This is a genomic window from Pseudoalteromonas rubra, from assembly GCF_000967655.1.
In the GTDB taxonomy this organism is placed as follows: Bacteria; Pseudomonadota; Gammaproteobacteria; order Enterobacterales; family Alteromonadaceae; genus Pseudoalteromonas; species Pseudoalteromonas rubra_A.
The window spans coordinates 1-57,671 of the sequence record NZ_JXYA01000057.1 but is presented as its reverse complement, the minus strand read 5'-3'; the positions used below and the strand labels follow the sequence as shown (position 1 = coordinate 57,671).

Sequence of the window (57,671 nt, the reverse complement as noted above, 5' to 3'; positions counted from 1 at the left end):
GGCAAAGTGTAATCATCGTATCTTTGCGTATAGAGCAGTAAAATCTGCGACTGACGGGTAATAATGGCTCGTGTTGCCGGCCGGGTAAAACAAGTGCCCGGCAAAGGCAAAGCCGGGGCTGGATTAAGAACGCGCATGACAGGGTCCCGAAAAAGTGCCGAGTCTAGCACATTTCGGGTCAGGCGACAGCGCCCGGGTACAGCCTGTCGGGCGCGCTGTGTTTAATAAGGCAGTGGGTAGGCCTTGAGCACAGTGTCAATTTCAGCCAACGCTTCCGGTGGCAGTGTCAGATCAAACGCTTTAATGTTCTCTTTCAACTGACTCATGGTGGTAGCGCCTATGATGGTCGAGGTAACGCCATCGACCTGGTCGCACCAGGCCAGTGCCAGCTGCGCAGCCGTGAGGTGATGCTCTTTGGCAATCTCCAGATACGCCGCGGTGGCTTCCTGTGCAAGCTGGGTATCCCGGAACAAGCCATTGCGTTGGATCAGGGTCCAGCGCGACCCTTGCGGTCGGGCACCTCCCAGATATTTGCCCGACAACGCGCCTCCGGCAAGGGGTGACCAGGGCAGATAGGCAATGTCTTCATGGACGCAGTTTTCGATGATGTAGGGCCAGTCCTTCGCATGTAATAAGTTGAATTCATTTTGAATTGAAACCGGCCTGGGCAATTGGTGCTGGTGTGCCAGTTGTAGGTATGTATTGATCCCCCAGGGGGTGTCGTTAGACAGCCCCCAGTGGCGAATTTTTCCGGCATCGATACACTGCTGGAGTGCGCCGAGGATCTCGTGCATCTCATTTCTGTGTTGCTCTGTGGATACATCACTGAAAGTGATCATACCGGGCCAGTGTTTAGAAAAGTGTGGAGAGGTGCGATTTGGCCAGTGCAGCTGATAGACATCGATGTAGTCGGTTTGCAGCCGTTTCAGCGAGGCGTCGACCGCTGTCACAATGGCCTCTGCGGTTATAGGCGCGCCGCCACGGATCCAGGCCAGTCCTGAGCCGGCGATTTTAGTGGCAATAATGATGTCCTGGCGCTTTTCCGGATGACGACGTAGCCAGTCTCCGATGATTTCCTCGGTCTTACCATAGGTTTCAGGAGACGGCGGGACGGCATACATCTCGGCGGTATCGATAAAATTAATACCCTGTGCGAGTGCGTAATTGATCTGTTCATCGGCATCGTGCTGATTATTCTGCACACCCCATGTCATGCTGCCCAGACAGACACGTGACACCTCCAAATTAGAATGACCCAGGCGGCTATACTTCATAGTTGCTCCTTGTGTTAAATAGGTCTGGCGTATCGGCTCAAAATACATAGTGATACGCAGGCATTGTCTGACCAGTTTAGAGTATTTCCCAGTAAAATACAGATCAGATGCGATGACAAATAATGAACAATCATATTGCCATTATGCGATTCTTTGCACATAATAACTGTATAAATAACCAGTTAATAAAATCATGCGTAAGTTTATCCATGTTGATATGGACTGCTTTTATGCCGCGGTAGAAATGCGCGATAACCCTGCGCTGGCCAATGTGCCGATTGCGATTGGCGGGAAAAGCCATCGCGGCGTACTGTCAACGGCCAATTATATCGCGCGTCAATACGGGGTGCGCTCTGCTATGTCTAATTACAAAGCCAAGCAGTTGTGTCCTGAGCTGGTGATTGTGCCGGGGCGGATGGCGGTGTATAAGGCGGTGTCTGCGCAGATCCGCGCGATTTTTGCGCGTTATACAGAACTGATTGAGCCACTTTCCTTAGATGAAGCTTACCTGGATGTGACCGACTGCACTGTGTGTCAGGGCAGTGCGACCTTAATTGCTCAGCAGATCCGCAGCGATATTTACCGTGAAACCGGCCTGACGGCCTCGGCTGGTATTGCGCCCATCAAATTCCTGGCCAAAATTGCCAGTGATGAAAACAAACCCAATGGCCAGTATGTGATCACTCCGGATGATATCGCCGGATTCATTGATACCTTGCCACTGAAAAAAATCCCCGGTGTGGGTAAAGTTACGCATGAAAAGCTCCTTGCAATGGGCTTGCAGTATGGCCGCGACGTCAAGTCTTACAGCAGAGCCCAGATGACGGAGCGCTTTGGTAAATTTGGCGATGTACTGTGGCGGCGTTGTCAGGGCATTGATGAGCGACAAGTAGAAACTGAGCGCATTCGCAAGTCGGTCGGGGTTGAAACCACCTTTGAAAAAGACATCCAAAGCCTGGATGCGCTCAAAGACATACTGCGCCAGCGGCTCCTGCCTGAGTTACAGCGGCGGGCTGAGCCCTATCGCGGGGCGCGGGCCTTCAACAAGCTGGGCGTTAAGGTTAAGTTTTATGACTTTTCGCAAACCACCAAAGAGTGCCAGTATCATGAGATTGATGAAGGCGTGCTGTTTACTTTACTGGAGCAGGCGGTTGAGCGCTTTGGCAGCAAACCGGTCAGGCTCATAGGCATTCAGCTGGGCCTGGGAGAGGCGGCCTCTGCTCAGGCGCAATTGGGCCTGTTTGATGTTCAGACCTTCGACTAAAAGATAACAAGGACAGTACTCCGCGATTATTCACCGGTGTGCTAGGGTATAGTTTATCCGACTACGCAGCAGTACTATTTTGCACGATACCGCCAGTGGCAGCCAGGTTTTATGTGCTTAAATAACACAAGTGCCAGCGCCACGATGGCATCAACTTCGTTCAACAGACTTGTGATTGCCGCAAAGCAAAGCGGGTGGTATCAGGCAATAACGGACTGAGTCAAAGCGGACACCAAGAACAACAACAGGACCACAACAGGGGGAATACAATGCAGTCAATCATGATCGTGCTGTTTGGCATACTGGGTATGCTGTTTGGCTGGTTTGTCTATTCAAAGTTCATCGCCGAAAAAATATTTAAAATGGACGATAAGTTCGTGACACCGGCGCATGAATTAAACGACGGAATAGACTACGTACCGACTAATAAAGTGGTGCTCTGGGGGCACCACTTTACATCTGTGGCGGGGGCTGCGCCAATAGTTGGCCCGGCTATCGCCGTTTACTGGGGCTGGGTGCCGGCCGTTTTATGGGTGGTGTTTGGCACCATCTTTTTTGCCGGGGTCCATGATATGGGCGCGCTGTGGGCCAGTGCCCGGCACAAGGGTAAGTCCATGGGAGCTTTGTCTGAAACGGTTATCGGCAAGCGCACCCGCTCATTGTTTATGATAGTGGTCTTTTTAGTGCTGCTGATGGTAAATGCCGTATTTGGGGTGGTGATAGCCAACTCTTTTGTGGCCAACCCCAGTGCCGTATTCCCTGCCTGGGCAGCCATTTTGGTGGCGCTGGTGATTGGTCAGTTGCTGAAACGTCAGGTGCCGCTGGTGCCCTTGTGTGTTGTTGGCGTGGCGATTCTGTACGCCAGTATTTACGTGGGGTCGGGCATGCCGCTGGCATTGCCCAGTGAATTGTTTGGCCTGGCCGATAAAGCCAATTGGATCATTATCCTGTTTATTTACGCAGCGGTAGCGTCTTTGCTGCCCGTCTGGATGTTATTACAACCACGAGACTTCATTAACGGCATGCAACTGCTGGTTGGCCTGGTATTGCTCTATGGCGCGGTATTTGTGGTTATGCCGGATATTACGGCGCCGGCCTTTAATACCCAAACTGCGGTGGATACGCCGAGTATTATTCCTTTGTTATTTGTGACGATTGCCTGTGGGGCCGTTTCTGGGTTCCACGGCATAGTGTCATCGGGTACCAGCTCCAAACAGCTCGACAAAGAAACGGATGGCCGTTTCGTTGGATATCTGGGCGCTGTGGGCGAGGGCTCTTTGGCATTGATCACCCTGGTGGCCGTGAGTGGCGTAATGCTGGCGGTGTCGCCTGAAGAGTGGCACGAAATATACAGCCACCTCGGCGCGGGCAGCGTGGGTGCGTTTATCCAGGGGGGTGCTAATTTGATCAGCAACGGCTGGGGACTGTCGGTGGAAATTGCGTCGACCTTGCTGGCGGTGATGGTGGTGTTGTTTGCCGGTACCACTATGGACTCTGGTGTGCGTTTGCAGCGTTACATTATTCAGGAATGGGGTGAAATCTATCAGCTCACTGCACTGAAAAACGGAGTGCTGGCAACTTTGGTTGCGGTAGGTTGCTGTTTGTTATTGGCATTTGGTGCCGGCGGTGCGTCGGGCAGCGGCGGCATGATCATCTGGCCTTTGTTTGGCTCGACCAATCAGATTCTGGCGAGCCTGACCTTATTGGTGATCTCTGTGTATCTGATCAAGCTGGGTCGTCCGGCCAAGTTTACACTGATCCCCATGATCTTTGTGATTTTGATGGCCTTTTTCGCTGGCGTGATCAAGCTGGGCGAATACTACGAGCAAGGTAACTGGTTGCTGGTGGCACTCGATATAATAGTGCTGGTTGTCAGCGTTCTGGTGATGCTAGAAGCCTGGTCTGTGGTCAGTAAGCTGAAACTGCAAAAAGACGACAGTGCAACAGCCCAGTCGGATTAATACGCGTTTTGGTTTTTAGCGCTGCGCTAGGCAGCGCTAAAAGCGGATAATGCACCTCTGTGTGCTCCGGCATTTGTCCCTAAGGCCTTGGTTCTTGCCGGCAAATAACCGATAATCAGCCCAGCATTTAATAACCAAGGGCTGATTATATGTCTTTTCCTCTCGCTTTGCCGGTCAGTGACTGGCAAGTTCAGGACGCCGATGCTGTTATCGTCGTCACTTCCGATGTCTCAGATCTTGCCAATGCGGCACTAAACAGTGCGGCAGCCCCTTATCTGGCGGTTGATGCACGATTGCGCACCAAGGCCAGCTTACTGCTGGCAGAAGGTGTGCCGGGCAAGCGCCTGATTGTGTCACCTACAGGCCCGCTTAACCGTGATTATGACGACGTACGACGCTTTTTTGAAGCGGGTAAAGCTGCCGTGCTGGAAGCCAAAGCCGCTGGTGCGGTAAAACCGGTATTGATGGTGGCAGGTGTACCGAGCGATGCACGTTATCAAAATGCCCTGGAAGTGGCTTACCTGGGCGCGTGTCAGGCATTGTGGCAGCCACTAGAGGCCCGTGAATACCGTGGACCGGCAATCGAGCCGATTGAATCTATTGCGCTGCCGGGTGCCAGCGATGAGCAGTGTCGTCAACTGAACGCCATAGCTGCCGGTCAGTACGCAGCCCGGGACCTGTGTGGTACCGAACCTGAGCGTATGGCGCCTCCTAAGTTTGCGGATTACTGCGTTGAGCTATTCAAAGACACCTGTGTCAGTGTTGAAGTGGTAGCGGATCCGGCGACCATTAACAAAGATTACCCTATGCTGGGCACTGTTGCGCGCGCCTCTTACGCGGTGGAGCGCCATCATCCGCGTGTTGTTAAACTGGTCTACACCCCTGAAGGTGACATTGAGCGTACGCTGATGTTTGTGGGTAAAGGCCTGGTGTATGACACCGGTGGTGCGGACCTCAAAGTGGGCGGGTTTATGGCGGGCATGAGCCGCGATAAAGGGGGCGCTGCCTCTGTTGCTGGTTTTATGAAGTCCGTGGCCGATTTTAAGCCAAAAGGGGTTAAAGTGATTGCGTATCTGGCCGTGGTACGTAACTCGATTGGCTCTGATTGTTTTGTGCCAGATGAGATCATCACCACGCGCGAAGGCGTAAAAGTACGCATTGGCAACACCGATGCGGAAGGGCGCCTGGCAATGGGTGACTTGCTCAGCGAGCTCAAAGACATGGCGACTCAGGAAGTTAACCCTGAGCTGTTTACTGTGGCAACACTCACCGGACATGCTGCCCGTGCGGTAGGTCCTTATAGTGCGTATGTGGAAAATGGCCCGGCGCGTGCACGACAAGTGTCTCGTCAGCTGGCTGATATCGGCGACCTGTGGGCCGACTGCGCAGAAGTCTCGCGCAGTCGTCGCGAAGATTATGACTTTGTTCAGCCACGCACTCTGGCGGATGATGTTTTATCGAGCAACAATGCGCCGTCAGCTGTCACTGCCCGTGGCCACCAATTCCCGATGGCTTTTCTGGCCATTGTGGGCGGGCTGGATAAACATGGTAGTGACTCTGAATTGCCGCTGCCTTATGTGCACATGGACATTGCAGGTAGCGGCGTAGAAGGCGGCGACTGGCAGCATGGTAAGCCAACCGCTGCAACCGTCAGCAGCCTGTTTGCCCGTTACTGCCGCTAAACCTTAAAGCGCTCTACAATCTGGGCAAGTTGATGGCTTGCCTGTTTGAGCGATTTACTGGCCTCAGACAAAGTCTGTGTGGTGTCGAGTGAATGATGGGTTGCGTCCGACAGGTCACTGATACGCACATTCACATCGGCCGCCGCACTGCTTTGCTCTTCTGTGGCCCGGGCTATCAAGCCATTCATTTGCAGGATCACCGTGATCAGGCGTTCAATCTCATTCAATGCCTGCTCTGCCTCATGTACCTGATCGACCGTACTGCTCGACAGGCGCTGGCTTTTCTGTACTGCGTCCACTGCAGCCTGAGCACCTTTTTGTAGTTTCTCAATCATTGACTGGATCTCATCGGTACTTTGCCCGGTGCGACTCGCCAGGGTGCGCACTTCATCGGCCACCACCGCAAACCCGCGACCCTGCTCGCCCGCCCGGGCGGCTTCTATGGCCGCATTAAGCGCAAGCAGATTGGTTTGTTCCGATATGCCCCGGATCACGTCCAGCACAGAGCCTATATGCTGGCTTTCTTCTGCCAGTGCCTGAGTGACAACACTGACTTCTTCAATGGTGCCGGAGAGCGTGCCAATGGCACTGATGGTTGTGCTGACCGTTGCTTTGCCCGTTTCACTGGTGCGCATCGCATCACCTGCAGCCTGCTCTGCGGCTTCGGCATGCTGGCTGATCTCCTTGATCTGAGCGCTCATTTGCTCCACGGCCGTTGCCACCTGGCGGCTGCTGTCATTCTGACGCTCGATGTACTCCAGGTTGACTTCGCCGGTGTTATCGACCCTGTCTGCCAGTGCCTCCACCTCTGTAGCATTGCCTGCCACGGCGGCAATCGAATGGCGCATTTTAGAGGTATAAGCATTAAAGAAACGAGACAAACGGGAGATCTCATCGCGGCCATGTTCATCCAGCTGTTGCGTTAAATCGCCTTCTCCCTGGGAAATGTCGCGCATCATATCAGCGGCAGAGCGGATGGGCTGTAAAATGCTGTTGCTGATCACAAAGTTCAGCACTATCAGTACGATCAGCAGCGCGACGATGTTGAATATCATCTGATTGCGCAGCTGGGCAAATTGCACGTCTATACTGTCAAGATACACCCCGGAGCCAACTATCCATTGCCAGGGGGCAAAGCCTTTTACATAGGAAATCTTGTCGACCGCAGCAGACTTGCCGGGTTTGGGCCATTTGTACGGCACAAACCCGTCTCCCTGTGCGTTAACGACGGCGACCATTTCCTGAAACAGTGCAACGCCGTCTGGGTCTTTGCTGTCTCTGACCGATTGTCCGTTGAGCTGAGGTTTAAAGGGGTGCATCACCATACGTGGATAATGGTCATTGACCCAGAAATAATTATTTTCATCGTATCTGAGCGCTTTCAGGGCGCTGAGCGCGGCGCTTTGTGCCTCGGCTTCGCTGAGTGTTCCGCTAAGTTGCGCCTGGTGAAAGTGGGCTATCAGGCTGTGAGCCGTTTCGACCAGGTTTTTGGTTTTTTCGTACTGCTGTTGACTGAGTGCCTGATGTTGTTGCTGCAAGTTCATAACGCCCAGCGCAATCAGGCCAAGCACCACAACCCCCACCAGCATCGCAAGGCGGCCAAAAATGGTGAACTGTCTTAAAAATGCCATAGCTGAGGCTCCTTTTGAAAGCACAAGGTTGTGTGCTGAACAGACTGACATTGCATAGTTTGCAATAAATGTGAGGGTGAAATTTGTTCTAAATCAAGTGAATAATATATTTACAGAGGAAAGGAAAAAGCAATTAGCTATTTGTCGAATAGTGCCGGCAGAGAATTACGCGTATGAGGGACGCGGGCCAAAGCGGGCCCGCGCCTGGGAGTTACTTCACGTCAAAGTGACGATTAAAGAAGTTGGTGATGGTCTGGTGCAGATGGGTTTGCACTTTTTTACCGCGCAGGCTGTGTTTAGAGCCCGGGTAAGTCATCATTTCAAAAGGCTTAGCCTCATCCTGAAGCTGTTTAAACAGCTTAGTGGCATGAGTAAACAACACGTTGTCATCCGCCATGCCATGATAGATCATTAATGGGCCCTTTAAGCCATCTGTGTAGGGGAATACGGCGCTTTGCTCATAGCCCTTAGCATTGGTTTGCGGGTGTCCCAGATATCGCTCGGTGTAGTGTGTATCGTACAGCGCCCAGTCGGTGACCGGTGCGCCCGAGACGCCAGCTGAGAAGTAATCACCTGCCTTGAACATGGTCATCAGGGCCATGTAGCCGCCGTAGCTGTGGCCATAAATGCCAATGCGTGATGGATCAACATAATCCAGCGTGCGTAAAAACTCGACGCCGCGGATCTGATCGGCCACTTCCACTTCCCCTAAGTGTTTATAAATAGGGTCTTCAAAGCGTTTACCCCGGTTATACGAGCCCCGGTTGTCCAGCTGGAAGACAATATAACCTTGTTGCACCATGTACTGGAAATAAAGGTTTTTGCTGCGCCAGCTATTGGTCACGCGCTGGGCATGCGGACCGCCATAGACGTTGACGATCACCGGGTACTTTTTACCTTTTTCCAGCTGCTTAGGCTTAAACAGACGATAGTGCATCAGCTGGCCATCTTGCGCTTTTAGCGTGCCATATTCAGGCGTCGATAAATCGCTTAAGAAAGGCGTTAGCGGGTGTTGCTCGTCCAGTTTATTTTGTTCCAGCCAGGTAATGAATTCGCCATTGGCTTTGCGCAGGGATACGGAAGTCGGCTGATTCACCGCAGACTTGCTGTCAATAAAAGTACGGTTGTCTTCGGCCATGACCACCTTATGATAGGCTCCGGCTTCTGTGATCCGCTTGATATTGCCTTTTTTGAACAAGGGAACGGCATACAGATGGCTTTCAAGCGGCGTGTCTTTACGACCGGAGAAGTAAACCAGGCCTTTTTTCTCATCCACGCCCTGAAGCTTTTCGACAATCCAGTCGCCCTGAGTCAGCTGACGAACCAGCTGGCCGCTGGTGCGATACAAATACAGGTGCTTATAGCCATCGCGCTCCGAGGCCCAGATAAAGTGCTTTTTGTCTTTTAAAAAGTGCAGATCAAAATGCAGGTTGATCCAGGTGTCGCTGGTCTCCGTCAGGGCCACGCGCTGTTGTTTAGTGTCGGCGTTGTAGAATCTCAATTCCAGCTTTTGCTGGGAGCGGTTTTGCCACTGATACGACAAGGTGGTGTCGTCTTCCAGCCAGTTTGCACGGGCAATATAGATGTCTTTGTCTTTACCCAGGTCAATCCAGTCCACTTTTTGATCATTGAGGGTGACAACGCCCAGATCGATCCTGACGTTATCCGTGCCGGTAAACGGGTAACGCTGGTTAAACAGCTTCACTTCGTCGGCATAGATCTCGTTGCGGATGGCTTCCTGTACCGGGCTTTCGTCGATGCGGGTAAAGGCAATTTTGCTTTCATCACCGGCCCACCAGTAGCCGGTCATACGGCTCATTTCTTCCTGCGCCACAAATTCGGCCATGCCGTTTTTAATTACGCCGCCGCCGCCTTTACTCAGACGGATCTCTTTGCCGGTCGCCAGTTCCAGGGCATATAAGTCTTGTTCGCGGATAAAAGAGACATAGTTGCCTTTGGGTGAAAAACGCGCATCGGTTTCAAAGGCTTCGGTGTCGGTGAGCTTACGGCTTTTTCCGGAACTCAGCTCATAATAGTAGAGGTCGCCATTGAGCGGAAAGAGCAGGGCCTTGCCATCTTTCGACCACTTGTATTCGAGGATCCCGCGGCCAAAAATACGTTGCCTTTCACGGCGCGCTTTTTCTTCGTCTGACAGGGTTTCCGGGCCTGAGAACAACGCCTGTGAATCAACCAGCAGGCGATTGGTGTCGGCTTTAATATTGTATTCCCACAGGTCGTAGCGGTTGTAGTCATCGACTTTGCCTTGCAGGTAAGTTACCCGGGACCCGTCGGGTGAGAACTTGAGCTTCACCGGGGCTTTGCCCGCCAAAGAGGGGTCATCGAAGATACGTTCCAGCGTCAGCGGCTGGGCCACGGTCAACTGACTGGTGGCCAGCAAACCGGTGGCAAGCGCGGCGTAAGATAGCAGATTGCGCACAGAGTCACCTTTTAATTATGTTATGTTGGTATGAGTGCCTTGATGGTAAAGACTGTCAACCATGATGGCAATAAAATCAGACGGACGTGTCAGGGGGGAAATCTTGTCTGCATACTGTCGCTTTTACGGCGCAACTTAGTTACAGTGAGGCCACCACCAACGGACTTAAAAAAGAACAATGAGCACATTTCAACTGGCGCCGGAACTGGCGCGTGATTGTATTGAACTGGCCGACTGGCCATTGTGTAAACTGCTGTTATTAAACGACAGTCAGTACCCCTGGTTTATACTGGTACCACGCATAGCCGGGCTGCGTGAGATCATTGATCTCAGTGAACAGCAACAGCAAGTATTTTGGCAGGAGTCCGCAAAGCTGAGCCATTTGATCAAAGCGGTGTTTAATCCGCATAAGTTAAATGTCGCGGCTTTGGGTAATATGGTGCCACAGCTGCACGTTCATCATATTGCCCGTTTTGAGCACGATGCAGCCTGGCCAAAGCCCGTGTGGGGGGCGTTGCCTGCCGTGCCATACAGCAACCAGCAAATTGCCCAAATAAAACAGGCGCTGGAGTGTTAGCGCCTGTTTAGCAGTGTTTGTGTATTGGGCTGTTATAAGCCCAGTACCGCTTTACCTTGTTTAAAGGTAACATCAACCGGAATATTGGCGGCTGCTAGCTTGTCCAGATCGGCCTGGAGTTCTGCTTTAATGTCGCCATGGGTTGCCAGCAACTGATCCACTTTTTGGTAGTCGCCGTCGCCTTGCAGCGTCAGGATCAGGTTAGACAGTTTTTCCATCGCTGCGCCCATTTTGGCCATGTCTACGGCGTAAAGGCCGTCGGCATTCTTTGAAAACGCGCCTTCTTGTTTGAAGAAGTTAAAGCGGATCATATTGGCTTTACCATGAGCACTGGATGCGCCAAAACGTACCGAGCGGAAAATCCCGGCCATAAAGGTTACATAGTAATCTTCCAGTGTGCCTTCGGTGATTTCGCCTTTGTTCAGCAGCTGCTCAACCATGTAAAGGCCCAGGATATCGGCTTTGCCTTCTTCCAGTGCGCTGGCATGTTCCTGCAGCGACTGACGTACAGTGCCTTGACCTGTGATGGTGTTTTTAATCCCCAGACCATGTGCCACTTCATGGAACATAGTGTTGGCAAAGAAAGCGTCAAAGGTAATGTGTTTACGCTGCTCGGGCACAATCAGCTGCTCGGCAATCGGCACCAGGATCTTATCAAATTTGGCCTGCATGGCATTTTTCAGTTGCAAACGACGCGTGCCTTTTTGTAACTGAACGGCTTCATCGTTTGGCAGGTTGATGGCGATGGTCTTGCTGCCCGCGTTAGAGTGACCGGCATAGTAAATCACATCGTAGGCGTTAAGGTCGGCATCGGAGCCTGGGACTTCTTGCTTATATTTGGCATCGACCGGCAGGCCTTGCTGTAGTTCAGGCAGAAAAGCGGCAAACTTAGCCAGGCGCTCGCTCCAGGCCATGTCTTTAACCAGCACATAAGACTCAAACGCTGTACGGTAGCCAAACAATTGATCTTCATAGGTTTCGATAGGGCCGATCACCACATCAATGGGGTTGTTCTTCATGTCCATCCAGGCAAAGTCAGAAGCCTGATAGCTGTTGTTCACCAGCGCATCGGCACGCAGGTTTAAGTATTTAGAAAACTGCTTGTCCACAGCCAGTTTACTGGCATCACGCAGCAATTGCGCAGCGGTGTTCAGCTCTGCCTGATAGGCCTCAGAGTAGGGCACGCTGTACAGCTGGCCCTGTGCGTCGCGTTTGATCAGCGAGTATAAGCCCGCTTTGTCTTTTACATCGGCCTGATTGAGCTCGTCTTTGCTGATGTCGCTTGGGTAGAACTCGGCACCCGGTGTTTTAGCTGCAAAGCCACTCAGGAAGACCTTGTCACCGTTGAGGCGATCCCATGGCCCATAGTTGATGTCAGCAAACTGACGAACTTTGGGGTCCTGAATGTTCGCCAGAAAGGCTGTTTTGTCCATGCCAAAGGCTTGTTTCCAGAACAACTCATCCATGATTTTAGAGGCATCTATCAAAAGGCCGAGCATTTTTTTCTGGTTGTCATTAAGGTGCGACAGATCGCTGTTCAGGGTGACCTGAGTGTAAATATCCAGTCGCTCAGGAGACAGGTCTTGCAGCTGATAGCCTTCGCTTGCCTGGTGTGACTGTGCCTGAGATTCAGCGTTTGTCTGTTGTGGTTCAGAGCAGGCGCTTAGCATAACGCTACAGGCCAGCATCACGGCCGTTGATAAGATTGCGCGTTTCATCATTTTTCCTTCATCCGGAGTGTAAGTCGGACCTATTCTGTGATGCGGTCACTCAGTACTCAGTGACTGCTCAGGGGTCCGTATTATTATTTCGGTGCTATACCTTACATGAAATGACGGCAACTTGCTGCTGTTGCGATATGAAGTCGGAGAATATTTTATTGAGCCGCGACCGATAGGGGGTTTTACCTGCGTCACGAATAATTTTTATACTTTTCTTAACTTACTCTTTAAGTTAGACAATACTAATAACATGAACAGCACCTTGCTCTGAGCGCATGGCCCTTGCTGCACGCCAGAAGTGCGCACAATAGGCCAGTAAATTCGAGGATTGAACCAATATGTCTACTGAAAATGCTTTGTTGACGATTCTGATTGATAAAATTAATAACGATACTCTGGTATTGCCAACCTTGCCCGAAGTGGCCGTGCGGGTGCGCCAGGCGGCAGATGATCCGGAAGTGAATTTATTACACATGGCTGAAGTGATCTCTCACGACCCGGCGCTGGCGGCGCGTATGATTAAAGTGGCCAACAGTGCATTTTTGGGTCGCACGGTGAAGGTCAACACCCTTAACCAGGCAGTGACTCGCATAGGTCTGCGCCAGGTTAAAAATGTCGCCACCGCGATGGCGATGGAGCAACTGTTTGTTTCGCAAAACAAACTGATCAAAACCTATATGGACAAGGCCTGGCAAAAAACCCTCAAGGTTGCCTGCCAGGCGATCACCACCATGGACTTTTACTTGCGGGTGAATAAGCACACCTCGCTTAACAAAGACACCATCACGCTGGCCTCGCTGGTCTTTAACATAGGTGTACTGCCAATCCTCACCGAAGCGGAGCACCACCCGGAAGTGTTTGCTAATCCGAGCTTTTTGGCGCACGCTATCCAGAAACTGGGTGGACGTATTGGTGGCGCCATCATGCGCGAGTGGGGGTTCACAGAGGAATTTGTGGAAGTGGCGGAGAGCTGGGCGAACCCTAATTATAAACCGGCTCATGTTTGTTACGTCGACTTTATTCGTGTTGGCGCTATTGTGGAAGGGATCTTACAGGTATCCGATAAAGCTGCGGCGCTGCATGTGTATGAAGAAAAAGGAGTGCTGGGGTCGGTCGATATGTTCTATGACGATGATTATCAGGACATGCTGAACGACATAAAAGCCGCTTTCTCATAATCCTTATAACAACAAGCCGGCAGAGGGTAAGCACCCGCTGCCGGCTTTCTGACCCAGCTAAGTTACTGGATTAACAGGCCGTGTTACAGGTCGTCCTGATCGCCCAGGCCCTGTGACAACTCTTCGAGCAGCTCTTTGATCTCCTCGGTGACCAGAATAAAGTCTGCGTCCAGTTTGACCGCCATGTCTTCTTTGGGGATATCCGCATTTTGCTCTTTCAGCGTATCGCTGAAGCTCAGGCGCTTAAGTGAGCCATCGTTTTGCAGTGTAAACTGAACGCGCTCACGCCAGTCCATCCCCAGTTTAGTGACTCGCTTGCCGTGTTCCAGGTGCAGCTTGATCTCATCACTTGCCAGGTCGTGTTGTTTTAGTTTCACCTGAGCGCCGTTGTCATCGGCTTCCTGCAGCTCGGCGTCAGAACCAATTGCAAAGCCTTCCGGCACCTCAAACTTGGTCAGCCAGTCGGTCAGAAACAGATCCAGATCATAGTTGGCAAATGCGGGGACAATCGGCAGCGTACCCAAAGATTTACGCAACAGGGCGGTGAGTTCTTCGGCTTTATTGAAGCTGCCGCTATTGACGATAACCCAACCATTTTTCTGGTCGATAAAAGCAAACTGCAGGCTGGACTTTTTGAATGCCTGCGGCAGTAAGGTTGCCGTGATGTTTTCTTTGATTTCGTCTTTTTCTTTTTTCTTGACCGGACGATTCTCTTCCTGTTCGATCGATTCTATTTTTTCCGCAACCATTTCATTGATCACAGAGGCTGGCAGCACTTTTTCTTCTCGTTTCGCACACACCAAAATACAGTGCTGAGAAAAGTGGCTCAGCGTCTGGCCGTGTTTGCCAAGGGCTTTGGTCCAGCCAAAAGTGCTCATATCCTGGCTACCACACGGACGAAATACGTCGTGCTCCAGGGCTGCTTCAAAGTCTTCCTGAGTGTAGGAGACGTCTTGTTTAAATCGATAACAGATAAGATTGCTAAACCACATAGAACAGGTTCCGAAGAGTAAAATCGACCCGCATCATAGCAAACCGATCCCCTCTCGGGCAAAGGCTCTGAGCAGATTATTCGACTAGTCGGTATCGACGTCTATTAACTGAACATCGCCACGTTCTTTTGTAGCTCTTTGGGGAAACGAATGTAGTAGGTCAGCCCTTTTCCTTCTTCCGAATTTACTTCAATATCGCCATTGAGTGTCTGTTTCACCAGGTTGAAGGTGATATGGGTACCCAGGCCACTACCGCCTTGCTCGCGCTTGGTAGTAAAGAAGGGATCAAAGAGTTTTTCAAGCTGCGCCTTGCTTACGCCTTTGCCATTATCCTTGTAAACGATAAAGACGTCGTTGTTTTCTTCTCTGATCTCTATGTCTATGGTGCCCTGGGCTATGCCTTCAAAGCCATGGATCAGGGAGTTCATGATCAGGTTGGTAAAGATCTGGCTGATGGCGCCGGCCGGTAAGTGCAAGGTGAGCTCTTCCGGGCAGTCAACGTTAACAATATGCGCAGTCTTTTTGAGTTTAGGGTGCAAGGAGCGGATCACTTCGCCCAGATACTGCTTAAAGTTAATCGTGCGCACGGCTTCACTGGCCTGGTCAACTGCAATCTGCTTAAAGCTGGCCACCAGCTCAGAGGCCCGATCTAAATTCGTTGTGAGTAAGCTGGTGCTTTGTTTGGCTTCATTAATAAATTCTTCCAGTGCCTTAGGTGACAGGGTTTTATCCCGATAGGCCGTTTCCAGGCGCTGCAGACGTTCTTCCAGGAAGGAGGTCGCTGTAACACCGATACCGACCGGGGTATTAATGTCGTGGGTTATCCCCGCGACCAGACCGCCCAGTGCCGCCATTTTTTCTGAGCCGACCAGACGCTCCTGCGCCATGTTGAGCTCATCAACATACTTTTCCAGCTCTTTTTGTTTGGTTAGCAGCTCTTCTTCGGTCTGGCGTCTGAGATCGATTTCTTCTGTTAAGGTGAGCTTTTGCTTTTCCAGCTCATATTTTTGTTGTTGCAGGTCCATCATGGCCTGCGACAGGTTGGAGGTTTTGCGTGCCACCTCCTGCTCAAGCTGAATATTATGCTGGTCCAGTTTTTCGTTACTTATCAACAGCTCTTTTTGTGCCTGGTCGAGTTTTTTACGGTAATCGGCAATGCGGTCAATGAGCTTGTTGAAGGCCTCTTCCATCACCTTAAGCTCGTTACGCTCTGTGGTATCTATATCTATTTTGTGGCCATCGACATTGTCTATTTCAAAATCATCAATCTGCTCGGTCAGATCGGTTAAAGGCTCGGTGAGTAACTTTCTAAATGCGAGTAAAAACAAAATGATCAGAAACGTGGTTTTGACCATCGCATTACCGATCAGGAAGTAGATGGAGATCATGATGCGACTGAACACCACTTCGCGGCTTGAAAACAAGGTGACATCACCCACTTGGGTGGCACGCCCGGAAAACTCGAAGATAAGCGGAAAGGTATAGCCAAATAACCCGGAAGGCGTGTCTTCTATGAGCGCCTCTTCTTGTACCAGTTGTTGGCTGTAGAGCTCATGGATGTTGAGGGAGCGACCCAGCTGCGAAATGATCTCGCCACTGTCGTCACGCACAATGATCCCTTCAATCATAGGGATCGCCAGCAAACCCTCGGCGGTGGTGACGGTTTGTTTGGTATTGAGCTCCCAGATGGCACGGGTCAGGCTGCGGCTAAAGGTTTTTTGCAGCATGGTTAACTCGTTGCGAATATAGTCCTTGGTATTGACATATTCGGCCACCACTTGTCCGCACGTCACGACAAAGGTGAGCAAAAAGTAAACCGACAAGACGTTTGTGAGCAGCTTCTTTGACAGACTTTTTTGCAGCATGAAGAGTTCTTTGCTCCTAACAACGAGTTTTTGCGTGCTTAATACACTTAAAGTTAGCCAATAAAGTGCTAAAAATAAATATTAATCTCAATCTGATATCACAAGGAATTTGTTCCTGTGGCACTTACTGGACAGAGATTATTGTGTTATAAGTTTAACCACAACAATAACCTTTATCCCAGAACAGAACAATAAAGATTATTTGACAATTCACCTTATGAGTTACTCTGTATTAGTTTGTGACGATTCGGTCGTTGCCCGCAAACAAGTTATCCGTTGCCTCAATGGCATGCTGGATGCGGATATTTGCCAAGCCAGTAATGGACGTGAAGCCCTGGAGGTGCTGGCATCGCGGCAGATAGACTTGGTTTGTCTTGACCTGACCATGCCAGTACTGGATGGAATAGGCGTGCTGGAAGCAATCAAACAGCAGGTGATAGAAACCTACGTTGTGGTGATTTCAGCCGATATTCAGGACGAAATGAAAACGCGGGTTGCTAAGCTCGGGGCGCTGGCGTTTTTGGAAAAGCCGGTCAAGTCAGAGTCCTTGCAGGCGACACTCAGCCGCTTTGGGATCCGTTAACAGCGGTCCGTTTGTAAACGCCAGTCTCTTTTATTAACATCAATTTTGCCGTCCCTCACATCAATTATTTCGTAATTCTGACATAAACTTTGCATTTTGCTGTTCGCAACTTGAGTTTTTTGCATAGTTTTTCGCGCTATTATTTCGGTTTTTGTGCTTGACAGCTTATCCAGTGTTCAGGCAGTCTAAAGTCTATGAAAAAGATTATTAACACCACGACCATTATTACCACCACCATCCTAACTGGATAGTGGCATAGGTCGGTGCGTATTCGAAAAGGCCTGTGCTCACTGCGAGCACAGGCCTTTTTTGTTTTTGGAATGAGGAAAATTGACATGAAAGTATTGAAGTTTGGAGGATCATCGCTGGCCGATTATGGCTGTCTGCAACGGGTTCGGGAACTGATCCTGACTCAGGGGAGTAACGAGGCGCTGGTGGTGTTGTCTGCACCGGGTGGTGTTACAGACAAACTGGTTGAGCTATGCGAGTTGGCGCGTCAGGGACAAGCGTATGAGGCGCAATGGCAAGCACTGACAGAGCGCCTGAATGCGCTAAAATCTCAGGTTGAAGCTGAGTTTGGTGAAGCGGCGCATTGGCCCGATTTAGCCGCGCTGGCAGATAAACTGGCGGGCGTGAAACTGCTCAGGCAATGCCCGGATGCCGTACAGGCGTATGTGATTAGTTTCGGTGAGCGCGTCAGTGTCGCTCTGATGGTGGCCATGCTGGGTAAAGACAAGGCCCATTATCTTGATGCTACCGCGTGTATTGCTACCAATGACGCTTACCTGGATGCGGAGGCTCTGCTGGATGAAAGCCGTGCTCGTTTTAGCGCGCAGCTACAGGCCCACCGCGCACAATTTTACATCATGCCCGGCTTTACCGGCAGCAATTCCGCAGGCGAGCTGACGACACTTGGACGTAACGGCTCGGATTATTCAGCCGCCATTGCCGCAGCCTGTATTCAGGCAGAGGTCTGCCAGATCTGGACAGACGTTGACGGCGTCTACAGTGCCGACCCCAGGCTGATTAAAAAAGCCACCAAAGTGAATCGCTTGTCTTATAAAGAAGCGATGGAACTGTCGTATTTTGGCGCCAAAGTTTTGCATCCTAAAACCATTTTACCTTGTGCCAAAACCGGGGTGCCCTGCGAGATTAAAAATACCCATGCGCCGGAGCTGCCGGGTTCCGTGATTGCGGCTCAGGGTGGTGGTGATGAGCCGGTTAAAGCCTTATCGAGTCTGGATAAGCTGGCAATGTTAACGGTTTCAGGGCCGGGTATGAAAGGCAAAGTGGGTATGGCGGCCAGGGTGTTTTCGGCGCTGGCAAAAGACAATGTGTCTATTGTGTTGATCACCCAATCTTCTTGCGAGTTCAGTATCAGTTTTTGTGTGCACGAACAAGACTTGCCTTTGGCATTGCAGGCACTGCAAAGCGCCTTTGAGCTGGAGATGCAGGCTCAGCTGATTGAACCCATTGAGGTACGCCGCTCACTGGCAATCGTTACCCTGGTGGGCGATAACATGAAATCGCACAAAGGTCTGGCGGCCAAATTCTTTGCCTCGCTGGCGCAGGCGCAGGTGAATATTGTGGCGATTGCCCAGGACTCTACCGAAAGCGCTATTTCTGCCGTGATCCAGGGCGAGCTATGTCAGGACGCGGTGAAGGTGTGCCATGAGAACTTCTTTACCCATGTTCCCTCAATTGATGTGTTTTTACTTGGCTGTGGTCTGGTTGGTACAGAGCTGGTGGCCCAGTTGCAACGTCAGCAAAGCTGGCTGGCAGAGCGCAACATCAAGCTCAACCTCTATGGTGTGGCTAACTCAAAACACTGTTACCTGAATGAACAGGGCGTGCCTTTTGAGCGCTGGCAAGAGGCACTGGCAGATGCGTCCGAGGGCTTTAAACTTACGGATCTGGAAGCTTTTGTGCGTCGTAACCACCTGATCAATCCGGTTATTGTCGATTGCAGCTCGTCTCAGCAACTGGCCGACCAATATCGGGACTTTCTCGCGGCAGGCTTTCACGTTGTGGCAGCCAATAAAAAAGCCAACACCAGCGACTATGACTATTACCAGGCGCTGAAGCAGGTTGCACAGCAAAAGGGCCGACGCTTCTTATACGAAACCAATGTCGGCGCGGGCCTGCCGGTACTCGATAACCTGCAGCTATTGTTCGGTGCGGGCGATGAGCTGTTGTCTTTCAGTGGTATCTTGTCGGGCTCATTGTCGTACATTTTCGGTGAGCTGGAAGATGGCCTGAGCCTGTCAGAGGCCACCGCCAAAGCGAAGCAAAGCGGCTTTACAGAACCGGATCCGCGCGATGACCTCTCCGGCACGGATGTCGCGCGTAAACTGCTGATCATCGCTCGTGAGTCGGGTTTAGCGCTGGAGCTGTCTGACATCGAAGTCGAGCCTGTGGTGCCCGAAGACTTTGCCGCGGGCAGCTCTGTGGATGAGTTTATGGCACGGCTGCATGAACAGGACGGCGCGTTTGCGGATCGCATTCAAAGCGCGGCCAGTGAGGGTAAGGTATTACGTTATGTGGCCAGCATTGCCGATGACCGTTGCCGGGTCGGGATTGAAGCGGTGGAGCGCACTCATGCACTGTCGGATATTCGTGACGGGGAAAATGCCCTTGCCATATTGAGTCAGTATTATCAGCCAAAACCTTTTGTGATCCGGGGGTATGGTGCCGGTGCGGAAGTCACCGCAGCCGGGGTGTTTGCTGATATTCTGAAAACACTGACACGCTAGGAGTGGCTATGAAACGATTTTTTGCACCGGCATCCATTGGTAATTTTTGTGTCGGTTTTGATTCCCTTGGGGCCGCCATAGCCCCTTTAGATGGGACTTTACTGGGCGATGTGGTGAGTGTTGAAGCTGCCGAGCAGGACAGCTTTGCCTGCATCGGCCCTTATGCGGCTAAATTGCCCGCACAGGCTGAGGAAAACCTCGCCTATCAATGTCTGGTTCATTTCAGGGAGCATGTCGCAGCGAACATGCCTGGGGTGAAATTAACCCTGGAAAAACGACTGCCGATCGGCTCTGGGCTGGGTTCCAGTGCCTGCTCCGTGGTCGCGACGTTTGCGGCGCTGAATGCTTTTGCACAGACGCAGCTGTCTCAGACTCAGATGATTGAGCTGATGGCCGACTTCGAAGGAAAGGTCAGTGGTGCACGCCACTATGACAATATTACGCCCTGCTATTTGGGTGGGCTTCAGCTGACAGCCGAATTGGTCCCCGACAGGGCACTGAGCTTGCCTAGCGATGACAACTGGCGACTGGTGGTGGCGTACCCCGGTTTTGCCCTGAATACCGCTGCGGCCAGAGCGGTGTTGCCGCACCAGCTGGCGACACACGATGCGGTAGAGTTTGCCCAGCGATTGAGCACCTTTACTTTATTAATGGCGCAGCAGCAGTTTGATAAGGCCGTGACATTAATGAAGGATGAGATTGCCGAGCCGGCACGAGCACCTTTGATAAAAGGGTTTGCCGAGGCCAGACAAAGCCTGCCTGAATTAGGCGCGCTAAACGTCAGCATTTCGGGAGCCGGGCCAACCTTGTTTGCATTGTGCGCAAGCGAGGAGGATGCGCAGCGTTGCCAGCTGTGGTTACAACAAAATTACCTGAATGAACAAGGCTTCAGCCACATTTGCCGAATAGACCCACAAGGTACAAGAGAAATAAAGGAAGGAGAGTAGAATGAAACTGGTTAACTTAAAAGACGATACTCAGGTGGTATCCTTTATTGACGCCGTTAAAACGGGGTTGGGTCGCAATCAGGGGGTGTTTTTCCCCGAAACGCTTGAGCCTTTGAATGACATTGATGGCCTGCTGGCACAGCCTTTTGCACAGCGCAGCGCGGCTATCCTGAAACACCTGATCGGAGATGAGTTACCTCTGGACTCATTACAGAGCATGTGTGAGCAGGCATTTGATTTTCCTGCGCGCTTAGTTGAAGTTGAAAAAAATAAATATTGCCTTGAGCTATTTCATGGCCCGACGCTGGCCTTTAAAGATTTTGGCGGACGCTTTATGGCGCAATGCATTGGTGCCTTTAGTCAGGGAGAGCGGGTCACCATTCTCACCGCGACCAGCGGCGATACTGGTGCTGCGGTAGCCCATGCCTTTTATCAGATGCCGGGCGTGGATGTGGTGATCCTCTATCCACAGGGGAAAATCTCACTGGCTCAGCAAAAACTCTTTACTACGTTGGGTGAAAACATCCATTGTTATGCGGTAGAAGGCAGCTTCGATGATTGTCAGGCATTGGTAAAGCAAGCCTTCCTGGATGATGAGTTTAAGCAGACTTTAGGTCTGAACTCGGCCAATTCAATCAATATTAGCCGCCTGCTGGCCCAGGTTTGTTACTACTTTGAGGCATTTGCCCAGCTTAACGCGGCTCAGCGCCAGCAGGTTCATGTTTCTGTGCCCAGTGGTAACTTCGGCAATGTGTGTGCTGCCATGATTGCCGCGGCACTGGGATTGCCGGTAAAACGCCTCAGTGCGACCACCAACCAGAATGACACTGTGCCCCGTTATCTGGACTCCGGTCAGTGGCAGCCGAACGCGACTTTAGAGTCAATTTCCAATGCGATGGATGTGAGTAAACCTAATAACTGGCCTCGGGTTGAGTCCATGTTGGAACAAGGGTACTTTCCTAAGTATGAATTTTATTCACGTTCTGTGTCTGAAGAGAGAACGCAGCAAGTGATGCGTACGGTGGCAAAAGCCGGGTACGTGACAGAGCCTCATACTGCAATTGCCTATGAAGGGCTACTGCTGGACGGTCAGCCCGAAGAAACCGGGATTTTTCTGGCAACGGCACACCCCGCCAAATTCAGAGAAACCGTGGAAGCGGTGCTGGAGCAGGCGATAGAGATGCCAGAGGCGCTGGCAACGGCGCTTGAAAAACCCTGCCTGGCTGAGCCTTTGTCTGCCGATTATGCTGCCCTCAAGCAGGCCGTGTTGGCGCGTCTGACACGTTAAACCCTGGTAAGTTGCTTTGCTGGTGACCCGATGAGGCACCAGCAAAGCGCATTCAGTAGATTTCAATTTGAAATGTAATTTCACATTTTAATAAAAAATATAAATGTTTAAATAAGAAAATATCATCCCCCAAACACTGTGAAATAAATTCAATCCTTGATTAAATAGGCTCACGCCGATTTCATAGGCAAATGGCCGCAATTTGCGTACAATCAAGCCTTCAAAAACCAATCTTACGTGTACCTAGGAGACACCATGTTAGAACGTAACATGAATATTGCAGATTTTGACCCTGAACTAGCTCAAGCGATCCAGTCGGAAACAACCCGTCAGGAAGAGCACATCGAGCTTATCGCATCTGAAAACTACTGTAGCCCGCGTGTACTGGAGGCTCAGGGGTCGCAGTTAACTAACAAATATGCTGAAGGTTATCCGGGTAAGCGCTACTACGGTGGCTGTGAGCACGTTGACGTGGTTGAGCAACTGGCGATTGACCGTGCCTGTGAACTGTTTGGTTGTGACTACGCAAACGTTCAGCCACACGCAGGTTCTCAGGCAAATGCCGCGGTTTTCCAGGCACTGCTTCAGCCGCACGACACCGTTCTGGGCATGAGCCTGGCACACGGTGGTCACCTGACACACGGCTCTCACGTGAACTTTTCAGGTAAAACTTACAATGCCATTCAGTACGGTCTGAATGAAGAAACGGGCGAAATTGACTACGCGCAGGTAGAAGCGCTGGCATTAGAGCACAAGCCAAAAATGATCATCGGTGGTTTCTCGGCTTACTCAGGTATTGTTGACTGGGCTAAGTTCCGTGAAATTGCAGACAAAGTAGGTGCTTACCTGTTGGTTGATATGGCACACGTTGCTGGTTTGGTTGCGGCAGGTATCTACCCAAGCCCAATCCCACACGCACACGTTGTGACTACGACTACTCACAAAACCCTGGCGGGTCCTCGTGGTGGTCTGATCCTGTCTGCATGTGGCGACGCCGACATCTATAAAAAGCTTAACAGTGCGGTTTTCCCGGGCGGTCAGGGTGGTCCTCTGTGTCACGTGATTGCAGCCAAAGCCGTTGCTTTTAAAGAAGCGTTACAGGACGACTTCAAAGCTTACCAGACGCAAGTGGTTAAAAACGCCCAAGCTATGGTGGCTGTACTTCAGGAGCGTGGCTACAAAGTGGTTTCTGGTAAGACTGACAACCACCTGTTCCTGCTGGATTTGATCGACAAAGACATCACAGGTAAAGATGCCGACGCAGCGCTTGGCCGTGCCAACATCACGGTTAACAAGAACTCAGTACCTAACGATCCGCGTTCTCCGTTCGTGACTTCAGGTCTGCGCATTGGTTCACCGGCAATTACCCGCCGTGGTTTTAAAGAAGCTGAAGCAAGCGAGCTGGCAGGCTGGATCTGTGATGTACTGGACAACATCGAAGACGAGTCAGTTCAGGCACAAGTGAAAGAAAAAGTAAAAGCAATCTGCGCTAAACTGCCTGTATACGCATAAATCTCAGATACCACAGAGATAGCAAAGAAGGCTGCACTGAGTGCGGCCTTTTTTATGTGCACCCACTGGCACTATCTTGATATACTTCTGGCAATTGGCTCAAAGTGTGCTCTCAATTAAATGAGGCGCTTTGGGTGTTTGTCAGTTTTTCATAGTGAGCGTTTATGCACTGCCCATTTTGTACAGCAAAAGAAACCAAAGTGATTGATTCGCGGTTAGTCGGCTCGGGCCATCAGGTTCGCAGGCGGCGTGAATGTATTTTATGTCATGAGCGTTTCACCACCTTTGAAGGCGCTGAGCTGGTGATGCCCAGGGTCATTAAACAAGATGGCTCACGAGAGCCATTCAATGAAGATAAGTTGCAAAATGGTCTGCATCGCGCACTGGAGAAGCGTCCGGTGAGCACCGAGCAGATTGAAGAAGTGGTCCATCAGATCAAGTCTCAGTTGCGCGCCACCGGCGAGCGCGAAGTGCCCAGTCAGCTGGTGGGTGAGTGCATTATGGAAGCGCTGAAAAAACTCGATAAAGTGGCCTATGTTCGTTTTGCGTCGGTCTATCGCTGTTTTGAAGACGTGAAAGAGTTTGGTGAAGAAATTGCCCGACTGGGGGATGAATGAGTTTTACACAAGCCGATCAGGCTTATATGGCACGCGCCATTGAATTGGCGCAACAGGGCCGCTTTACCACTACCCCAAATCCCAATGTCGGCTGCGTCATCGTCAAAAACGGTGAGATTGTTGGTGAAGGCTTTCATTTGCGCGCCGGCGAGCCTCATGCAGAAGTGCATGCGCTGCGACAAGCTCAAGCGCGTGCCCGTGGTGCAACAGCTTATGTCACCCTGGAGCCCTGTAGTCACTACGGTCGTACACCCCCGTGCGCAAAAGGGCTGATTGAGGCCGGCGTGAGCAAAGTTATTGCCGCTATGGTTGACCCCAATCCGGAAGTGGCCGGGCGAGGGCTTGCGATGCTCAATGAGGCCGGGATAGAAACGGCTTTTGGGTTGCTCGAGCAGCAGGCTCGCGCACTGAATAAGGGCTTTTTGAAACGTATGGAGCAGGGGCGTCCGTATGTGATCTGTAAACTCGCAGCAAGCCTGGATGGTAAAACGGCACTGGGCAATGGCGAAAGTAAATGGATCACCGGGCCCGCAGCACGGCGCGATGTTCAGCTGGGCCGGGCACAAAGTTGTGCGATTTTGACCGGCGCCGATACTGTGCTGGTCGACGATGCGCGCCTCAATGTAAGGGCTGAGGAGTTGACGGATATTGAGCGCCCCGTCGAGCAGTGGCGTCAGCCTGTTCGGGTGATTATCGACTCGCAAAACCGTCTGCATCCCGAGCTGGCGTTATTTAAAATCCCATCTCCCGTCGTTATTTTGCGATCAGACCTTGATAATCAGCACAACTGGCCACATTTCGTAGAGCAAATTAAGGTTAACACCCGGGCAGGTAGAATTGACCTGCAAGCGGCGCTGAATACGCTGGCTGAGCGCAATATTAATCAGATCTGGCTGGAAGCGGGTGCGACGCTGTCGGGGGCCATGCATCAGCAAGGCCTGATTGATGAGTATCTGATTTATCTGGCGCCCAAGATCATTGGTACGGATGGCAGAGACTTATTCAACAGTGCAGCGCTTTCGTCGATGAGCCAGATCACTGAACTACAGTTCACCGAGGTCACCTCGATTGGCACCGATATTCGTATTACGGCACACAAACAACAAGGTAAGTAAGGCATTATGTTTACAGGCATCATTGAAGCAACGGGCACATTGACTGAGTTAACGCTCAAGCAAGGTGATCTCAGCGTGCAAGTTAGCAGCGCAACACTGGATATGGATGATGTGCAACTGGGAGACAGCATTGCGACCAATGGGGTGTGCCTGACCGTTGTTGAAAAGTTTTCCGACGGTTTTCGTGCCGATGTGTCTAATGAAACACTGAAACTGACCCGCTTCGGGGAGTATCGGGTAGGACAAAAAGTCAATCTTGAGAAGGCACTTCAGCCTACGTCACGACTCGGCGGGCACCTGGTCTCGGGTCATGTTGATGGCATTGCTGAAGTGGTTGCGGTGCAGCCCAACGCCCGTGCCACTGAGTACTGGCTTAAAGCGCCTGCGCAACTGATGAAGTACATACCGTATAAAGGATCCGTGGCCATCGATGGGATCAGTCTGACGGTTAATGACCTGGATGGCGATAAATTTAAGTTGACGATTGTGCCGCATACCGCACAGGAAACCACCATTGTCGACTTTAAGGTGGGGACCTTAATCAACCTCGAAGTGGATCAGATATCACGTTATCTGGAAAGGTTGATCCAGGGCGAACCGGCTGCAACGCAGCAATCAACTCTCACAACCAGCTTACTGGCCAAAGCTGGCTTTATTAAATAACTTGCCTATAACGCACTTAAAAACGGGAAGATTATGAGCTTAAACAGCGCACAAGAAATCATCGACGACATCAAAGCCGGTAAAATGGTCATTCTTATGGATGATGAAGACCGGGAAAATGAAGGCGATTTGATCATCGCGGCGGAGCATATCACGCCAGAAGCCATTAACTTTATGGCGACCTACGGCCGTGGCTTGATCTGTCTGACCATGACGCAGGAGCGTTGCCAGCAGCTTGACTTACCGCTGATGGTGAAAAACAACGGCGCCCAGTTTTCAACCAATTTTACTATGTCTATCGAAGCTGCCAAAGGCGTGACGACGGGGATTTCAGCGGCCGACCGTGCCCGCACCGTCCAGGCCGCAGTCGCTAAAGGCGCGGTGCCTGAAGACATAGTGCAGCCTGGCCACATCTTCCCAATTATGGCACAGCCCGGTGGGGTTTTGACCCGTGCAGGTCACACCGAAGCGGGTTGCGACTTGGCGCGCCTGGCAGGCCTTGAGCCCTCTTCTGTGATTGTGGAAATCCTCAATCCGGACGGCACCATGGCAAGACGCCCTGAGTTGGAAGTGTTCGCCAAAGAGCACGACATCAAAATTGGCACCATCGCCGATCTAATCGAATATCGTAACCTCAACGAAACGACCATTGAAAAAGTGGCCCAGTGTAAACTGCCGACTGAATATGGTGAATTCGAGTTGGTTACTTATAAAGACACGATAGACAACCAGTTGCATTATGCATTGCTCAAAGGCGAAGTCAGTGCTGATGAGGCAACCCTGGTCAGAGTACATCTGCAAAGTACGTTCAATGATACTTTGTTGTCAGACCGCAGTGCAGATCGCAGCTGGACCTTACACGGCGCAATGAAGTACATCGCGGATAACGACGGTGTGTTAGTGATCCTTGGTAAACAAGAGAAAACCGAAGATTTGGAACAGCTGGTGAAAGCGTTTGCAGCAGAAGATGCCGGTGAAAAGCCCAATTATCGTAAGTTCCAGGGCACCTCCAGAACCGTGGGGGTGGGCTCTCAAATTCTCGCTGATCTGGGGATCAGTAAAATGCGCCTGATGAGTTTACCGAAAAAATATCACGCACTGTCTGGCTTCCACTTAGAAGTTGTCGATTACGTCGAACCTCAATAATTTACTTAAAATAGCACGCGCGCCTGACAGGGATTTCCCTGTAGGCGTTTCGTCTTTTTCTATGCTATTATGCGCCTCAATTTGGCAATTGCTTATACTAGATTAGGAATCATCTAATGAAAATCATCGAAGGTAATAAATACGCACCGGGCAAGAAATTTGCCATTGTCATCTCTCGTTTTAACGACTTTATTGGCAACAGCCTGCTGGAAGGCGCTGTTGATGAGTTAAAGCGTACAGGTGGCGTAAAGGACGAGGACATCACTGTTGTGTATGTACCGGGTGCAGTAGAATTACCTTTAGCGGCTAAGCGTGTTGCAATGAAAAAAGAACACGATGCCATCATTGCATTAGGTGTCATCATTCGTGGCGGTACACCTCATTTCGACTTGGTTGCAAATGAGTCAAACAAAGGCCTGGCGAGCGTGTCTATGGACTACGATATCCCGGTTGCCTTTGGTGTGTTAACCACAGAGAGTATTGAGCAGGCCATCGAGCGCGCGGGAACCAAAATGGGCAACAAGGGTGGCGAAGCTGCACTTGGTGCACTAGAAATGGTTAACGTGCTAGAGCAAATTTAAGAGGAATCTCAGTGAAACCAGCAGCTAGACGTAAGGCGCGTGTCCTTGCCCTTCAGGCAGTATATTCTTGGCAGCTAAGTGGCAACCCCATTGCTGATATCGAGCAGCAAATGCTGATCGAAAACGACGTTTCAAAGGTTGATGTAGAGTACTTCAAGGATCTGGCACGTGGTGTTGCAGTAAACTGCAAACAGCTAGATGAATTGATGACGCCGCATTTATCTCGTCCATTTGATGACCTGGATATGGTTGAAAAAGCCGTATTGCGCGTCAGCATTTACGAGTTAAAGTTCCGCGAAGACGTCCCTTACAAAGTCGCCATTAACGAAGGGATTGAGCTGGCGAAAATGTTTGGTGCCGAAGACAGTCACAAATTTGTCAACGGCGTACTGGACAAAGCGGTTAAGATAATCCGCAAGTAATCGAGACCGTGAGGAGAGCCGGCATAGGCCGGCTTTTTTAATGTATGAAGGAATTTGAGTTAATCAATCATTACTTCAAGGGGCGTGGCATTGCGCGTCGTGATGTAAAGGTTGGTATTGGTGATGATTGTGCCATAGTGACGGTTCCTGAAAAGCACCAACTTGCCATTACCACAGACACCCTGGTTGCGGGTGTACACTTCTTTGAAGACATTCCACCCAGAGCCCTGGGGCATCGCGCTTTAGCCGTCAATCTGAGTGACCTGGCTGCGATGGGAGCGGAGCCGACCTGGATCTCTATTGGTTTGACCTTACCCGAGGTCGATATGGAGTGGCTGGAAGCGTTTACCGAAGGCATGCATGAAATTGCCGAATACTATAATGTTCAGCTGATTGGCGGAGATACCACGCAGGGGCCGCTGACGATTACCATTTGTGCCAAAGGGATCATTCCCAATGACAAAGCACTGACGCGCTCCGGCGCTAAAGTCGGTGACTGGATCTATGTCACAGGTGAGCTGGGCGATGCTGCACTGGCTATTGAAGCACGTAAGCGCCAGATCCCACTCGGTGACAAGCAACTAAAACGGCTTGAAGAGAAACTGCACTTTCCAACCCCCAGAGTGGCGGCTGGACAGGTTTTACGTGGCATGGCAACAGCCTGTATCGATATCTCAGACGGCTTGTTAGCTGACTTGCAGCACATTCTCAATAAATCTGCGGTCGGGGCCATCGTCAATATTGAAGATGTGCCGGTATCAGCGGTTATGCAGCAACTTCAGCCCGAGGCTTTGCGGCGGGAGCTGAGCCTGGCTTATGGCGACGATTATGAGCTGTTGTTTACCGTCAATGACAGCAACAAAGGCGCCGTCGAAGCCCGTCTGCGTCAGTATGGCGTCGAGCCTGTTTGCATTGGCCAAATCACCGCCTCAGCAGGTAAGCTGGAGTTGCTCAATGAGGGCGAAAAGTGCCCACTGCCGCGCAGCGGCTATCAACATTTTTAACGAGGAGCAGGTTTGAATAAGCCGTTATCATTCAACCTTAAACGCCCACATCACTTTTTTGCTTTGGGGTTTGGTTTAGGACTGGCACCCAAAGCCCCGGGTACCTTCGGTACTTTAGCAGCACTCCCTTTTATTCTGCTGACCATGGGTCAACCTCTGTGGTTGCAAATAAGCCTGGCGATTGTGATCAGCCTGGCTGGCTTTTGGATCTGTGGTAAAACGGCGCGAGACGTCGGTGTGCACGATCATCCCGCGATTGTCTGGGATGAAGTGGCCGGGTTTTACATCACTATGGTAGGGGCGGCCATTAGCTGGCAGTCCTTACTGGTCGGCTTTTTACTGTTTCGCTTCTTCGATATTGCCAAACCGGGTCCTATCAGACTACTGGACAGAAAACTCCATGGTGGTTTAGGGATCATGGCGGATGACTTGCTTGCCGGGATATTTTCATTGATTTGTCTGCAAGCTTTGTTTAAAACAGGGGTCCTGGGCGGCTAATTTTATTACGGGTACTAAGAGGGAGCCTATGCGATTTATACTGCTACTGTTGCTGTGCATATTCACCACAAGTGTGAATGCGGCAATTAATGATTATGTTGTTAAACAGTGGAGTATGCAAAATGGGCTGCCGTCGCAAAGTATAAAAAGTGTGGTTCAGGATCAGCAGGGCTATATCTGGCTGGGCACACAGTTTGGACTGAGTCGTTTTGACGGCTTGCAGTTCAGCAATTATACAACGCAAAACAGTGACTTTTTGGACAGCAATGCGGTAAATAAGCTCTTTGTTGACCGCTTTGGTATGCTGTGGATTGGTACCCGCAGAGGGGTGACCCGGTTAAACCCGCAAACCCTGATGGCAGAGCGCTTTGAAGTCCAGGGCGAAGTCAGAGATATTCTTGAAGACCACAATGGTAATATCTGGGTTGCCGCAAATGGCTTGTATTATGTGTCGGCCAAACGCCTGACCTTAGCTGAAAATAACCTCGACAGTAAAAAACTCTCTCTGACACATATCAGTCAAATTGTTGGCTCAGTGACCAAGATGACGTCCTCTCCTCAGGGGATCTGGTTGGTTAATGAACGTCACTTATTGCGGATCAGTGAATCTCAGTCGATGGGCTCCAATGACATGCGACTGGAACTGTCCAGCAAAATCTCGCTGCCACGACAGCTGGCACAAACCAATATCCATGACCTTGCCTGGATAGATGGCAAGCTTTTCCTCGCGTCGCAGTTAGGGGCTTATTTCCTCGACTTTGATGAAGTATTGAGACGCTACGACGAGATTGGCAATAACGCGACCTATAAATTTCTGAGCGATCAGCAAGGTGGTATGTGGGTCTCTACCTATGGTCGGCTGCTGTACAAAGAAAGCGGCGGGCAGTGGCAATTTGTCGAGCTGGCGCAACTTGATCAGGGGATCTGGTTTACCGATATCTTCATCGACAATGACTCTAACGTATGGATGGCCAGTATAAACGAGGGCCTGTGGCTTGCACACGCGGGCAGGGTGGAGCGTTTTTCCATTGGGTCGCAGCGAGAGCAGGCGATTTCGGCGATCACTCAGGATTTACAGGGCAACGTTTGGGTGGCAACCCGCGAAGGCGTTGGGCGCTTAGACAGCAGTGATAATTTTGAACCTGTGATCAGTGCCGAGCAGCTCAAAGGGGTCGAAATCCATGATATGGAGTTTGTCGGGGAGCGCTTATTTTTAGGTACCGGTCGTGGTGTGGTGATTTATGAAGACGATAAATTACTCGCCATTCCGAATCGAGAATTTCGCCAGACTCAGGTCTTTACTCTGACTCCTTCCAATCAGGGAGGACTGTGGCTGGGCACCGGGCGTGGTTTGTACCGGCTCGATTATAGCGGCCTGACGCCGTTTACCTACAACGCCTTTCTTGGTAGTCAGTTTATAACTTATGTCGTCGACTTTCCGCGCTTTGGCTTTATCGGCACCGACAAAGGGGCTTATAAATACAATGAGCGGGGAATTGAAAAAATTGGTGGGCAAACCTCGCTTGAATCCGCTTACGTGACCAGTATTTTGCACGTAGAAGACAGCGCCACTTTGGTGGGGACTTTCTATGACGGGCTCTATTATCGCAGTCAGGATGGCGACTGGCATCAGCTGGATGCCTCTCATGGCCTGCCTTATGGTCCAATCTTGTCGCTGCACTTTGACAAAACCCAGGAGCTGGTATGGGTTAGCACCATGAAAGGGGTGTACCGGATGCCTGTCGCCCAGTTCAGTGAGGCGGTGGAAAACTTACAGGTTGAGCAGGTGATAAACCCATTTGACCGTCAGCTGGATGGCGTCCCCAGTCAGTGCTGTACTGGTTTAGGGCATGATGCAGTGGTGGAGCAGGACGATTACCTGTTGTATCCCAGTCTGCAAGGTATCGTGCGGATCCCGAAAAAAGTGCAGTTATTCAGTGCCGCCGAGCTGGCCCCTAAATTTGAGAGCATAGTCACAGGGTATCGAAATCTGACACCGGACAGGCTGGAAGGCCCGGTTGAGCTGGACACCAGTGAACGTGACCTGACCATTCGCTATACCGCTATCGACTTTTATGCGCCGCAGAGTATCGAGTTTCGTTATAAACTGGAAGGCCATGATGCGCAGTGGCGTGATGCCCAGTCGCGACGCGAGGCGATTTATACCAACCTGCCACCAGGCGACTTTACCTTCTTGTTGCAGGTAAAACGGCGTGGCCAGGACTGGCAGCAGGCACATAACCTGTCGCTCAACTTGCTGTTACCACAGCGCTTTGATGAGACGGTATTTTTCCGTCTAATTATTACCTGTGGCTTTATGTTTTTGTTCTACCTGGTGTTCTGGGTATTCCGTACTCAGGAAAGGCGCAAACAGGCGGCGCTGGAAGCCCTGGTGGCAGAGCGCACGACGGAGCTGAGAAAAGCCAATGACAAGCTGAATCAGGTCAATACGCAGCTTAAACTGGTCAGTCACTCCGATGAACTGACCGGACTACGCAGTCGACGCTTTTTATTCGATCAATTGCCGAAGGACATTGAGCATTATCAGCGCAACGCCCAGTCGTTGCGTCAGCAAGATAAGAGCCTGGTGTTAATGATCCTCAATATTGATAGTTTTAGTAAAATCAATGATGCCTATGGCCCAATTGGCGGGGACAGTTGTTTGCAGCAACTGGCGACTTTGCTCAACACCCGCACGCAGGGCTCAGATTATGTGGCGCGCTGGAGTGGCGATGAGTTCTTGTTACTGCTGCGCGACTTTAAATGTTCTGAAGTTGAGCGTTATGTCAGTGAATTATGTAAAGCCATCGCGCAGTTTGATTTCAGGCTACCTAACGGTAAATCGCTGAACCTGAGCGTGTCCGTTGGCTGGTCATTCTATCCTCTGCCGCTGCTTGGTGGCCAGGTGATTGGCTGGGAGGCGTCGGTTAATCTTGCCGATATCGCACTACATGAAGTGAAACAACGCGGTGGAGATGGTGCTGCGACCATTACCTTTGATGAGCAGCTCGATGCCTTTGAATTTGAACAGAGCCAGAACGTGGAATCGCAATTACAACTGTTGCAGTCCAATGGGCTGGCTGAAGTAAAAGTATGGATGCGTTAGTCTGTTTTAATTGCGTTGTTTGTCTCTAAATGTGGAAAAAGCGTATAAATGAGGTTGAATATTGAGTAAATATCAACGGAGATTATAAATTTAACGACTTTTAATTTGAAAAGAGATAAATATAATATACTCTCTACATATCGAGCTTAATTAAGTTAGAAAATTCTAATTCAACAATCTATGAGAGTAATCCAATGCGTGAAATAAGATCTTTTATAAAGACTGCGAGCTACAGTGATTTGAATAAAGCGCTGGAGCTTATCCAAGCTGCTATTGATGAGCAGGCAAAACAGGAAGAAGCCAAAAAAGAAGTCTTGGCGCTGATTAAAGAAAAAGGATTGTCTTTAGAAGATTTTGCAGCGGAAAGCGCAACAGATAAGCGCAGCAAAGTGCGTCCAAAATACCGCATTGAAAAAGACGGTGAAGTATTTGAATGGACAGGTCGCGGTAAAACACCAAAAGCATTTGTTGGTGTTGACTTAGAAGATCACAAAATCTAAGTGACCTTGCACAAGCCAGTTATCTTAAAGTGACTGGCTTAACCTATTTAAACGTAACCCGACCGGGTCCCTGTTCTAAATCTTTTCACTTCTCAACGTTATCAAAATCTTTATTCATTAATACTGTCAGGTGTTCCTATTTACACGCTAAGACCCTATCAAGAAGAAGCCGTCGCTAATACCATTGCACATTTTAAAAAGTCAGATGACAGTGCGGTGATTGTACTGCCAACCGGCGCTGGTAAGAGCCTGGTGATTGCTCAGCTGGCCCGGCTGGCAAAACATAAAATTCTTGTGATGACGCATGTCAAAGAGCTGGTTGAGCAAAATGCGCAGAAGTACCAGAGCTATGGTTTAACGGCGAGCATTTACTCAGCCGGGTTAAAACAAAAAGACCTGACCCATCAGGTGACGTTTGCCAGTGTTCAGTCACTGGCTCGCAATATAGATGCGATAGATACCTTTTATTCCTTATTAATTATTGATGAGTGTCACCGGGTCAGCGGTGAAGACGACAGTCAGTATATGGCGGTCATTGCACGCCTGCGGCAGTTTAATCCGGCATTAAAAATACTGGGATTGACAGCAACACCGTATCGACTAGGCAGTGGCTGGGTGTACCACAGCCACTATCATGGTTTTGTGCGTGGCAGTGAAAATAGCCCCTTCCGTCGCTGTATTTATGAATTGCCGCTGCGTTATATGATCAAGCATGGTTATCTGACACCGCCGAATAAAATTGACCCGGCTGTAGAAAATTACGATTTTTCTGCACTCACTAGCAATGCGTTTGGTCGCTACAGCGAGGCGGATATGAACCAGCTGCTACAAAGCAATACCCGGGCAACCAAAAGCATTATTAATCATGTGGTCTCGCTCAGCAAAGACCGCCACGGGGTAATGATTTTTGCGGCAACAGTATTACATGCGAAAGAAATTATCGGTTATTTACCTGCGCAACAGACGGCCCTGGTGATTGGTGATACAGATAACCGGGAGCGCGATAATATTATCGCGGCATTTAAACGTCGAGAAATAAAATATCTGGTAAATGTATCGGTATTAACGACAGGGTTTGATGCGCCTCATGTGGACGTGATTGCTATTTTGCGGCCCACAGAGTCGGTGAGTCTGTACCAGCAAATTGTGGGCCGGGGCCTGCGTCTGAGTGAAGGCAAAAAAGACTGCCTGGTGGTTGATTACGCCGCCAACGAGTTCGATTTGTTTCACCCTGAAGTGGGCAGTAAAAAGCCTGACTCAGACAATGAACCTGTCCAGGTGCTGTGCCCTGGTTGTGGCTTTGGCAATATTTTCTGGGGCAAGTATGATGAGCAGGGGCGTGTGATTGAACATTTCGGCCGACGTTGCCAGGGGTTACTGCAGGATGACGAAGGCAATGAGCAGCAATGCGACTACCGTTTTAAATTCAAAGAATGCGATAACTGTGGCGCAGAAAATGATATCGCAGCACGCCAGTGCCACAGCTGTGGCGTGATGCTGGCAGACCCGGACGACAAGCTGCGTGCGGCGCTCAACCTGAAAAACGCCATGGTGATCCGCTGTAGTGGTCTGAGCGGTGAAGTGATTAAAGCTCAGCTGCTGAAAATCACTTACTTTGATGAAGACGGGGCGAGCGTGAGCGAGGTGTTTGATTTTGCCAAACCGGCTAGCCGACACCATTTTGTTCGTCAGTTTGCCAAGCATTGCCGCAGTGGCGTGAACGTGAAGGCGTGGACTGAGGTCGCGCAAGTGGATGCCACTTTACTGTCGGCGCCTGACTTTGTGATTGCCCGGCAACACAAGAAGTATGGCTGGCAGATAACTGAAAAGCTTTTTGATTATCAGGGCAGTTATCGTACCGCAGACAAAAGCTAATGCAGAGCACTTTGGGCTCTGCATCCTTCAGGCCCGAGTGTTATTCGGCGAGTATTCCCCACCCGTCACCATAGCCTTCGTGGCTGTTGGCGATAGACTCCAGATATTGCTCGGTCTGGCTTAGAAGCTGGTGATCCGGCACCATAGTGACAGAAGTAACGACTTCCCATACACCGGTATCCGGGCAGGTATCCAGTTTGGTTTTGGGTGCCAGCTCATCGGCGGCAATGGCACTCATAAAACGCTCTGCGTCGGCCTTTTGTTCGAACAAAATAAAAAAATCGATGCTGTGCATCTGAGTGAGATCGACACCGGCGGCGGCTATTTCAGACAGAAGCTGGCCGTTGTCATCATCAGGGAATTGCATAATCGTACTCAAGTTAATATAGCTGGGGATATTGTCCGCTATCCAACACAAAATAAAAAGCACTGAGGGCAAAAATTTGCGCCTAAGCGCATAAAAATAACCCACTGCCAAGGTGCTTCTCGCCATGTCAGTGTTATCTTGCTGTGGTATGATAATGCCAATGTGAATTATAGGGTTATTTAGTGCGTTTATCTGCGTTTAGTGCCATCCTTGTTGCGCTGCTTTTTTCATTTCAGTCCTGGGCCAATCCGCCATCTGGTATCACAGAGTTTACCATCCACAGTGCGTCAGACAGCATTGAATTAACGGATGAAGCTCGTGACAATGTGATGCGCTTTTTAGCTTCATATGTAGGCAAGCCATTCACGCCGCGCAGGAAAAAACTCATTGATAAAGACGTGATCAAGGCGTTGCAGGCACTGGGATATTATGACCATACGCTTTCCCTGGCTTTTGACGCTCAGACGCGCCGCGTGACTCTGGAGCTTAACCCGGGTGATGCCTGGCGCTGGGAGCAAGTCGAAATCTCCCTGCAGGGCATTGATGATGCGGCACTGCGTACCCGTTTGCTGAGCGGGGCTATCCAGGTTGGCGAGCAAGTCAGGCATGACCGCTATGAAGCCACCAAAGCGCAGATCGAAAGTTTGTTGCTGGAGCTGGGTTACTTTGATTTTCAGTGGCTAAAAAAACAGCTTAGTGTGGATAAAGCACAGCAACAGGTTTCTGCGACCTTAGTGTTATCGGCGGGCCAGCGTTATCGCTTTGGCGCGTTACGATTATCAACGCAGTCTAAGGCGATTGCCTTTGCACAAGCGCTGAGCCCATTTCAGCCGGGTGAGTTATATGCCGCAGAAAAGTTGTCGCAATATAACCTGACGCTCAATGAAACGCCGTATTTTCAGAGTGTGCGCGTTTATCCGCTACTCAAAGCCAGACAAAACGGCGAGGTACCTATTCGTGTTGAGCTGGTCGACAAGCCGGCCAACAGCTATGAAGTGGGCGGAGGATACAGCACGGATTTAGGGGCAAAGGCGCGCTTTAAATGGAGCAAACCCTGGATCACCCAGGGCGGGCATTCGATGACCTCAGATCTCAATGTGTCGCAGCGTCAGCAGGATATCAGTGCAGCGTATACCATTCCGGTGGACGACCCAAACAGCGATGTATTTCGCATCTTAGGGGGTTATCAGCTACAGGACGACCTCACTGAAGGGGTCGATACTAAGACCTGGAACATTCAGGTTCAGCGTCAATGGCTGACGTCCGGTAACTGGGTTCGTACCGCGTTTTTAAAGCGAGAGCATGAAACCAGTGAGCAGGGAGGTGAGACACTCAAGACCGAAATGCTTATTCCGGGGATCAGCTATGCGAAAAAGCAAAGTCAGGGTGGCATGCTGCCTTACTGGGGCAATGAGCGGTTGATCTCGATTGAGCTGGCCAGCGATTCAGTCATCTCTTCCACGTCTTTACTTAAGGTGCGATGGAAAAATGCCTGGCTGCGTAATCTGCAGCAGCGACACTTCTTTCTGACACGCCTGGAAGCCGGTGCCATTGTCACGGATGATATCTCGGCCGTGCCTTTTAATATGCGCTTTTTCGCCGGTGGCGATCAGAGTGTACGCGGCTTTGCCTATCAGTCTGTGGCACCGCGCGATGAAGAGGGAAACCTGCTTGGAGGTAAATATCTTGCGACCGCCAGCAGCGAGTATAATTATCAGTTCTTACCCAACTGGCGTGTTGCCCTGTTTGTGGATACCGGGACGGCTACGGATGATTTTAAAGACAAGTGGGCCGTGGGGGCGGGGTTTGGATTGCGTTATCTGACGCCGGTCGGGCCTATCCGGCTTGATCACGCCTGGGGGCTGAGTAAAGACAGCAAAAGCACGCGTTTAAGTATTGTAATTGGACCGGAGATGTAATGGGACTGAAAACCTGGCTGCGCCGAATTAGCTATGCCGTTGCAGGCGTGTTTGTAACCGTCTTTTGTCTGTTGTTTACCCTACCCGGTCACCAGCTTATTGTGTGGGTGGCCAATCACAGTGTAGCGGGGTTGCAGGTAAGCTCGCCTCAGGCGCGTCTGTTATCCAATGCCGTGCTGGATATTCGCTATGAGCATGAGCAGCTGAGCTTTGGTGCGCGCCGGATGAGCTTGTCACTGGATTGGTTTAGCTGTGCCACTGTGTGCCTGTCTGGCAGTGCCGACAAAATAACGCTGCATCTGGCAGAGCAGGACAGTGAGTCAGCTGTGCCAGCACAACCAGAGCCTGCCGCGGAGGCAGCCCCTTTGTCAGTGCCTTTCTCTATCGCCATTAAGCAGCTCCGTGTGGGTGGGGCAGACATCAAGGTCGCCGGGCACCAGATCAGCCTGACTAAGCTGGCGCTGGCAGCCAGTGCTAATGAGCAGGGCATTCAGGTTAGCAAGCTTGCGCTGCGCAGCGTGCAGGTCCGACAAACTAAAGCGCCGGCGCCTGCTGAGCCTTTTGCAATGCCGACAGAAATTCCGGCATTGGCGCTGCCCGCCGTACAGCTCCCCATGGCCGTTAAACTTGAACAACTCACTGTGACGGAGCTGGGTTATCATCCCTATGAGGGAGACAGCCAGACATTGACGCAGCTTCAGCTTAGTGCAGATGCCAGACAGTCCAGATTGTCGGTACGTCATTTGTCACTGGCTTATCTTGCCCATCAGCTGGCGCTCACAGCGCAGGCAGACCTTAGCAACTGGGCAGTGTCGGGGGCACTTGATTATCAGCACCCCGATTACCAGAGTAACCTGACGTTCAGCGGCGATCTCAGGCAACTTGAGCTGGCAGCCACGGTTGCCGGTAATGCACAGGGTAAAGTTGCTTTAAGTGTGAGTCCGGCGCAGCCAAACTGGCCATTCTCACTGGATGTGCGCGCTGAACAATCCGAACTTGGCGCACAGCACAGGTTACAACTCCTAACGCTCAGCGCAGCAGGCACGGCAGATGACTATCAGCTTACTGCCAATGCCGACGTGACGCTGAGCGAGCAGCTGGCGCTGGCGGATAATCAGCTCACGGTGCAACTGGCTGCCAGCGGTGGTCTTAGCGCATTGACGCTGCAAAAAGCCGCACTGGGGCTGGGAGAAGCGCATACCCAACTGAGCGCTCAGGTAAGTTGGCAAGATGGGATCCGCAGCCAGCTTCAGGGCAAGCTGCATGCATTGCCCTTAGGTGCCTGGCTGGCGCTCGATGAGACTCAGCTGTCGGGCGCTTATCAACTTGAATTTGAGCAGCATGGTAACCAGTGGCAGGCACAGGTTAACGAGTTGACCCTTAGCGGGCAACTGGCTGCCTTGCCACTGCAGCTGGTCGCTAAGGGAAAAGTGAACAGTAACTTACATGGTGAACTCCAGGCTGCCCGGCTCAGTTATGGGCAGAGCCAGATCACTGTGTCTGGCACCGCTGACCAGCAACTGGACTTACAAGGCGAGTTGCAACTTGCGCATCAGCATAATGCACTGTTGCCGGCGGATATTCAGTTATCCGGGCAGTTCACTGCAAGCGGGCCGGTTGATAACCCAAAACTGACGCTCAACAGCCAGCTTGGCAAACTGGGTTATCAGGATACGTCGATCGATAGCGGCACACTGGCACTGAGTCTGGATATGGCCCGAAACTGGCTGACCGATCTTTCCTTGTCTTTGTCTGCGGTGAGCGTGGGTGAGTTGAGCGCAACGGATCTCAGCGTCACAGCGCAGGGCGATCAAAGCCTGCATCAGCTGAACGTACAGGCCGACAATACTGATGGCAGCGTCGAGCTGACCCTGAGTGGTCAGTATGCTCAGCAAGCCTGGGCAGGTCAGCTGGATGCCGGACGCTTGAGCCTGAAAGGCAGTGAGCTGGCGTTGGTGTCCCCGGCGGCGCTTACCGTCAAAGCCGCTCAGGTGCAAGTGGCTCGCCAGTGCTGGACACTGTCACCCGGGCAGATCTGTTTTGCAGCGCAGCATGGCACTCAGGGCCAGGCCAGCGTTGAGGTGCAAGAATTGGATCTGACGCATTTTAATCCGCTACTTAGCGACCTGGCGAACCTGCAAGGTCGGTTATCGGCCAGTGCCAGCGCAGCCTGGTCGCAGGGCCAGTTACAGGCGCTGGATGGCAAACTGGCGATGTCGGACGCTCAGGTTACCCTCTATGGTGCCGCGGCAGAGCAGCTCAGCGACAACGAAGATAACGTTGCCCCGACGTTACCGCTTGAAATTGAAAACTTTTCACTGGCACTGAATAGTGATGCGCAGCAGGCCAAAGCAGACTGGCAGCTGGCGCTCAGAAAACTAGGGCACTTTAATGGTGAGCTGGCTATGCCACTACAGGCCGAGCCTCAGACTATGCGCGGTTTTGTCAACATAGCCGGCATCGAGCTTGGTAAATTCCGCCCGCTGTTACGGCGCTTATTATGGCCAGATCTGGAGCTGGGTGGCACCATTGCCGGTCAGGTTAACATTGACGGTGCGCTGGCTCAGCCGCAGCTCAGTGGCCAGCTCAGCGCCACAGATATTCAGCTCAAGGCCAGTGAAATACCCGTCGCCATTAGCGACCTGGACCTGGACGTGCAACTGCAAGGCCAGCGGGCTCAGCTAACCGGTCAACTGAGCACCACACCTAGAGGTCAGGTTGCACTCAGTGGTGAGCTTGACTGGCAGTCATCTATGGTTGCGGCGCTCAAACTCAATGGTGAGCGACTGACACTGATGCCACAGCCGGGCATAGAGCTGGACATCTCCCCGGATCTGTCACTGCGTTATAACGGCCAGTATGGCGAAGTCACCGGCGCGGTGACTGTTCCTTACGGGCGGATTGAAATTGCCGAATTACCGCAAGGGGTGGTCGCCGTTAGTGACGATCAGGTGATAGTGGATAGCGCCAGCGTCACTCAGCCAAACCAGATGATGGACTATCGTCTTGACCTGGATGTGCGTTTGCTGGATGACGTCAGGGTCAAGGCGATGGGACTGGATGCTTACCTGACAGGTGAACTGTCTTTGGAAAAGCAGCTTGCTTCGGCCCTGTTGGCCAGTGGCGAGATCAACCTCAGAGAGGGTCAGTATAAAGCCTTTGGCCAGGACCTGAGTATTGAGACGGGTCAGCTGGGCTTTAATGGCCCGCTGGACAAGCCCTATATCAATGTGCGGGCCATCCGTAACCCGGATACCACCGCGGATGGGGTGATTGCGGGTGTCGAAGTGAAAGGCAGTATTCGCAGCCCTGAGCTGGTGATTTATTCGCAGCCTGCGATGGATCAGGCCCAGGCACTGGCTTACCTGCTTAATGGCCAGCCGCTGGGTGAGGGCGAAAGTAACAACAATACCATGCTGGCCCAGTTTCTGTTGTCGCAGAGTATAGACCGCAGTAAGGGTTACTTTGCCAAAGCAGGCGAGACGATAGGGTTCCAGGATGTGAATCTGGCGGCCAAGGGCAGCGGTGATGACACTCAGGTTGAAGTATCAGGTTATCTGACACCCAGTGTTCAGGTCAGTTACCGGGTTGGGGTGTTTGCGTCGCTCAGTGAGGTGGCGGTGCGCTATCGGATTTTTTCAAAGTTTTATATTGAAGCCACCAGCGGTTTGTATAAGAGTATTGACTTGCTTTACAAGTTTGACTGGGACGAATAATGCGCCGCTTTTTGTTGCTACTAATGCTGTGTGCCTCGGGCGCTGTGGCAGCGGCTAAACCTCAGCCGCTGGAGATCCGGGTGACTGCTGGTGCCGATCCCTATGTGACACAGCTGCTTGAGCTGGCGCTGTCTTATCAGTCCCGACCGGTGATATTAAAGCCGGTCGCCGGGATCCCAACGCAAAGTCGGGCCGTGCGATTGCTTGGCAAACCGTCGGGCATTGATGTGTTTTGGTCGGTCACCAGTCGGGCACGTGAGCAGCAGGCGCTGGCCGTGCGTATTCCTCTGGTAAAAGGCCTGCTGGGATATCGGGTGTTGTTTATTGCAGCCAGCCGGGCCGCCGATTTTGTCGATATTAAGCATTGGGGGCAGTTACAGCCTGTGTTGTTTGGGCTGCGCCACGACTGGCCCGACCGAGAGGTCTTTGAACTTAATGGGTTGCAGGTTGTGGCATTTCACGACACCGAAAAAGCGATGAGTATGCTCAGCAGCAAGCGCCTGGATGTGGTGCCACTGGACATACTGGCCGCGGGCGATTTTTCGTCGCGCAGCGATATCATGGTGCAACCCCAGCTGCTGATCCATTACCCGTCTGCCGTCTATCTGTTTGTTGATAAAGCCAATACCCAGCTCCACGCGTTATTGCAAAAAGGCCTTGAGCAGGCAATTGCTGATGGCTGTTTCGAGTGGCTGTTTCGCCGCCACTTTGCAAGGCAGCTTGAACAGCTGGACCTGGCCGGGCGCACACGACTGAACTTACCAAATCCGACTTTGCCTGCCGAGACGCCGTTGTCACGGAGCGAACTGTGGTATCAACCAGGAAAATACAATGACAATAATAACACGCAAACCAACCAGACTGAGCATGGCAGCCATGTTGCTCCTCACCCTCACTGCTTGCCAGTCAAGCCCTGAACAGGCCAGTACTGATAAGGTATCCTCAGCGTTAACTGGCCTTGCTCCCGCTGACATCATTGCACAGGCCAGCGAGACGGAGTGGCGCACTGTCGAGCCGGAGCACATTCTTAAAATCACCTTGCCAGGCGGCCCGGTTTATGTTGAGCTTAATCCTGAGCTTGCACCGGGACACGTGAGCAATATCAAAGCGCTGGCACGGGAAGGCTTTTATCAGGGGTTGTCGATATACCGCTTTGTTGAAGGCTTTGTCGCACAAGGTGGAGACCAAAGTGACGAGAAGCGCCCTGTCAATGGTAAAAAAACCATCCCTGGCGAGTTTTATCTGGAAACGGCCAAGCCTTTGGAGATCACGGGCTTAAATCTGGTCGACGGATATGCACCACGTAGTGGATTTTTACACGGATTTGCTGTGGCGCAGAACGACGAAGGGACACGCACCTGGCAGACTCATTGCCCCGGTGCGTTTGCCATGGCACGGCAGAATGACGCCGACAGCGGCGGGACTGAGTTCTATTTTACGCTCAGCGGACAGCGTTATCTGGATTTAAATACCACGGTTTTTGGCCGGGTGTTAGCGGGGATGGAGCATGTGCAGCGATTGCACCGACAGCCCCAAGTTAACCTGCCTTTTAATCCTATTCTGGCGGTTGAGGTACTGGCGGACATCGAGAAGACGGATAAACAGCGTTTTCGGGTATTTAACACCGAAAGCCGGGCTTTTCGGGCCTTGATTGCGGCGCGTAAAAACCGCCCGGAAGCCTGGTTTTTACACCAGGCCAATCACACCGATGTGTGCGCCATTAACGTGCCGGTACAAGCCTTTACTGGCGATTGATCCGCACGTTGAAGGCGGTCTGATTTTGCTCGCTGGAGCGAAATGGATTGATATCCAGGCCGCCACGGCGGGTATAACGGGCGTATACTTCCAGCTTACTGGGGTTGAGCGCGCGCAGCAGGTCGCAGTAAATGCGCTCAACACACTGCTCGTGAAACTCGTTATGATCGCGAAATGAGATCAGGTAACGCAGTAATGACTCCCGGCAGATTTTCGCGCCCTCATAACGGATCACGATACTGGCCCAGTCTGGCTGTGAGGTGATCAGGCAGTTCGACTTAAGCAAGTGGCTGTGCAGGGTTTCACTGACCGGCTCGTCGCTTTGCAGCGCCAGCAGGCCATCGCGCGGGCTGTAATCATCTACTGTGATATCTAACTCATCGATACAATCGCCCGGCAGCGCTGAAAATGGCAGGCAATCATGGTCGTCGGGGCCATACAGCGTCACTGCCACGTCGCATTGGGCTGCTGCGGATAGGTCTTGTTGCAAGGCATCGCGTACGGCATCAAAGCTGTCAAACTTGCTCTGATTAAAACTATTCAGATAGAGCTTAAAGGACTTGGATTCGATAATGTGGCTGCTCTGACAAGGGAACACAAATCGCGCGATTGCCACCTGAGGTTTGCCTTTTGAATTCAGCCAGGACAACTCATAGCCGTGCCAGATGTCTTCACCAAAAAACGGCAATGCCTGCTCGTCTACGGCTATCTGATCGCGGTTGAGTTTACGGGCGATAGGGTGCAGCAGGCTGGGGTCATACTGACTGGCGTATTCTGTGGTTTTACCCAGCACAGAAGCTTTTAACTCCGGGGCGTTATTGTAGTCTGTCATGTTGATCCATTAGTAGTTACAATGACAGCGATTATAGCGAATAATGAGCGAGAATAGCAGTATGAGCGTGCGCACTTTGATCCTCGAACTTCACGAAAAATTTGCCAACTCGGTGCAGCAATCCCAGGGCCACTGGCCACTGATCCAACATGACGAACAATGGCCCAGCCCCTGTGAGACCGGTGAGCCAAGGGGGGATGGCCTGATAGCCTGGCAGGCAGTACCAAGAACGCCGGGCGGTGACTTGAATGCGCTGGCCAGTGCACTGGACACCCAATTTAGCGCTGAGCTGAATGACTTTTACGGCTCGGCTTATGGCGGCAATATTCTGCTTATGCTGGAGGGAGAAGAAGTTGAGTTGTTGCAGGCCTGGAATGAAGAGGACTTTGAGCGTTTGCAGCAGAATATCACAGGCCATGTACTGATGAAGCGCCGCCTGAAGCAAGCTGATACCGTTTTTATTGGCCTGACTGCACAGGAAGATGTGCTGATCACTGTGCAGCTGAGCAGCGGAGAAGTGTGCCTTGAGCGTGTCGGTAAGGCACCACATTCCGTGCTGGCGCCGAGCCTGAGCGTATTCCTGAGCCAATTAACGACACAGTTTTAAAGACCTGCCGGGTGATGGCCTCATCACCCCTTATTGAAAGTCCCAGGAAATATTAGAGACCAGCTCACAGGTATCACACTTAAAGTCGAAAATCCCAAACCAGGGTTCATCCAATGCCCAGTGCTCACCGCATCCCGGGCACTTACGCGCCTTTTCCTGTGCCAGACTCTCACCACCAACCCGGTACAGGTAGTAATATACGGGTTTTTTGGTGAGATAACGGATCCGTTTACTCAGGTCCAGCCCCCGCCGGGTCAGATCGCTGTCCAGGCTGGTCAACTCGTTCAGGGCGGCAAACTCGCAGCGCGTGGCGCCATTGATCTGGATCTGATCACAGGCCTGCCAGTCTTCCTGCCATTTGATTAATGCCTTGTAGTCCCCGTTGGCGATCGCCGGAATGGTGTATAGCGGAACCGGCTGAAAATCATCACCGCAATAGAGCGGGCTGCAGGTATGCACATAAGTGGTGTAAAGAATAAAGCTGGACGGAGATTGACACTGATCGGCACCATTGGCGTGAATATCCTGACCAATCACTTTTACTTTTGGGGCCAATAATCCTGCCTGTTGCAGTTGCTCAATGGCATGTTTGACAAAAGGGCTGTGATGTAGCGGATGCAAAGAGTCTTCAAGTGGACACATCACCCGGGTGATAAAAAACCCCTCTTTCAGCACGGTGGGAAATTCATCACCGATGATTTGGCCATTAAAACGCAAGGCATTGACCAGCCGGTTAATGGCCTGCTCGGCCAGTTCCAGCGTGGTGTCCTGGTAACAGTCAAAAGTAAGATCAACCACAAACATATCAGCGAGACTCCAGCAGGGCGAGTAGTTTGTCCAGCTTAGCCTCAATGCGGTCCAGCTGAGTTTGGTCCGTTTCCTGGCTTGGCTGCGCGGCCTGCTCAGTTTGTTGTTCAAGTGTTGATAACAGATCCGGATTGTTTTTGTACGCCGTCAGTCCCGCAATGATCAGGGGCATGGCGACAGGCTCTGCCAGTTTGGCTTTGGTGGTGGCAACGGTGGGGGTTTTGCCTTGCGCAACGAGTGCGGCAATTGCGTTCAAAACAGCGGGATGCATATAGCGGCCTCTGGAAAATAAAACTCACTGCATTGTAACACCTTAGCCGCAGGAACATCACCAGTAAAACCTGGCCCCGCTGTGCAAATGGCGGCGTGAACGCAGGCACTACGCACGACTAGCAGGTAAGGAGCAGACGTAACGGGCATTTTACCGCATACGCTCGCGCACTACCTTCTCGTTGCGGGTCCCTTAACGCAATCGCGCATCAAGCTCGTCGATGACTTCACTCCAGTCAGCATCCTCTCTAAGTGATTCTTCAATAAAGTGTTTTTGCCCTTCATTCCAAAATGGCGCTTCTGCTAGCAGCATATCACTGGGCAGGCTGTGCTGAGCGAAAAAAGCTTCCATACTGGCCTCACTGTTGTCTAACCCGAGCTGAGCGAATAAGTTTTTCAAATTATGTGCGCTGGTATCCATATGCCCCTCTTATTGTTTAAATAGTGCGCTATAACTATAGTAGATTTAGCACACCGACCAAGCAAATTTCGTCGGATAATCACAACAACAAGACAAGGAATCGCCATGACTAACCCGGCATCCAGCGCACAACTAACCGTTAAACACTTACTCCCCGAAGACAGTACCGTAGCTGCCAGTCTGTTATACAGGGCCTACCATGATGATAAGTTATTTAAAGATGTGCTGGGAGGCTCGGATGCGCAGACTTATGAATCACGTCTGCGTGCATTGATCCGTGAGGAGCTGTCGTGCTTTGGTCAGTCAGCTCAGCCCTTGATTGGACTGTATCAGGCGCAGTCTCTGCTCGCGATTGCGTGTGTGTTTGAAGCGCAAACTGAGTTACAGGCCTCGCGACGCTGGGACTGGCGTTTACGATTAATGATGAGCGCCGGATACCTGCAAACACAGCAGTTAATAGACAAAGAAAAAACCATTCGTGAAGCCCTGGCGGATCAGGGGCATTATTATTTTTTGTCTTTTATCGCCGTTGAGCCGCATTACCAGGGCCAGGGGCTGGGGCACCATTTATTGGATGCGCTGGATGAGCTGGTAAAAGAAAACCCCATCGCCAGTGGCCTTGGCGTGTTTGTTTCAGAGGCGGATCAGAACGCCTTTTTTCGCCAGCATGGCTATGAAAAATTTCAGGTTTTAACCTTCAAGTCAGTTCAGGGCGAACTGCTGTTTAAAACTCGAGCAGCCATTATGGAAAAAAGCCTGTGAGACTTTTCTCACAAGGTTGTAGGTGAAGGCGTTTTAGACCTGCTGTTTTAACCCCTAAAAACAATTAACACTATGAATGGTAATGAGTTTTTTATTGTTTCATGTAAATGACGAAAAAAACATGCGAAAAAGCGCCTTTTTCATTGTCCAGGATTGCGTAAACTTAATCATGTTCAAGGACGGAAGGACACCAGCGCCAGGAAGAGGTGAAGCGGACAGAGTCAGGATGGCTCGGATAACATCAGGATGATGTTACCCAAAGGACGGTCAGGAGCGCTTAGGAAAAGTGAAGTGGATAGAGTCAGGATGGCTCAGACAACATCAGGACGATGTTAAACAAAGGAAGGTCAGGAGCGCTTAGGAAAAGCGAAGTGGACAGAGTCAGGATGGCTCAGACAACATCAGGACGATGTGAACCAAAGGAAAGTCAGGAGCGCTTGGGATAAGCGAAGTGGACAGAGTCAGGATGGCTCAGACAACATCAGGACGATGTTAAGCAAAGGAAGGTCGGGAGCGCTTAGGAAAAGCGAAGTGGATAGAGTCAGGATGGCTCAGGCAGCATCAGGACGATGTTAACCAAAGGAAGGTCAGGAGCGCTTAGGAAAAGCGAAGTGGATAGAGTCAGGATGGCTCAGGCAGCATCAGGACGATGTTAACCAAAGGAAGGTCAGGAGCGCTTGGGATAAGCGAAGGGGATAGAGTCAGGATGGCTCAGACAACATCTGGACGATGTGAACCAAAGGAAGGTCAGGAGCGCTTAGGATAAGCGAAGTGGATAGAGTCAGGATGGCTCAGGCAACATCAGGACGATGTTAAACAAGGAAATGTCGGGAGCGCTTAGGAAAAGCGAAGAGGATAGAGTCAGGATGGCTCAAATAACATCAGGACGATGTGAACCAAAGGAAGGTCAGGAGCGCTTAGGATAAGCGAAGTGGATAGAGTCAGGATGGCTCAGGACACAAAAGGGCGTTGTTTATAAAAGGAATAGGGAAGACACGTCGACAGGTGCGAAACAGTTCACATCGGCCGACAAAGGATGTGCTTGGATGCGGTAAGGATATCTACAGGATGTAACCTATCGGATGAAGTCAGGGAAGAAGATCGGGTGTGTCAGGATGTATACCCGTTCAGGGGATGATGAAGCTTGGCGGCTTGCTAGTTTGTTGTAGGCAGAGGTATCGGATACCTCCCAGGAAATTCGTCAGATTGGGGCGTAGCGCAAGGGTTACGCCTTGGTTTTTTTGTTTAAGTCACCACACAGTACTCTTTACTATCACACCTTAAGTTCACCTAACACATCAACTCAAATGGTCAATTACTGTTGCATGAGCAGCGCTGTAACATCAGCCCATTCGGTGCGGCGGAATATCCATCTTTTTAAGGCGCAGGTTTTCAAGGTGCATAGTGCCGGTATAGGCACTTTGCTGATCTGAGCTGAACTCAAAGGCAAATTGACTTTTTATTCCCAGCCTGCCATTACTCAGCACTGCGAGCCTGCGTTTAACACAGGCGACACTGAGTAGCTGGACATTGAGCTTTTCAGCTTGTCCAACCGCATGCTGTTGTGCCGCTTCTGCTATCTGGCGGCCAAACCAAAAGAACGCAATGACTGCGCCGATAAGAATAAAAAGCCAAAGAGTGATCATCGTTTAAATAGCCTGCCTATTGCTCTGGACAGTGTTTCACTGCGATTTTCTGTTCTAAGTAGAGCTAATACATGTGGGCGCAGTGTTGGAATTGCAACCAGATCGGCGAAAATGCTTTCAAATAAGCCGTCCACTTCCGTGTTGTGAGCGGCACAATCCATCAGTTTGATAAGCCTTGATGAGTCGGTCAGTGTCTCCCAGCAACGTCCTGTAATGGTCAGTTGCAGATCAGCCTGCGTAGCGAGTGGAGAATCCAGAATGGTGTCTACGGCCTCAGCAATCAGCCCCAGACTATGGCTGCCAGATAAGGCTCTGAGGTGATTTATGCTGGCTGTCAGATCTTCGCTTTCTACTGCTGTTTTCAGGCCGCTAAGCAAGTGCTCGGTCAGCTCAACGCCAATGGCCACGTGCTCCAGCATGGCAGCCAAAGGAGATTGCACTTGTGCGGGAAGGTGTGACCAGCAGGCTTTCAAATTATCACGATTGCTGCCGTGCTCCAGACGCATGGCAAAGTCGGCCAGGCCCTGTACCGCCAGGTTTTGCCACTGATCCAGCCCCAGCTTTTGTGCAAAATACAGTTCGGCATATTCGTAATATTGTGACGCCGGACGTTTGAGTTCAGTTTTCAGTAAAGCATTAAACGCGGCCAGTTTATTGGCGTTAGGCGCATAGACATAGGGGTTGTTATCCAGTTTGCCTTGCGCCGCTTCGCCGGTGAGCTGCGTACCTAACGCGTCAATCACCATAGAGGCAAAGTGGTCACGGCTGGCTGCAACCAGCTTGCTCTGTTCATCCAGCGGTAGCTTCAGAAACCATACATATGGGTCCTGGGTCGCCTGGTTATCCCAGAACTGGATAGCCAATAGGGCATGACCGGCGAGCGGATAAGGGTAGGGCACCTGAGTGGTTTCGATTTGCGCAAACTGCTTTTTATCGATTTTGGTTATGCGACGGCCAATATCATAGGCGCGCCATTGCGTGCCGGCTGAAGTCAGTAGTTCACCTAAAGTCGTAATTTGCGCTGTCATTTTCATCTCACTTTATTGCGTTGAGGCGCGATTATAACGTTATTTATGGTCACTGGTAAGGGTGACCATAAAGATACAAACGCCCGGGTTTGATGGGGTATAATGGGGTTTTGTATTTGTGTGAGGAAGCACTATGGATCACCCTGTATGGCAATTGCTCGACGAGCTGGAGCACACGCTGCGCGAGGCAGAGCTTTGGCAGGCAAAGCCAGTCCCGGCACAGGCGTTATTGTCTGTGCAGCCATTTTGTTGCGATACGTTACGTTTTGAGCAGTGGTTGCAGTTTGTTTTTATCGTTAAGATGCGTGCACTCATACAAAGCGGCGCAGCCTTACCGGCTAATATGGCCATCGCCCCAATGGCAGAAGTCAGCTTCGCACAACACCCTGACTATCAAGCATTGCACAGTGTGTTACAGCGCTTAGACTCAGTTGTATCGGAGTCGGCCCCATGTTAGAAATCGTTTATCAGGATGAGCACTATGTGGCGGTCAATAAGCCATCGGGTTTGCTGGTTCATCGCTCGTTTTTAGACAAGCATGAAACGCAGTTTGCGATGCAGATGCTCAGAGATCAGCTGGGGCAGCATGTCTTCCCTGTCCACCGACTTGACCGGCCCACTTCGGGTGTTCTGTTGTTTGCGCTGAGCTCAGAGGCGGCGCGCGATATGAATCAGGTATTTATCGACGGGACCGTACAAAAGCGTTATCTGGCCTTGGTTCGTGGCTTCGCACCCGCAGACGTCTATGTTGATAAACCATTGAAAGAACAGCTGGATAAAATTGCCGACAAATTCGCGGATCAGGATAAAGCCCCCCAGGAAGCACAGACTCAGTTCAATTGTTTGCACCAGGCAACGCTGAATATCCCGCTCGGTAAATACCCCAGCATTCGTTACTCTTTGGTGGAGTGTTTTCCTAAAACAGGTCGTAAACACCAGATCCGGCGCCATCTTAACCACCTTAACCACCCCATCATTGGTGATGTAAACCACGGGGATAACAAGCAGAACCATTTTTTTCAGGATCATTTTGGCATTCGCCGCCTGATGTTGTTTGCAACTGAGCTGAAGTTTTTGCATCCTTATAGTCAACAACCGATCACCATTCGCGCCAGTCTGGGAGAAGGTATGTTGAACCTGTGCAAACAGCTGGGCTGGCCAGACACCGAAAAGGACTACCAATAATGGCATCAATTACACTGTTTGTCGGCTCCGTATTTGGCAATGCAGAGAACCTGGCAGAAGAAGTTAAACAAGATATTGAGCAGCAAGGGCACAGTGCAATCATTGCCGAGCTACCGACGCTGGAGCAGGTGCAAGGGGCAGAAAACCTGTTGTTTATATCTTCGACCACCGGACAAGGCGATATTCCAGATAATCTGCTACCTTTAATATTGCAAATGCAAAGTCAGTTTCCCATGCTGACGGGGAAAACCGTAGGAGTTGTTGCCCTGGGCGACAGTAGTTACGGTGACACCTTTTGTGGTGCCGGGCGTCAGATAGATACTTTAATTCAGGAGCTCAACGCCACAGTGACGGAGCCTCGGCTGGATGTAGACGCGTGCGAACACTTTGAGCCCTACGAAGCGGTTGCCCCCTGGCTGAAAAAGTGGCTGCAACATTTTTGATGAGCTTACGACTAATCATGTATAAAAGCCGCTGATGTCAGCGGCTTTTCTATATCTAAATAGGCTATGAGCTTTTCACATCAACAGTCAGTTTTAACTTCTGACCTGGCTGAAGATACTTCTGACCAGCAAGTTTATTCCACTTAACAATTTCACTGACGGTCAGGTTAAACTTGGCCGCGATCCGTGCCAGAGAATCCCCTTTACGTACCTTATAGGTAATGGTGCGTTCTGTGGTATTCGCAACCGGTTGAGTCGTGGTTTGGCTTTGGTAGATAGTGAGCTTCTGGCCAAGCTTGAGTACCGAATTGGCCTTGAGTTTATTCCATTTGGCCAGTTGCGCGACAGTGACATCATACTCACGGCTGATATCCCACAGGGTATCACCGCTGGTGACTGTGTGGGTTTTCTTGTTGCGCGTTGCCTTGTTCGCTGCGCTGCGCACCGCATCCGGTAAATGCTCACTTTGCAGTTCGCCGTCACTGAGTGGAACCAGTAGCTTCTGACCCACCCGGATAATGTGCGAATCCAGTTTGTTGAGCGAGCGAATGGCACTGGTGCTGGTGGAAAACTTTTTGGCGATCACTGACAGGCTATCGCCACGGGCGACGGTGTAGTATTGCCAGCGCAGACGATCTTTTATTGGCGTACTGGCAAGGCGTGATTTAAATGCGTCTATCTTATCTGCCGGCAGCAACAGGGTATGTGGTCCGTTCGGATCGGTGGCCCAGCGGTTAAAGCCCGGGTTCAGGCGATAAAGCTCAGTAAGGGATATGTCGGCCATTTCAGCCGCCAGCGCCAAGTCGATCTGCGACCCCACTTCCACGCTATCAACCACCTGGGCATTGATGATCTTGTTCCACTTAACGTTAAACTCATCCTGACGCTTTAACAAGTCAGACAATGCCAGCAGCTTAGGCACGTAGGCAGTGGTTTCGCGTGGCAGGTCCAAAGACCAGAAATCGGTCGGTAAGTGCTTCTTACGATTCTTACGAATGGCCTTTAGCAGTCGGCCTTCTCCAGAGTTGTAGGCTGCAATGGCATTGAGCCAGTCGCCTTCCAGAGTTTTATGCAGGTAAGTGAGGTAATCCAGTGCGGCACGGGTTGACTGAACGATATCGCGACGACCGTCGTACCACCAGTTTTGTTTGAGATCGAAGCGCTCGCCAGTTTGCGGCATAAATTGCCAAATTCCAGATGCGCTGCGGTGAGAATACCCGAACGGATCGAAGGCGCTTTCTACGATTGGCAGCAGGGCAATTTCAATCGGCATCTCGCGTTTTTCAACTTCTTCAACAATATAGTAAAGATAAGGTTCGGCGCGTTTTGAAATACGATCCAGATAAGCCTGGTGGCGCTGATAGTAGTTACGCTCTGCGACCACAGGACGGTTTTGCGGCACATCAATAGACAGCTGATAGCGGATCCGCTCCCAGACGTCGTCAAACACCGGTGGTGGCTCATCGGCTTCCACGGGTTCCTGAATGGCACTCATCAGAGTGTCGCTGATCTCGGCCGGACTGGCATGATCCAGTTGTTCGGCTTGTTCAATTGTCGGGCTGTCGAACGTAGTTTGACAACCGCTCAGCAGTGCTGATACTAGCAGCAGCAAGAGAGGCTTTTTCATAAAACTCGGTCATTGATCCATGGTCAGGGTACGGCGCCGCAGAAAAATCCACAGCTAAAACCCGTCAATGTTAACTGTTTAGTTGTAAAAATTAAAGCAGTGCCTAAAAATTATCCTTCCATTGTCTGAGCGCGGCAAACCTTTGCCAGTTTTCACTTCCCTCGGTTTGCATATCAACCGGTAAAGTATTTAGCATATGTGGCAGGTTCGCCCGCATAAAAGGGTTGATGCTTAACTCGCGTGCGATTGTAGTGGGCAATGTCGGCTGCGCCTGAGCGCGTTGCTGCTCTCCCCATTGTTGCCACTGAGTTATGTCTTTATTCTCTGGTTCGACTGCAGCGGCAAACGCCAGATTGGCCTGGGTATACTCATGTGTGCAGTAAATTTGGCATTGCGCAGGTAACTGGGATAGCCGTTGTAATGACCGCCACATTTGCTGCGGGCTGCCCTCAAATAAACGACCACAGCCTGCGCTGAACAGAGTGTCACCGGTAAATGCCAGCTTAGGGGTCAGGTAGCAGATATGATCCAGTGTGTGTCCGGGGGTGTGAATGATAGCAAAGTCCAGCCCGGCAATGGTCACCCTATCACCGTCATGCAAAGGGTGTGTAATGCCATTAAAGGGCGTATTGTGCGGACCATATACCGCCAGTTCACCATAATGCGCGCGCAAAGGGGCAATGCCATCGGTGTGATCCCAGTGATAGTGTGTAACTAAAACGCCTGCCAACTGTTTTTCCGCTGCCGTGGCAAACTCAATGACGGGCTCGCTTTGTCCCGGGTCAACGACCCACATCAGATTGCTATCTGACGGACATATTGCCCAGATATAATTGTCACTGAAGGCCTTGATGGGGTGGATCTGCACTGCGACTTGCGCCATAACTCATTGCTCTATAAAGTGAAGGTGTAACTAGTATAGCGAGTGCGTATCATGAAACCAGCTCTAAGTTTTCAGCAGGGGCCCAAGCCCTATCAGTGGCAGGATTTTCCACATGGTGATTATGTGCGCGCGGGCATTGAAAGGCGAATGGCCAACTGGTTACCTCGCATGTTTGGTTACCATATGCTCAAGCTGGGTTGTTTGAGCGGCCAGCTCGACACATCCTTAAGCCCCATCAGCCACCAGATCTGCGTCGCACCGGAGGGAGAGCATGTTGGAGTGCTGGCTGAGATTGACGAATTACCTTTTTATGAACACAGTGTAGATGCCTGCATACTCAGCCAGTGTCTGGAGTATCATTCTGATCCCCACCATATTTTACGGGAGGCGCACCGCACCTTGATCCCAGGTGGGTATATTGTGATCAGCGGGTTTAACCCCTTTAGCTTGTGTGGCCTGGCGCATTTGTTGCCCTTTAGCAAAGAAAAGCTGCCCTGGTCCGGGCGCTTTTTTACGCCGTCGCGGGTTAAAGACTGGCTGGATCTGCTGGGGTTTGAAATTCTAGCTGATGAGCGTTTTGTCCATGCCTCACTGGCCAGGGGCTCTCGTTTATCGCGTTTTGCGCCCTGGCGCCGCTTTTGCCGACATTATATGAAGCCGATGGGCAGTGTCTATTTGCTGGTGGCCCGCAAACGGGTTGCCCCTTTAACGCCGATTAAACCTAAATGGCATGCCCGGCCCAAATGGACGCCAGCAGTAAAAGGGGCGCGACTGAAACACAGCCGCAATCAGGAACAAGGCTAGGCGGCTACTCGCTCTGGTAGCCGGTATCTTCTAACAGGTCGCTGCCACCGGCGGCGTCGCGGGCCAGATCGTCAACCAGTTCGTTGTACTTATTACCAGCATGTCCCTTTACCCAGCGCCATTCAACGGTATGACGCTGCACGGCGGTATCCAGGCGCTGCCATAAGTCGACATTTTTAACCGGCTTTTTGGCGGCAGTTTTCCAGTTACGCTTTTTCCAGTTTGCCAGCCAGGATTCAATGCCCTGTTTCACATACTGACTGTCGGTATACAAAATGACCTGGCAGGGGCGCTTGAGGGTTTCGAGTGCAACAATGGCTGCCAGCATCTCCATGCGGTTATTAGTGGTGAGCCGATATCCGGCGCTGAGGGTTTTTTCATGACCCTGATAACTGAGGTACACACCATAGCCGCCGGGTCCCGGATTGCCTAAGCAGGAACCGTCGGTATAGATCTCTACGGATTTTTGCACGAATTCGCCTGTTTTTATGTAAAATACTCCAATAGACGCTAACCATAGCAAAGTTAGGCAAACGACGATATGCATAAAAGACAAATAGTACTGGATACAGAAACCACGGGCATCGACCCCAAAGAAGGTCACAGGATCATTGAGATCGGTTGTGTGGAGTTAGTGAATCGTCGTCTGACCGGCAATAATTTTCACGTATATATCAATCCACAACGTGGCATTGAAGAAGAAGCCATAGACGTGCACGGTATTACCAACGAGTTTTTGCGAGATAAACCGTTTTTCCATCAGATTGCCCAGGAGTTCTACGACTATATTCAGGGCGCTGAGCTGGTGATCCACAATGCCCCGTTCGACGTCGGCTTTATGGACCACGAGTTTGCTATGCTCAACCAGGGGTTTGCAAAAACCCATGATGTATGTGAAGTCTTAGATACGCTGGTTATGGCGCGCGACTTGCATCCGGGTCAGAAGAACAGCCTTGATGCCTTGTGTCGCCGTTATGATATAGATAACTCTAAGCGTACGCTGCACGGCGCATTGCTGGATTCCGAGATCCTGTCGGATGTTTATCTGGCCATGACGGGCGGCCAGAAGAAGCTCAATCTGGCGCAACATAATGAGCAGGCTCAGCAGGGCAGTGGCGGTGGAATTCGCCGGTTAAGTGCTGAGCGAGCGCCGCTAAAGGTGGTGATGGCGACTGCCGATGAGCTGGACGCCCATGAAGCGCGTATGGAGCTGGTCAACAAGGCCAGTGGCCAAAGTTTGTGGCAGCAATAAAGGCTGCCAGGGGCAAGGTCAGTGTCTAAAGAGAACGATTAATTTATATGGGGTAAACGAGCATGCGGATCGGCTTAGCAGGATTGATGTTACTATATAGCGCGTTGTTCAGCGCGATGACGATGGCCGACACACCGCAAATTACGCTGCTTGAGCGTGACGGTAAAATCAATGAAATTCCGCTGCTGGATAATCGCTTTCGCATTGATCACAATGTGAAGAAAATCACGCTCCTCTTCTTTCGTGCTCCCGGTACGCCGGCCGTGGTGCTGGTGAAACCCGATGGCAGTAAGTATTACGCAACACACGCCATCGCGGAAGAAAAACTCGAATGGTATGACGAAATAAGTTATGACCTGGTGATAGTGACGGATCCTATGCCTGGTCCCTGGCAGGTGTTGGGGCAGATCCGCCAGGACAGCCGCGTGATGGTATTAGGCGACATTGAATTACAAGTCGACCCCTTACCGCCTTTGATATTCCGTGGTGAAATGCTGAAAATTCAGGGGCAAGTGACCAATGATGGCCAGCCTGTCGATATCGGTTATTTCCGCGATGTGGTCACCCTCTATGTGGAATTTGTCAGTACCAACAATGATCAGTACGCCAACTTTGGCGCAGGCACCCAAAGTGTGGCCGAGTTTAAAGACGATGGCCGTGAGTTTGATGAGCGCCCGCTTGATGGCATCTTCACTGGCGAATTCCGGCTCAACTTCCCTGCCGGCGAGTGGCAACCTGAGTTCTTTATAGAAACTCCCATTCTTAAGCGTCGGGTTGTGAAAGATCCCATTATTATTGCAGAGCCGCCATTTTCTTTTGACTTGATGCTGGCGGGGCCGGAAGAATTTGAGCACCAGCTGACTATCCGGCTGGCCTCAGAGGTGGTGAAGCCCGAAACCGTGATCTTCCAGGGCAAGATTTTATATCCCAATGGCGAAGAGCAGATGTTTACCCTCAGTGGTGAGGAACGTTTATACCGGCAGCTGGCCATTAAGAACTATGACTGGGGAAGATATAGTGTGGAGCTGTCAGCCTTTGGCGAAAACATTAATGGTCGTGAATTTATGGCCCGCCTGCCAGATTATAACTTTGAAATAGAACGTCCCATTGAAAAGGTACCTGAATTGCCCGAGTCAGAGCGGCCAACACAACGTACGGTCACAGTGCCTGAACCTGAACCGGGACTCAGTACCGGGGCCATTGTTGCCATTGTGCTGGTTGGCAATCTGCTGATCCTGCTATTGGGTTGGCTGGCAGTGCGCATCTTTGTACAGAAAAAGCCCATCAAACTTAAAATAAGTCTGCCCTTTATTGGTAAGAAAAAGCAGTTAGATTTAGAAGAGTTAGAAGACGATACAGAAAAGTCCGGCAAACAGAGTTCAAAAAATGATAAATCAGCTGATATTTTGAACCTTTCGATGTCGGATGACTAAAAATCCCCGATTTTTTCAAAAAAGGTGTTGACTCTTAAGGGGGGCATTCGTATTATTCACGCCGCTGTCAGGGAGCACACCTGAACAGCGAGAGAACAAGATGCTGCGGAGTGGTAGTTCAGTTGGTTAGAATACCGGCCTGTCACGCCGGGGGTCGCGGGTTCGAGTCCCGTCCACTCCGCCATTTACATTTTCTCTATAAGCGCACGCTGGAGTGGTAGTTCAGTTGGTTAGAATACCGGCCTGTCACGCCGGGGGTCGCGGGTTCGAGTCCCGTCCACTCCGCCAATCGCTTATCCTGTGCAGTACTTCTTTGGAGTGGTAGTTCAGTTGGTTAGAATACCGGCCTGTCACGCCGGGGGTCGCGGGTTCGAGTCCCGTCCACTCCGCCAACACCTTTAAGAAGTACACCGAGCTAAACCACCGTGGAGTGGTAGTTCAGTTGGTTAGAATACCGGCCTGTCACGCCGGGGGTCGCGGGTTCGAGTCCCGTCCACTCCGCCATCTAGCCAGGGTTTAGTTTGGATTATCAGGTTAAATGTAGTCTGAGTTTATGACAAAACGACGTCACTAACATCGTTATTTACTCGTGGAGTGGTAGTTCAGTTGGTTAGAATACCGGCCTGTCACGCCGGGGGTCGCGGGTTCGAGTCCCGTCCACTCCGCCAACATTTTAACGAGTAAAAAATTGCATTATATCTCTGCGGAGTGGTAGTTCAGTT

General features: G+C 51.1%; 50 protein-coding genes and 5 tRNA genes (1 of these 55 running past the window's edge). 38 read left to right on the top strand and 17 right to left on the bottom strand.

All coding sequences use genetic code 11. The features are described 5' to 3' along the window. Together TW77_RS20790 and TW77_RS20785 are read right to left on the bottom strand one after the other, a co-directional pair. On the bottom strand, positions 1-137 hold the 5' portion of the coding sequence (locus TW77_RS20790; protein ID WP_046006884.1) for an NUDIX hydrolase. The gene continues 382 nt to the left of window position 1, outside the view; the window shows 137 of its 519 coding nt (coding positions 1-137); the start codon lies at positions 135-137; its stop codon lies beyond the left edge, outside the window. Between the two features lie 84 nt (positions 138-221). After that, complete coding sequence (locus tag TW77_RS20785) at positions 222-1,274, bottom strand: aldo/keto reductase (protein ID WP_046006883.1); 1,053 nt, start codon at positions 1,272-1,274, stop codon at positions 222-224. A 193-nt stretch (positions 1,275-1,467) separates the two neighbouring features. Between TW77_RS20785 and dinB the strand changes: the two genes are divergently transcribed. The 3 genes from dinB to TW77_RS20770 all read left to right on the top strand — a co-directional run bounded on the left by dinB (position 1,468) and on the right by TW77_RS20770 (position 6,181). Further along, complete coding sequence (gene dinB / locus TW77_RS20780) at positions 1,468-2,538, top strand: DNA polymerase IV (protein ID WP_046006882.1); 1,071 nt, start codon at positions 1,468-1,470, stop codon at positions 2,536-2,538. A 269-nt stretch (positions 2,539-2,807) separates the two neighbouring features. After that, on the top strand, positions 2,808-4,499 hold the full coding sequence (locus TW77_RS20775) for a carbon starvation CstA family protein (protein ID WP_046006881.1): 1,692 nt from the start codon (positions 2,808-2,810) through the stop codon (positions 4,497-4,499). Between the two features lie 149 nt (positions 4,500-4,648). After that, a complete protein-coding gene (locus TW77_RS20770; RefSeq protein ID WP_046006880.1) occupies positions 4,649-6,181 on the top strand; it encodes a M17 family metallopeptidase in 1,533 nt (510 codons plus the stop codon). On the opposite strand, the gene TW77_RS20765 is transcribed toward TW77_RS20770, so the two are convergent. Both TW77_RS20765 and TW77_RS20760 read right to left on the bottom strand, forming a co-directional pair. Then, complete coding sequence (locus TW77_RS20765) at positions 6,178-7,812, bottom strand: methyl-accepting chemotaxis protein (RefSeq protein WP_046006879.1); 1,635 nt, start codon at positions 7,810-7,812, stop codon at positions 6,178-6,180. The genes TW77_RS20770 and TW77_RS20765 overlap by 4 nt on opposite strands. Before the next feature lie 211 nt (positions 7,813-8,023). After that, positions 8,024-10,240: a S9 family peptidase gene (locus TW77_RS20760; protein ID WP_046006896.1), complete on the bottom strand. Its 2,217-nt coding sequence runs from the start codon at positions 10,238-10,240 to the stop codon at positions 8,024-8,026. A 187-nt stretch (positions 10,241-10,427) separates the two neighbouring features. On the opposite strand from TW77_RS20760, the gene TW77_RS20755 reads away from it, so the two are divergent. Further along, positions 10,428-10,826 (top strand): HIT domain-containing protein, encoded by a 399-nt coding sequence (locus TW77_RS20755; RefSeq protein ID WP_046006878.1) that lies wholly within the window; start codon positions 10,428-10,430, stop codon positions 10,824-10,826. 32 nt (positions 10,827-10,858) lie between these two features. On the opposite strand, the gene TW77_RS20750 is transcribed toward TW77_RS20755, so the two are convergent. Then, positions 10,859-12,544, bottom strand: coding sequence for a dipeptidyl-peptidase 3 family protein (locus tag TW77_RS20750; protein ID WP_046006877.1), 1,686 nt, complete (start codon positions 12,542-12,544; stop codon positions 10,859-10,861). Between the two features lie 341 nt (positions 12,545-12,885). On the opposite strand from TW77_RS20750, the gene TW77_RS20745 reads away from it, so the two are divergent. Next, positions 12,886-13,725 carry an HDOD domain-containing protein gene (locus TW77_RS20745; RefSeq protein ID WP_046006876.1) on the top strand — a complete coding sequence of 280 codons (840 nt, stop codon included), beginning with the start codon at positions 12,886-12,888 and terminating at the stop codon, positions 13,723-13,725. Positions 13,726-13,808: 83 nt separating this feature from the next. Here the strand turns inward: TW77_RS20745 and rdgC are convergent, their stop codons facing one another. Together rdgC and TW77_RS20735 are read right to left on the bottom strand one after the other, a co-directional pair. Beyond that, positions 13,809-14,717, bottom strand: coding sequence for a recombination-associated protein RdgC (gene rdgC / locus TW77_RS20740; protein ID WP_046006875.1), 909 nt, complete (start codon positions 14,715-14,717; stop codon positions 13,809-13,811). A gap of 104 nt (positions 14,718-14,821) precedes the next feature. Further along, the gene (locus TW77_RS20735; RefSeq protein ID WP_046006874.1) at positions 14,822-16,582 is read right to left on the bottom strand and encodes a sensor histidine kinase; all 1,761 of its coding nucleotides are present in this window, start codon (positions 16,580-16,582) and stop codon (positions 14,822-14,824) included. Between the two features lie 217 nt (positions 16,583-16,799). Between TW77_RS20735 and TW77_RS20730 the strand changes: the two genes are divergently transcribed. The 16 genes from TW77_RS20730 (at position 16,800) to TW77_RS20655 (ending at position 35,192) form a co-directional block, all read left to right on the top strand. Continuing rightward, a complete protein-coding gene (locus TW77_RS20730; RefSeq protein ID WP_046006895.1) occupies positions 16,800-17,165 on the top strand; it encodes a response regulator in 366 nt (121 codons plus the stop codon). A 335-nt stretch (positions 17,166-17,500) separates the two neighbouring features. Further along, on the top strand, positions 17,501-19,918 hold the full coding sequence (gene thrA / locus TW77_RS20725; protein ID WP_046006873.1) for a bifunctional aspartate kinase/homoserine dehydrogenase I: 2,418 nt from the start codon (positions 17,501-17,503) through the stop codon (positions 19,916-19,918). Positions 19,919-19,926: 8 nt separating this feature from the next. Then, positions 19,927-20,865, top strand: coding sequence for a homoserine kinase (gene thrB / locus TW77_RS20720; protein WP_046006872.1), 939 nt, complete (start codon positions 19,927-19,929; stop codon positions 20,863-20,865). 1 nt (position 20,866) lies between these two features. Then, positions 20,867-22,153 carry a threonine synthase gene (thrC, locus tag TW77_RS20715; protein WP_046006871.1) on the top strand — a complete coding sequence of 429 codons (1,287 nt, stop codon included), beginning with the start codon at positions 20,867-20,869 and terminating at the stop codon, positions 22,151-22,153. A 255-nt stretch (positions 22,154-22,408) separates the two neighbouring features. Continuing rightward, positions 22,409-23,665: a serine hydroxymethyltransferase gene (gene glyA, locus TW77_RS20710; protein ID WP_046006870.1), complete on the top strand. Its 1,257-nt coding sequence runs from the start codon at positions 22,409-22,411 to the stop codon at positions 23,663-23,665. A 164-nt stretch (positions 23,666-23,829) separates the two neighbouring features. Next, a complete protein-coding gene (nrdR, locus tag TW77_RS20705) occupies positions 23,830-24,282 on the top strand; it encodes a transcriptional regulator NrdR (RefSeq protein WP_010382799.1) in 453 nt (150 codons plus the stop codon). Continuing rightward, positions 24,279-25,397, top strand: a complete 1,119-nt coding sequence (gene ribD / locus TW77_RS20700; RefSeq protein WP_046006869.1) for a bifunctional diaminohydroxyphosphoribosylaminopyrimidine deaminase/5-amino-6-(5-phosphoribosylamino)uracil reductase RibD — start codon at positions 24,279-24,281, stop codon at positions 25,395-25,397. Before nrdR ends, ribD begins: the two co-directional genes overlap by 4 nt. Before the next feature lie 6 nt (positions 25,398-25,403). Continuing rightward, positions 25,404-26,060 (top strand): riboflavin synthase, encoded by a 657-nt coding sequence (locus tag TW77_RS20695; RefSeq protein WP_046006868.1) that lies wholly within the window; start codon positions 25,404-25,406, stop codon positions 26,058-26,060. 33 nt (positions 26,061-26,093) lie between these two features. Continuing rightward, positions 26,094-27,206: a bifunctional 3,4-dihydroxy-2-butanone-4-phosphate synthase/GTP cyclohydrolase II gene (ribBA, locus tag TW77_RS20690; RefSeq protein WP_046006867.1), complete on the top strand. Its 1,113-nt coding sequence runs from the start codon at positions 26,094-26,096 to the stop codon at positions 27,204-27,206. A 116-nt stretch (positions 27,207-27,322) separates the two neighbouring features. Beyond that, on the top strand, positions 27,323-27,787 hold the full coding sequence (ribH, locus tag TW77_RS20685; RefSeq protein WP_046006866.1) for a 6,7-dimethyl-8-ribityllumazine synthase: 465 nt from the start codon (positions 27,323-27,325) through the stop codon (positions 27,785-27,787). Between the two features lie 11 nt (positions 27,788-27,798). Further along, a complete protein-coding gene (nusB, locus tag TW77_RS20680; RefSeq protein WP_010382792.1) occupies positions 27,799-28,209 on the top strand; it encodes a transcription antitermination factor NusB in 411 nt (136 codons plus the stop codon). Positions 28,210-28,253: 44 nt separating this feature from the next. Next, a complete protein-coding gene (gene thiL / locus TW77_RS20675) occupies positions 28,254-29,213 on the top strand; it encodes a thiamine-phosphate kinase (protein ID WP_046006865.1) in 960 nt (319 codons plus the stop codon). 12 nt (positions 29,214-29,225) lie between these two features. Beyond that, complete coding sequence (locus TW77_RS20670) at positions 29,226-29,711, top strand: phosphatidylglycerophosphatase A family protein (RefSeq protein ID WP_046006864.1); 486 nt, start codon at positions 29,226-29,228, stop codon at positions 29,709-29,711. Positions 29,712-29,739: 28 nt separating this feature from the next. Next, positions 29,740-32,817, top strand: a complete 3,078-nt coding sequence (locus TW77_RS20665) for a ligand-binding sensor domain-containing diguanylate cyclase (RefSeq protein ID WP_046006863.1) — start codon at positions 29,740-29,742, stop codon at positions 32,815-32,817. 194 nt (positions 32,818-33,011) lie between these two features. Further along, on the top strand, positions 33,012-33,317 hold the full coding sequence (locus tag TW77_RS20660) for an H-NS family nucleoid-associated regulatory protein (RefSeq protein ID WP_046006862.1): 306 nt from the start codon (positions 33,012-33,014) through the stop codon (positions 33,315-33,317). Positions 33,318-33,455: 138 nt separating this feature from the next. Continuing rightward, positions 33,456-35,192: a DEAD/DEAH box helicase gene (locus TW77_RS20655; protein WP_205623893.1), complete on the top strand. Its 1,737-nt coding sequence runs from the start codon at positions 33,456-33,458 to the stop codon at positions 35,190-35,192. A gap of 40 nt (positions 35,193-35,232) precedes the next feature. On the opposite strand, the gene TW77_RS20650 is transcribed toward TW77_RS20655, so the two are convergent. Continuing rightward, positions 35,233-35,559, bottom strand: a complete 327-nt coding sequence (locus TW77_RS20650; protein ID WP_046006894.1) for a ribonuclease E inhibitor RraB — start codon at positions 35,557-35,559, stop codon at positions 35,233-35,235. A gap of 182 nt (positions 35,560-35,741) precedes the next feature. Here TW77_RS20650 and TW77_RS20645 point away from each other — a divergent pair, with 182 nt between their 5' ends. From TW77_RS20645 to TW77_RS20630, 4 genes are read left to right on the top strand one after another with little or no spacing between them, the layout of a single operon-like run. Next, positions 35,742-37,478 (top strand): autotransporter assembly complex protein TamA, encoded by a 1,737-nt coding sequence (locus tag TW77_RS20645; RefSeq protein ID WP_046006860.1) that lies wholly within the window; start codon positions 35,742-35,744, stop codon positions 37,476-37,478. Further along, complete coding sequence (tamB, locus tag TW77_RS20640; protein WP_046006859.1) at positions 37,478-41,194, top strand: autotransporter assembly complex protein TamB; 3,717 nt, start codon at positions 37,478-37,480, stop codon at positions 41,192-41,194. Before TW77_RS20645 ends, tamB begins: the two co-directional genes overlap by 1 nt. Then, entirely contained in the window at positions 41,194-42,111 is a 918-nt protein-coding gene (locus tag TW77_RS20635) for a transporter substrate-binding domain-containing protein (RefSeq protein WP_052713293.1), read from the top strand. Before tamB ends, TW77_RS20635 begins: the two co-directional genes overlap by 1 nt. Continuing rightward, a complete protein-coding gene (locus tag TW77_RS20630; protein ID WP_046006858.1) occupies positions 42,026-42,949 on the top strand; it encodes a peptidylprolyl isomerase in 924 nt (307 codons plus the stop codon). Before TW77_RS20635 ends, TW77_RS20630 begins: the two co-directional genes overlap by 86 nt. Here the strand turns inward: TW77_RS20630 and queF are convergent. Beyond that, positions 42,936-43,781 carry an NADPH-dependent 7-cyano-7-deazaguanine reductase QueF gene (gene queF, locus TW77_RS20625; protein WP_046006857.1) on the bottom strand — a complete coding sequence of 282 codons (846 nt, stop codon included), beginning with the start codon at positions 43,779-43,781 and terminating at the stop codon, positions 42,936-42,938. The two genes, TW77_RS20630 and queF, sit on opposite strands and share 14 nt — an antisense overlap. A gap of 61 nt (positions 43,782-43,842) precedes the next feature. Between queF and syd the strand changes: the two genes are divergently transcribed. Continuing rightward, a complete protein-coding gene (syd, locus tag TW77_RS20620; protein WP_046006856.1) occupies positions 43,843-44,388 on the top strand; it encodes a SecY-interacting protein in 546 nt (181 codons plus the stop codon). A gap of 30 nt (positions 44,389-44,418) precedes the next feature. Here syd and TW77_RS20615 read toward each other — a convergent pair whose 3' ends face one another. The 3 genes from TW77_RS20615 to TW77_RS20605 form a co-directional block, all read right to left on the bottom strand. After that, positions 44,419-45,192 carry a Zn-ribbon-containing protein gene (locus TW77_RS20615; protein WP_046006855.1) on the bottom strand — a complete coding sequence of 258 codons (774 nt, stop codon included), beginning with the start codon at positions 45,190-45,192 and terminating at the stop codon, positions 44,419-44,421. A gap of 1 nt (position 45,193) precedes the next feature. Further along, positions 45,194-45,466, bottom strand: a complete 273-nt coding sequence (locus tag TW77_RS20610; protein ID WP_046006854.1) for a hypothetical protein — start codon at positions 45,464-45,466, stop codon at positions 45,194-45,196. Between the two features lie 192 nt (positions 45,467-45,658). Then, complete coding sequence (locus tag TW77_RS20605) at positions 45,659-45,886, bottom strand: DUF2789 domain-containing protein (RefSeq protein ID WP_046006853.1); 228 nt, start codon at positions 45,884-45,886, stop codon at positions 45,659-45,661. Positions 45,887-45,991: 105 nt separating this feature from the next. On the opposite strand from TW77_RS20605, the gene TW77_RS20600 reads away from it, so the two are divergent. Continuing rightward, the gene (locus tag TW77_RS20600; RefSeq protein WP_046006852.1) at positions 45,992-46,648 is read left to right on the top strand and encodes a GNAT family N-acetyltransferase; all 657 of its coding nucleotides are present in this window, start codon (positions 45,992-45,994) and stop codon (positions 46,646-46,648) included. A 1,343-nt stretch (positions 46,649-47,991) separates the two neighbouring features. Here TW77_RS20600 and TW77_RS20595 read toward each other — a convergent pair. Next, on the bottom strand, positions 47,992-48,294 hold the full coding sequence (locus TW77_RS20595) for a DUF3301 domain-containing protein (protein WP_046006851.1): 303 nt from the start codon (positions 48,292-48,294) through the stop codon (positions 47,992-47,994). After that, positions 48,291-49,322 carry a DUF3549 family protein gene (locus tag TW77_RS20590; protein ID WP_046006850.1) on the bottom strand — a complete coding sequence of 344 codons (1,032 nt, stop codon included), beginning with the start codon at positions 49,320-49,322 and terminating at the stop codon, positions 48,291-48,293. The genes TW77_RS20595 and TW77_RS20590 overlap by 4 nt, the downstream gene beginning before the upstream one ends. Before the next feature lie 133 nt (positions 49,323-49,455). Between TW77_RS20590 and TW77_RS20585 the strand changes: the two genes are divergently transcribed. From TW77_RS20585 to TW77_RS20575, 3 genes are read left to right on the top strand one after another with little or no spacing between them, the layout of a single operon-like run. Continuing rightward, entirely contained in the window at positions 49,456-49,779 is a 324-nt protein-coding gene (locus tag TW77_RS20585) for a YqcC family protein (protein WP_046006849.1), read from the top strand. Beyond that, positions 49,773-50,507 (top strand): tRNA pseudouridine(65) synthase TruC, encoded by a 735-nt coding sequence (gene truC, locus TW77_RS20580; RefSeq protein ID WP_046006848.1) that lies wholly within the window; start codon positions 49,773-49,775, stop codon positions 50,505-50,507. The genes TW77_RS20585 and truC overlap by 7 nt, the downstream gene beginning before the upstream one ends. After that, complete coding sequence (locus TW77_RS20575) at positions 50,507-50,950, top strand: flavodoxin domain-containing protein (RefSeq protein WP_046006847.1); 444 nt, start codon at positions 50,507-50,509, stop codon at positions 50,948-50,950. Before truC ends, TW77_RS20575 begins: the two co-directional genes overlap by 1 nt. 64 nt (positions 50,951-51,014) lie before the next feature. Here TW77_RS20575 and TW77_RS20570 read toward each other — a convergent pair whose 3' ends face one another. Both TW77_RS20570 and gloB read right to left on the bottom strand, forming a co-directional pair. After that, the gene (locus TW77_RS20570; RefSeq protein ID WP_046006846.1) at positions 51,015-52,577 is read right to left on the bottom strand and encodes a lytic transglycosylase; all 1,563 of its coding nucleotides are present in this window, start codon (positions 52,575-52,577) and stop codon (positions 51,015-51,017) included. Between the two features lie 103 nt (positions 52,578-52,680). Beyond that, positions 52,681-53,460, bottom strand: a complete 780-nt coding sequence (gene gloB / locus TW77_RS20565; RefSeq protein WP_046006845.1) for a hydroxyacylglutathione hydrolase — start codon at positions 53,458-53,460, stop codon at positions 52,681-52,683. Positions 53,461-53,511: 51 nt separating this feature from the next. On the opposite strand from gloB, the gene TW77_RS20560 reads away from it, so the two are divergent. Beyond that, complete coding sequence (locus TW77_RS20560; protein ID WP_046006844.1) at positions 53,512-54,264, top strand: class I SAM-dependent methyltransferase; 753 nt, start codon at positions 53,512-53,514, stop codon at positions 54,262-54,264. A 4-nt stretch (positions 54,265-54,268) separates the two neighbouring features. Here TW77_RS20560 and rnhA read toward each other — a convergent pair whose 3' ends face one another. Beyond that, a complete protein-coding gene (gene rnhA, locus TW77_RS20555; protein ID WP_046006843.1) occupies positions 54,269-54,736 on the bottom strand; it encodes a ribonuclease HI in 468 nt (155 codons plus the stop codon). Between the two features lie 69 nt (positions 54,737-54,805). Between rnhA and dnaQ the strand changes: the two genes are divergently transcribed. The 7 genes from dnaQ to TW77_RS20520 all read left to right on the top strand — a co-directional run bounded on the left by dnaQ (position 54,806) and on the right by TW77_RS20520 (position 57,617). Further along, complete coding sequence (gene dnaQ / locus TW77_RS20550; RefSeq protein WP_046006842.1) at positions 54,806-55,516, top strand: DNA polymerase III subunit epsilon; 711 nt, start codon at positions 54,806-54,808, stop codon at positions 55,514-55,516. Between the two features lie 86 nt (positions 55,517-55,602). Beyond that, positions 55,603-56,949 (top strand): TIGR03503 family protein, encoded by a 1,347-nt coding sequence (locus TW77_RS20545; RefSeq protein ID WP_240479527.1) that lies wholly within the window; start codon positions 55,603-55,605, stop codon positions 56,947-56,949. A 107-nt stretch (positions 56,950-57,056) separates the two neighbouring features. Next, a tRNA-Asp gene (locus TW77_RS20540) sits at positions 57,057-57,133 on the top strand. A 27-nt stretch (positions 57,134-57,160) separates the two neighbouring features. Next, positions 57,161-57,237 (top strand) — tRNA-Asp (locus TW77_RS20535). Between the two features lie 27 nt (positions 57,238-57,264). Next, positions 57,265-57,341, top strand: a tRNA-Asp gene (locus TW77_RS20530). 35 nt (positions 57,342-57,376) lie between these two features. Continuing rightward, positions 57,377-57,453 (top strand) — tRNA-Asp (locus tag TW77_RS20525). 87 nt (positions 57,454-57,540) lie between these two features. After that, positions 57,541-57,617 (top strand) — tRNA-Asp (locus TW77_RS20520). Positions 57,618-57,671: the final 54 nt, after the last annotated feature.

Excerpts from the sequence above, each read along its gene's own strand:
- thrC (WP_046006871.1), top strand. The coding sequence starts at position 20,867 with ATGAAACTGGTTAACTTAAAAGACGATACTCAGGTGGTATCCTTTATT.
- tamB (WP_046006859.1), top strand. The coding sequence starts at position 37,478 with ATGGGACTGAAAACCTGGCTGCGCCGAATTAGCTATGCCGTTGCAGGC.
- TW77_RS20600 (WP_046006852.1), top strand. The coding sequence starts at position 45,992 with ATGACTAACCCGGCATCCAGCGCACAACTAACCGTTAAACACTTACTC.
- TW77_RS20605 (WP_046006853.1), bottom strand. The coding sequence starts at position 45,886 with ATGGATACCAGCGCACATAATTTGAAAAACTTATTCGCTCAGCTCGGG.
- TW77_RS20635 (WP_052713293.1), top strand. The coding sequence starts at position 41,194 with ATGCGCCGCTTTTTGTTGCTACTAATGCTGTGTGCCTCGGGCGCTGTG.
- TW77_RS20590 (WP_046006850.1), bottom strand. The coding sequence starts at position 49,322 with ATGACAGCGCAAATTACGACTTTAGGTGAACTACTGACTTCAGCCGGC.
- thiL (WP_046006865.1), top strand. The coding sequence starts at position 28,254 with ATGAAGGAATTTGAGTTAATCAATCATTACTTCAAGGGGCGTGGCATT.
- TW77_RS20575 (WP_046006847.1), top strand. The coding sequence starts at position 50,507 with ATGGCATCAATTACACTGTTTGTCGGCTCCGTATTTGGCAATGCAGAG.
- TW77_RS20585 (WP_046006849.1), top strand. The coding sequence starts at position 49,456 with ATGGATCACCCTGTATGGCAATTGCTCGACGAGCTGGAGCACACGCTG.
- TW77_RS20735 (WP_046006874.1), bottom strand. The coding sequence starts at position 16,582 with ATGCTGCAAAAAAGTCTGTCAAAGAAGCTGCTCACAAACGTCTTGTCG.
- ribD (WP_046006869.1), top strand. The coding sequence starts at position 24,279 with ATGAGTTTTACACAAGCCGATCAGGCTTATATGGCACGCGCCATTGAA.
- TW77_RS20660 (WP_046006862.1), top strand. The coding sequence starts at position 33,012 with ATGCGTGAAATAAGATCTTTTATAAAGACTGCGAGCTACAGTGATTTG.
- TW77_RS20770 (WP_046006880.1), top strand. The coding sequence starts at position 4,649 with ATGTCTTTTCCTCTCGCTTTGCCGGTCAGTGACTGGCAAGTTCAGGAC.
- dinB (WP_046006882.1), top strand. The coding sequence starts at position 1,468 with ATGCGTAAGTTTATCCATGTTGATATGGACTGCTTTTATGCCGCGGTA.
- ribH (WP_046006866.1), top strand. The coding sequence starts at position 27,323 with ATGAAAATCATCGAAGGTAATAAATACGCACCGGGCAAGAAATTTGCC.
- TW77_RS20765 (WP_046006879.1), bottom strand. The coding sequence starts at position 7,812 with ATGGCATTTTTAAGACAGTTCACCATTTTTGGCCGCCTTGCGATGCTG.
- TW77_RS20610 (WP_046006854.1), bottom strand. The coding sequence starts at position 45,466 with ATGCATCCCGCTGTTTTGAACGCAATTGCCGCACTCGTTGCGCAAGGC.
- thrA (WP_046006873.1), top strand. The coding sequence starts at position 17,501 with ATGAAAGTATTGAAGTTTGGAGGATCATCGCTGGCCGATTATGGCTGT.
- TW77_RS20755 (WP_046006878.1), top strand. The coding sequence starts at position 10,428 with ATGAGCACATTTCAACTGGCGCCGGAACTGGCGCGTGATTGTATTGAA.
- glyA (WP_046006870.1), top strand. The coding sequence starts at position 22,409 with ATGTTAGAACGTAACATGAATATTGCAGATTTTGACCCTGAACTAGCT.
- thrB (WP_046006872.1), top strand. The coding sequence starts at position 19,927 with ATGAAACGATTTTTTGCACCGGCATCCATTGGTAATTTTTGTGTCGGT.
- ribBA (WP_046006867.1), top strand. The coding sequence starts at position 26,094 with ATGAGCTTAAACAGCGCACAAGAAATCATCGACGACATCAAAGCCGGT.
- TW77_RS20630 (WP_046006858.1), top strand. The coding sequence starts at position 42,026 with ATGACAATAATAACACGCAAACCAACCAGACTGAGCATGGCAGCCATG.
- TW77_RS20545 (WP_240479527.1), top strand. The coding sequence starts at position 55,603 with ATGTTACTATATAGCGCGTTGTTCAGCGCGATGACGATGGCCGACACA.
- TW77_RS20570 (WP_046006846.1), bottom strand. The coding sequence starts at position 52,577 with ATGAAAAAGCCTCTCTTGCTGCTGCTAGTATCAGCACTGCTGAGCGGT.
- rdgC (WP_046006875.1), bottom strand. The coding sequence starts at position 14,717 with ATGTGGTTTAGCAATCTTATCTGTTATCGATTTAAACAAGACGTCTCC.
- TW77_RS20595 (WP_046006851.1), bottom strand. The coding sequence starts at position 48,294 with ATGATCACTCTTTGGCTTTTTATTCTTATCGGCGCAGTCATTGCGTTC.
- TW77_RS20560 (WP_046006844.1), top strand. The coding sequence starts at position 53,512 with ATGAAACCAGCTCTAAGTTTTCAGCAGGGGCCCAAGCCCTATCAGTGG.
- truC (WP_046006848.1), top strand. The coding sequence starts at position 49,773 with ATGTTAGAAATCGTTTATCAGGATGAGCACTATGTGGCGGTCAATAAG.
- syd (WP_046006856.1), top strand. The coding sequence starts at position 43,843 with ATGAGCGTGCGCACTTTGATCCTCGAACTTCACGAAAAATTTGCCAAC.
- TW77_RS20750 (WP_046006877.1), bottom strand. The coding sequence starts at position 12,544 with ATGAAACGCGCAATCTTATCAACGGCCGTGATGCTGGCCTGTAGCGTT.
- TW77_RS20730 (WP_046006895.1), top strand. The coding sequence starts at position 16,800 with ATGAGTTACTCTGTATTAGTTTGTGACGATTCGGTCGTTGCCCGCAAA.
- TW77_RS20745 (WP_046006876.1), top strand. The coding sequence starts at position 12,886 with ATGTCTACTGAAAATGCTTTGTTGACGATTCTGATTGATAAAATTAAT.
- queF (WP_046006857.1), bottom strand. The coding sequence starts at position 43,781 with ATGACAGACTACAATAACGCCCCGGAGTTAAAAGCTTCTGTGCTGGGT.
- TW77_RS20775 (WP_046006881.1), top strand. The coding sequence starts at position 2,808 with ATGCAGTCAATCATGATCGTGCTGTTTGGCATACTGGGTATGCTGTTT.
- TW77_RS20695 (WP_046006868.1), top strand. The coding sequence starts at position 25,404 with ATGTTTACAGGCATCATTGAAGCAACGGGCACATTGACTGAGTTAACG.
- dnaQ (WP_046006842.1), top strand. The coding sequence starts at position 54,806 with ATGCATAAAAGACAAATAGTACTGGATACAGAAACCACGGGCATCGAC.
- TW77_RS20785 (WP_046006883.1), bottom strand. The coding sequence starts at position 1,274 with ATGAAGTATAGCCGCCTGGGTCATTCTAATTTGGAGGTGTCACGTGTC.
- TW77_RS20665 (WP_046006863.1), top strand. The coding sequence starts at position 29,740 with ATGCGATTTATACTGCTACTGTTGCTGTGCATATTCACCACAAGTGTG.
- nrdR (WP_010382799.1), top strand. The coding sequence starts at position 23,830 with ATGCACTGCCCATTTTGTACAGCAAAAGAAACCAAAGTGATTGATTCG.
- TW77_RS20615 (WP_046006855.1), bottom strand. The coding sequence starts at position 45,192 with ATGTTTGTGGTTGATCTTACTTTTGACTGTTACCAGGACACCACGCTG.
- gloB (WP_046006845.1), bottom strand. The coding sequence starts at position 53,460 with ATGGCGCAAGTCGCAGTGCAGATCCACCCCATCAAGGCCTTCAGTGAC.
- TW77_RS20650 (WP_046006894.1), bottom strand. The coding sequence starts at position 35,559 with ATGCAATTCCCTGATGATGACAACGGCCAGCTTCTGTCTGAAATAGCC.